Source organism: Brachyspira pulli, from assembly GCF_036997785.1.
Taxonomy (GTDB): domain Bacteria; phylum Spirochaetota; class Brachyspiria; order Brachyspirales; family Brachyspiraceae; genus Brachyspira; species Brachyspira pulli.
In genome coordinates this window covers 1-50,271 of the sequence record NZ_JAWLQI010000020.1, presented here as the reverse complement: position 1 = coordinate 50,271, position 50,271 = coordinate 1, and the positions used below count along the sequence as shown (strand labels likewise).

General features: G+C 25.8%; 40 protein-coding genes, 3 tRNA genes and 1 pseudogene. 17 read left to right on the top strand and 27 right to left on the bottom strand.

Translation table 11 applies throughout. The annotated features are described in order from the left end of the window. Window positions 1–81: 81 nt before the first annotated feature. A complete protein-coding gene (locus tag R4K56_RS06310; RefSeq protein ID WP_335772563.1) occupies window positions 82–2,547 on the bottom strand; it encodes a tetratricopeptide repeat protein in 2,466 nt (821 codons plus the stop codon). A 156-nt stretch (window positions 2,548–2,703) separates the two neighbouring features. Between R4K56_RS06310 and R4K56_RS06305 the strand changes: the two genes are divergently transcribed. Then, window positions 2,704–3,738: an ankyrin repeat domain-containing protein gene (locus R4K56_RS06305; protein ID WP_335772562.1), complete on the top strand. Its 1,035-nt coding sequence runs from the start codon at window positions 2,704–2,706 to the stop codon at window positions 3,736–3,738. 462 nt (window positions 3,739–4,200) lie between these two features. Here the strand turns inward: R4K56_RS06305 and R4K56_RS06300 are convergent, their stop codons facing one another. From R4K56_RS06300 to R4K56_RS06270, 7 genes are all read right to left on the bottom strand, one after another. Continuing rightward, window positions 4,201–4,491 (bottom strand): nucleotidyltransferase domain-containing protein, encoded by a 291-nt coding sequence (locus R4K56_RS06300; RefSeq protein WP_335757466.1) that lies wholly within the window; start codon window positions 4,489–4,491, stop codon window positions 4,201–4,203. A 13-nt stretch (window positions 4,492–4,504) separates the two neighbouring features. After that, the gene (locus tag R4K56_RS06295; RefSeq protein ID WP_335772561.1) at window positions 4,505–4,924 is read right to left on the bottom strand and encodes a nucleotidyltransferase substrate binding protein; all 420 of its coding nucleotides are present in this window, start codon (window positions 4,922–4,924) and stop codon (window positions 4,505–4,507) included. Window positions 4,925–5,070: 146 nt separating this feature from the next. Then, entirely contained in the window at window positions 5,071–5,820 is a 750-nt protein-coding gene (locus R4K56_RS06290) for a phosphate ABC transporter ATP-binding protein (protein WP_335772560.1), read from the bottom strand. Beyond that, window positions 5,813–6,649, bottom strand: a complete 837-nt coding sequence (locus R4K56_RS06285) for a PstA family ABC transporter permease (RefSeq protein WP_335772559.1) — start codon at window positions 6,647–6,649, stop codon at window positions 5,813–5,815. The genes R4K56_RS06290 and R4K56_RS06285 overlap by 8 nt, the downstream gene beginning before the upstream one ends. Then, window positions 6,646–7,575 (bottom strand): phosphate ABC transporter permease subunit PstC, encoded by a 930-nt coding sequence (gene pstC, locus R4K56_RS06280; protein WP_335757017.1) that lies wholly within the window; start codon window positions 7,573–7,575, stop codon window positions 6,646–6,648. The genes R4K56_RS06285 and pstC overlap by 4 nt, the downstream gene beginning before the upstream one ends. Window positions 7,576–7,600: 25 nt before the next feature. Beyond that, window positions 7,601–8,509, bottom strand: coding sequence for a phosphate ABC transporter substrate-binding protein (locus R4K56_RS06275; protein WP_335757018.1), 909 nt, complete (start codon window positions 8,507–8,509; stop codon window positions 7,601–7,603). 691 nt (window positions 8,510–9,200) lie between these two features. Then, a complete protein-coding gene (locus tag R4K56_RS06270; RefSeq protein WP_335772558.1) occupies window positions 9,201–10,556 on the bottom strand; it encodes a PhoH family protein in 1,356 nt (451 codons plus the stop codon). A gap of 390 nt (window positions 10,557–10,946) precedes the next feature. Here R4K56_RS06270 and R4K56_RS06265 point away from each other — a divergent pair, with 390 nt between their 5' ends. Continuing rightward, on the top strand, window positions 10,947–11,513 hold the full coding sequence (locus tag R4K56_RS06265) for a sugar O-acetyltransferase (RefSeq protein WP_335757020.1): 567 nt from the start codon (window positions 10,947–10,949) through the stop codon (window positions 11,511–11,513). Window positions 11,514–11,551: 38 nt separating this feature from the next. After that, window positions 11,552–12,643 (top strand): alpha/beta hydrolase, encoded by a 1,092-nt coding sequence (locus R4K56_RS06260; RefSeq protein WP_335772557.1) that lies wholly within the window; start codon window positions 11,552–11,554, stop codon window positions 12,641–12,643. Window positions 12,644–13,408: 765 nt separating this feature from the next. Here R4K56_RS06260 and R4K56_RS06255 read toward each other — a convergent pair. The 3 genes from R4K56_RS06255 to R4K56_RS06245 all read right to left on the bottom strand — a co-directional run bounded on the left by R4K56_RS06255 (window position 13,409) and on the right by R4K56_RS06245 (window position 16,496). After that, window positions 13,409–14,308: a LysR family transcriptional regulator gene (locus tag R4K56_RS06255; RefSeq protein ID WP_335772556.1), complete on the bottom strand. Its 900-nt coding sequence runs from the start codon at window positions 14,306–14,308 to the stop codon at window positions 13,409–13,411. A gap of 110 nt (window positions 14,309–14,418) precedes the next feature. After that, entirely contained in the window at window positions 14,419–16,215 is a 1,797-nt protein-coding gene (locus R4K56_RS06250) for a methyl-accepting chemotaxis protein (protein ID WP_335772555.1), read from the bottom strand. Window positions 16,216–16,421: 206 nt separating this feature from the next. Next, a tRNA-Gly gene (locus tag R4K56_RS06245) sits at window positions 16,422–16,496 on the bottom strand. Between the two features lie 172 nt (window positions 16,497–16,668). On the opposite strand from R4K56_RS06245, the gene R4K56_RS06240 reads away from it, so the two are divergent. After that, on the top strand, window positions 16,669–16,962 hold the full coding sequence (locus R4K56_RS06240; RefSeq protein ID WP_335772554.1) for a DUF6506 family protein: 294 nt from the start codon (window positions 16,669–16,671) through the stop codon (window positions 16,960–16,962). Window positions 16,963–16,965: 3 nt separating this feature from the next. On the opposite strand, the gene R4K56_RS06235 is transcribed toward R4K56_RS06240, so the two are convergent. The 3 genes from R4K56_RS06235 to R4K56_RS06225 form a co-directional block, all read right to left on the bottom strand. Further along, window positions 16,966–17,166, bottom strand: coding sequence for a hypothetical protein (locus R4K56_RS06235; protein WP_335772553.1), 201 nt, complete (start codon window positions 17,164–17,166; stop codon window positions 16,966–16,968). A gap of 77 nt (window positions 17,167–17,243) precedes the next feature. Beyond that, window positions 17,244–17,328, bottom strand: a tRNA-Leu gene (locus tag R4K56_RS06230). Between the two features lie 69 nt (window positions 17,329–17,397). Continuing rightward, a complete protein-coding gene (locus R4K56_RS06225) occupies window positions 17,398–17,898 on the bottom strand; it encodes an NYN domain-containing protein (RefSeq protein ID WP_335772564.1) in 501 nt (166 codons plus the stop codon). 810 nt (window positions 17,899–18,708) lie between these two features. Between R4K56_RS06225 and yajC the strand changes: the two genes are divergently transcribed. From yajC to pepT, 7 genes are all read left to right on the top strand, one after another. Then, a complete protein-coding gene (gene yajC, locus R4K56_RS06220; RefSeq protein WP_297296193.1) occupies window positions 18,709–19,134 on the top strand; it encodes a preprotein translocase subunit YajC in 426 nt (141 codons plus the stop codon). A 33-nt stretch (window positions 19,135–19,167) separates the two neighbouring features. Further along, window positions 19,168–20,679: a protein translocase subunit SecD gene (gene secD / locus R4K56_RS06215; protein ID WP_335760067.1), complete on the top strand. Its 1,512-nt coding sequence runs from the start codon at window positions 19,168–19,170 to the stop codon at window positions 20,677–20,679. Window positions 20,680–20,749: 70 nt separating this feature from the next. Next, entirely contained in the window at window positions 20,750–21,688 is a 939-nt protein-coding gene (secF, locus tag R4K56_RS06210) for a protein translocase subunit SecF (protein WP_335772552.1), read from the top strand. 123 nt (window positions 21,689–21,811) lie between these two features. Continuing rightward, a complete protein-coding gene (locus R4K56_RS06205; protein WP_335772551.1) occupies window positions 21,812–22,882 on the top strand; it encodes an AAA family ATPase in 1,071 nt (356 codons plus the stop codon). Between the two features lie 4 nt (window positions 22,883–22,886). Next, the gene (locus R4K56_RS06200; protein ID WP_335772550.1) at window positions 22,887–23,036 is read left to right on the top strand and encodes a hypothetical protein; all 150 of its coding nucleotides are present in this window, start codon (window positions 22,887–22,889) and stop codon (window positions 23,034–23,036) included. Between the two features lie 15 nt (window positions 23,037–23,051). Beyond that, window positions 23,052–24,839 (top strand): SWIM zinc finger family protein, encoded by a 1,788-nt coding sequence (locus tag R4K56_RS06195; RefSeq protein WP_335772549.1) that lies wholly within the window; start codon window positions 23,052–23,054, stop codon window positions 24,837–24,839. Between the two features lie 322 nt (window positions 24,840–25,161). Beyond that, on the top strand, window positions 25,162–26,388 hold the full coding sequence (gene pepT / locus R4K56_RS06190; protein WP_335772974.1) for a peptidase T: 1,227 nt from the start codon (window positions 25,162–25,164) through the stop codon (window positions 26,386–26,388). 110 nt (window positions 26,389–26,498) lie between these two features. Here the strand turns inward: pepT and R4K56_RS06185 are convergent, their stop codons facing one another. Both R4K56_RS06185 and R4K56_RS06180 read right to left on the bottom strand, forming a co-directional pair. Beyond that, entirely contained in the window at window positions 26,499–27,839 is a 1,341-nt protein-coding gene (locus R4K56_RS06185) for a CoA-disulfide reductase (protein WP_335760072.1), read from the bottom strand. A 97-nt stretch (window positions 27,840–27,936) separates the two neighbouring features. Beyond that, a complete protein-coding gene (locus tag R4K56_RS06180; protein WP_335772975.1) occupies window positions 27,937–30,768 on the bottom strand; it encodes a YidC/Oxa1 family membrane protein insertase in 2,832 nt (943 codons plus the stop codon). A gap of 159 nt (window positions 30,769–30,927) precedes the next feature. Here R4K56_RS06180 and R4K56_RS06175 point away from each other — a divergent pair, with 159 nt between their 5' ends. Further along, window positions 30,928–31,923 (top strand): tetratricopeptide repeat protein, encoded by a 996-nt coding sequence (locus tag R4K56_RS06175; protein ID WP_335772976.1) that lies wholly within the window; start codon window positions 30,928–30,930, stop codon window positions 31,921–31,923. Here the strand turns inward: R4K56_RS06175 and R4K56_RS06170 are convergent. The 7 genes from R4K56_RS06170 to R4K56_RS06140 form a co-directional block, all read right to left on the bottom strand. Then, window positions 31,920–32,390: a PepSY-like domain-containing protein gene (locus R4K56_RS06170; RefSeq protein WP_335757037.1), complete on the bottom strand. Its 471-nt coding sequence runs from the start codon at window positions 32,388–32,390 to the stop codon at window positions 31,920–31,922. The genes R4K56_RS06175 and R4K56_RS06170 overlap by 4 nt on opposite strands. 111 nt (window positions 32,391–32,501) lie before the next feature. Continuing rightward, complete coding sequence (locus tag R4K56_RS06165) at window positions 32,502–32,624, bottom strand: hypothetical protein (RefSeq protein WP_335757038.1); 123 nt, start codon at window positions 32,622–32,624, stop codon at window positions 32,502–32,504. 223 nt (window positions 32,625–32,847) lie between these two features. Further along, the gene (locus R4K56_RS06160) at window positions 32,848–32,976 is read right to left on the bottom strand and encodes a hypothetical protein (RefSeq protein WP_335769111.1); all 129 of its coding nucleotides are present in this window, start codon (window positions 32,974–32,976) and stop codon (window positions 32,848–32,850) included. A gap of 767 nt (window positions 32,977–33,743) precedes the next feature. Further along, a complete protein-coding gene (gene rpsT / locus R4K56_RS06155; RefSeq protein WP_297299723.1) occupies window positions 33,744–34,007 on the bottom strand; it encodes a 30S ribosomal protein S20 in 264 nt (87 codons plus the stop codon). 27 nt (window positions 34,008–34,034) lie between these two features. Further along, window positions 34,035–34,109 (bottom strand) — tRNA-Asp (locus R4K56_RS06150). A gap of 150 nt (window positions 34,110–34,259) precedes the next feature. Then, a complete protein-coding gene (fabV, locus tag R4K56_RS06145) occupies window positions 34,260–35,438 on the bottom strand; it encodes an enoyl-ACP reductase FabV (RefSeq protein WP_335772978.1) in 1,179 nt (392 codons plus the stop codon). Window positions 35,439–35,785: 347 nt separating this feature from the next. Further along, on the bottom strand, window positions 35,786–35,989 hold the full coding sequence (locus R4K56_RS06140; RefSeq protein WP_335786896.1) for a transporter substrate-binding domain-containing protein: 204 nt from the start codon (window positions 35,987–35,989) through the stop codon (window positions 35,786–35,788). A 617-nt stretch (window positions 35,990–36,606) separates the two neighbouring features. On the opposite strand from R4K56_RS06140, the pseudogene R4K56_RS06135 reads away from it, so the two are divergent. Together R4K56_RS06135 and R4K56_RS06130 are read left to right on the top strand one after the other, a co-directional pair. After that, window positions 36,607–37,380 (top strand): annotated as a pseudogene (locus tag R4K56_RS06135) (transporter substrate-binding domain-containing protein). Window positions 37,381–37,449: 69 nt separating this feature from the next. Continuing rightward, entirely contained in the window at window positions 37,450–38,190 is a 741-nt protein-coding gene (locus tag R4K56_RS06130) for a transporter substrate-binding domain-containing protein (protein ID WP_335786895.1), read from the top strand. A 171-nt stretch (window positions 38,191–38,361) separates the two neighbouring features. Here R4K56_RS06130 and R4K56_RS06125 read toward each other — a convergent pair whose 3' ends face one another. Both R4K56_RS06125 and R4K56_RS06120 read right to left on the bottom strand, forming a co-directional pair. Then, on the bottom strand, window positions 38,362–39,153 hold the full coding sequence (locus R4K56_RS06125) for a transporter substrate-binding domain-containing protein (RefSeq protein ID WP_335772942.1): 792 nt from the start codon (window positions 39,151–39,153) through the stop codon (window positions 38,362–38,364). 89 nt (window positions 39,154–39,242) lie between these two features. Continuing rightward, window positions 39,243–40,037, bottom strand: a complete 795-nt coding sequence (locus tag R4K56_RS06120) for a transporter substrate-binding domain-containing protein (protein ID WP_335772941.1) — start codon at window positions 40,035–40,037, stop codon at window positions 39,243–39,245. Window positions 40,038–40,263: 226 nt separating this feature from the next. On the opposite strand from R4K56_RS06120, the gene lepA reads away from it, so the two are divergent. After that, entirely contained in the window at window positions 40,264–42,075 is a 1,812-nt protein-coding gene (gene lepA, locus R4K56_RS06115) for a translation elongation factor 4 (protein WP_297297574.1), read from the top strand. A gap of 437 nt (window positions 42,076–42,512) precedes the next feature. Here the strand turns inward: lepA and R4K56_RS06110 are convergent, their stop codons facing one another. Both R4K56_RS06110 and R4K56_RS06105 read right to left on the bottom strand, forming a co-directional pair. Next, window positions 42,513–42,875 (bottom strand): hypothetical protein, encoded by a 363-nt coding sequence (locus tag R4K56_RS06110; protein ID WP_335759845.1) that lies wholly within the window; start codon window positions 42,873–42,875, stop codon window positions 42,513–42,515. A 1,087-nt stretch (window positions 42,876–43,962) separates the two neighbouring features. Continuing rightward, window positions 43,963–47,001 (bottom strand): tetratricopeptide repeat protein, encoded by a 3,039-nt coding sequence (locus R4K56_RS06105; RefSeq protein WP_335786894.1) that lies wholly within the window; start codon window positions 46,999–47,001, stop codon window positions 43,963–43,965. A 210-nt stretch (window positions 47,002–47,211) separates the two neighbouring features. Here R4K56_RS06105 and R4K56_RS06100 point away from each other — a divergent pair, with 210 nt between their 5' ends. Together R4K56_RS06100 and R4K56_RS06095 are read left to right on the top strand one after the other, a co-directional pair. Then, complete coding sequence (locus R4K56_RS06100) at window positions 47,212–48,795, top strand: flagellar hook-length control protein FliK (protein ID WP_335772939.1); 1,584 nt, start codon at window positions 47,212–47,214, stop codon at window positions 48,793–48,795. A 46-nt stretch (window positions 48,796–48,841) separates the two neighbouring features. Then, window positions 48,842–49,639 (top strand): flagellar hook assembly protein FlgD, encoded by a 798-nt coding sequence (locus R4K56_RS06095; protein WP_335759848.1) that lies wholly within the window; start codon window positions 48,842–48,844, stop codon window positions 49,637–49,639. Window positions 49,640–50,271 lie beyond the last annotated feature (632 nt).

Below are 50,271 nucleotides of genomic sequence, written 5' to 3'. Positions count from 1 at the left end.
ACTAAAAAACAAATAAAGTTTGATATTCCAGTATAAAATAATAAAGATAAAGGGCGGGGTTTTAAAATAAATTTTAAAAACTCAATCAATTATCTGTTTTTCTGCTGAATCTGATTTATCATCTTGAATAAGTATTTTATCTATCACTTCTTTAAATTTATTATATTTTTTACTATAGTCTTCTTCATTTATATTTTTGTATTCTGTGATTAATAATGAAGCCTCAGAATTATTTCCAAGATAATGCAAAGATAACGCTTTATAAAATTTTGAATCTTCATAATCTATAGCAATATCAAAATCTTTTATACATTCCTGATATTTATTAGTATTAAATAGACAAATGCCTCTGTAATAATAAAGTTCATTGTTTTTATTATTCACCATTAATTTAGAAATATATTTTTGAGCCTTCTGAAAATTATTTAATTTCATAAAACAAATAATTATTTTCTCTTTTATTTTAAAATCATCAGTTTTTAATTCTTCATACGATTTTAACGCTCTTTTATAATCTTCTAAAGAAAAAAGATAATCAGACTTTTTTAATTTCAATTCTTCTATATAATCACTATCAAATAAATCATGTATTTTTAATATATCATCAATACAGCTTATAATATTTTTATAATCATTTAATTTTTCTAAAGCCTCCAATTTATTTTTTAATAAATCAATATTTTTATTATCCAATTTTAATGCTTTATCAAAACATTCTATAGCTTCTTCGTTTCTGTCTAATTTTGATAAAGAAGCTCCTTTATTATTATAAGCATTAATGTATTTATCATCTAATTCTAATGCTTTATTATAACATACTATAGCTTCCTCATATCTGCCTAACTCTGATAAAGCAGTTCCTTTATTATTATAAGCATTAATGTATTTATCATCTAATTCTAATGCTTTATTATAGCATTCTATAGCTTCTTCGTTTCTGCCTAACTCTGATAAAACAACTCCTTTATCATTATAAGCATTAATGTATTTATCATCTAATTCTAATGCCTTATTATAGCATTCTATAGCTTCTTCGTTTCTGTCTAATTTTGATAAAGAAGTTCCTTTATTATTATAAACATAAGATTTTTTATCATCTAATTCTAATACTTTATCATAGCATTCTATAGATTCTTCATATCTGCCTAATTTTGATAAAGCATTTCCTTTACTATTATAAGCATCAATATTTTTAACATCTAATTCTAATACCTTATTATAACATTCTATAGATTCTTCATATTTGCCTAAATCTGATAAAGCAGTTCCTTTATTATTATAAGCATCAATATTTTTAACATCTAATTCTAATATTTTATCACAGCAATATATAGCGTCTTTATAATTATTAGAATGATTTAAGCATATAAATTTTTTATAATAAAAATCTAATGATTTTTCTTTATCAAATGAAGATAAATAATCATCATTAACATTATTTAAATTAATCAATGCTTCCCTATACTTATTTAATGAGAATAATGACATTGCTTTTCTATAATGAGCAATACTATTTTTACTATCAATATTAATAACTTTGTCAAAACATTCTATAGCTTCTTCATATCTGGCTAAATCTGATAAAATAGCTCCTTTAACATTATAAGCATAAATATTTTTATTATCTAATTCTAATACTTTATCAAAACATTCTATGCCCTCTTCATATCTGCCTAAATCTGATAAAACACTTCCTTTGCTAATATAAGTAGTAATATTTTCATTATCTAATTTTAATGCTTTATCAAAACATTCTATAGCCTCTTCATATCTGGCTAAACATAATAAAGTAGTTCCTTTAACATTATAAGCATAAATATTTTTATTATCTAATTCTAATACTTTATTATAACATTCTAAAGTTTCTTCATGTTTTTCTAAAACTGCTAATATTATTCCTCTACCAATATAAGCACTAATATTTTTATCATCTAATTCTAGTACTTTATTATAACATTCTATAGCTTCTTCATATCTTTTTAAACCTAATAAGGCTTCTCCTTTAAGATTATAGACATTAATATTTTTATCATCTAATTCTAATGCTCTATTATAACATTCTATAGCTTCTTCATACATATATAATTTTAATAAAACATTTCCTTTACCAATATAAGTATCAATATTTTTATTATCTAATTCTAATGCTTTATCATAATATTTTATAGCTTCTTTATATTTGCCTAACAAAGATAAAGCATTTCCTTTAATATTATAAGTATAAATGTTTTTATCATCTAATTTTAATACTTTATCAAAACATTTTATAGCTTCTTCATATTTGCCTAAATAATATAAGGTATTTCCTTTATTGGTGTAAGCATTAATATTTTTATTATCCAATTCTAATACTTTATTATAACATTTTATGGCTTCTTCATATCTTCCTAAATATGATAAAACTGTTCCTTTATTGGTATAACTAGTTATATTCTTATCATCTAATTCTAATGCTTTATTATAGCATTCTAAAGCTTCTTCATACATATGTAATTTTAAAAGTGTGTTTCCTTTATTGGTATAAACATCAATATTTTTATCATCCATAATCTTATTTCCTAAAATATTTAATAGTTACATAATACATTATTACAAAATATTTTTAAATAACAAATATACCCTATAGGGATTTAATATAAAAACTTGAAAAAAATAATTTTTATAATATAATAAATAAAAACTTGACTATAGGATATATTGTTTATGAAATATTTGTTAATTCTTTTTCTATCTACCATAATATTTTCTTGCTCTAACGATAATAACGATACTAACAATAATAAAGAATTAAATAATAATGCAGATAAAGTAACTATAAATTTAGATGACAGTACAGATAATAATATAAATAAAACAGAACAATCAAATACAGATGATAAAGATAATAAATCAAATAATTCATCAATAAATACAAATCAAACAGAAGAAACAACATATTATTCATACACAGATAAAGAAATTATATCTTTTATAGAATCAGGAGATTTTCAAACAATCAAAAAATTAATTGAATCAAAAAGTTTAGATGTTAATTATAATTTAGAGATAGATGAATATTCTAAGTCAACCCCTTTAATACAAGCTATAAAATATAAGCAAACTAATATCATAAATTATTTATTAGAAAACAATGCAGATGTTAATTTAACTTTAGGATATTCTACTCCATTAACAGAAGCTATGTATGATGAAGAACTTGTTAGTAAACTTATAGATTTAGGAGCTGATGTAAATTTACCTGCTGAACTTACAGGCTTTACTCCTCTTATGGCTAGTCTTCATAATATTGCTATAACAGAGCTTTTAATTGAAAAAGGTGCGGACATTGAAGCTAAAGATGATGACGGCATTAATGCTTTAGTTTATGCCTCAACTTATAATAATGAAGAGATGGTAAAATTTTTACTTGAGAAAGGTGCCGATGCCAATACAGTATGCGAAATAGAAAATGAACATATTGATATATCGCCTACTCCTTTAATGAATGCTGCTTATAGAGGGAATACTAATATAATAAATATGTTATTAGAAAATGGTGCTGATATTAATTATACCACTGATTTTGGAATGACTGCTTTAATGTATGCAGCAAGTTTTAATCAATTTGAAGCTGCAAAAGTACTTTTAGAAAATAATGCTGATACTTCTGTAACTGATGAATATGGTAGGACTGCACTTGATCTGGCAAAATCAGAAGATTATAAGGATATAGTTGAGCTTCTTGAAAAATATAATTAATACTTTTTAATTATATATACTGAAACAAATATACTTTGTCAAAAATAAATTTATATTTTTGTTTTTATATCTGGGGCTTTGCCCTTACGAAGTACACAGCGTGCAATACCCCAGTTCTTTTACGACCGAAGGAAGTACTGTAAGTATTGGTATAAAAGAACCAAAAAAACTGCATTTTTAACCTAAAATTATGGTATTACACCATATTTAATAGATATTCTTAAATATAAAGTTATAGCAATTGCGTTTTCGCGAAGCGTATCCGAGCCTGTCGAGGATATATCAACTTTGACGAAGTCCGCAGAGCGTGTGCGGCAAAAAAGTTGATAATTCTATATAAAGTGCATCAGTTAACAAACTTAAAAATTTTCAGTATATATAAATAAACTTGATTATAGAATATATTAATGAGGAAATATTTTTCTGCTATAATGATACATTATTCATCAAATATCATTAATACTATTTTTTATAAATAATTTTTCCATGATTTTTTATATCATTTATTAATTCTTGATTTTCTATATCATTATAAGAAATAACATCGAATTTTAAAAGAGTAGGAAGCTCTGATAATTCTTCTTTTAGTCTTTCGCAAAATAGTAAATCAAACTTTCCAATTACAGCCAAATCTATATCCGAATTATATTTTTCTTTATCCATTGCCCTAGAACCAAACAGTATAACTTTTTCTATACTCTCATAAGAACTGCATATATTTTTTATACCTTCTTTTATCTTTTCATCAAGCATTAATATTTATCCTTTAATCATTTATTTTTTCAAAAAAGAAACTATATAATTCATTAAGTATTTTCAAATAATTATTTTTTATATTATTAATAATTTCTTTAAATTTAATGAAATCATAAGTATGTGAAAGTAAATTACGGCTTAACATCATATCTATAAAATCATCTTGATTTTTGATAATCTTTGCTGAATATGCTTCTTTAAAAATATTTCTTGGAGATATATCTATATTGTTTAAACTTCCATTATATTCTAAATAATCTTTCAAAGTTTTCCAAGCCAATTCATAAGTATATTCAAATCTTTGAACAACACCTTCCTGCTCCAATAATGATAATTCTTCTATTTCCTTTTCTTCAAATACACTTTTTAATAAATTAAATGCTTTTTCAAAATTGTTAAATCTCTGTTTCCAACGAATATTTTCTGACATAATATTTCCAATAATTTTTAATTATAATTATATAATACAGAACATATTTATCAAGTTTTTTAATTTTCATCATCAAGCATATTATTATAATATTCTCTTTTTAATTTAATATCTTTTAAATATTCTTCTTTAAACAATTACTTATTTTAACTATCCATAAGTTTTATATAATTTTTTATTATTGGGTTTTCATTATTATTAAAAATTTCATTAATCTTACCGCTTGATAAAATTTTACCGTCATACATAAATATTGCATTATCCGATATTCTTTTTGCCTGTGCTATATTATGAGTTACTATTATAATTGTATATTTTTCTTTTAAACTCAATAATGTATCTTCTATCTTATTTGAATTGATAATATCCAAAGAGGAACAAGGCTCATCAAGAAGAAGTATATCAGGCTCTACGCTTAAACTTCTTGCAATGCAAAGTCTTTGTTTTTGTCCGCCGCTTAATTTCAAAGCTGAAGTATTTAATTTATCTTTTACTTCATCATAAAGACTTGTAAGTTTTAGTATATCTTTTACTCTTTCTTCTATTTGTTTTTTATTGAACCCATAATATTTTAAAGCATAACTTATATTTTTATAAATTGTCATAGGAAAAGGAGTTGGAGTTTGAAATACTATTCCTATATTTTTTCTCAATGTTTCTATTGGAATATTATTAGTATTTATATCATTGAAATAAATATCTCCATTTACAATGGCATCATTTTCTTCAAGTATTATTTTATTTATAGTTTTTAATAATGTGCTTTTACCGCAGCCGCTTGGCCCTATTATGGAAGTTATTTTATTTTTTTCAAAGTCTATATTTATATTATCAAGTATTTTTTTACTTGAATAATATACTGATACATCTTTTAATTGTAAAATATAATTATTCATGTTTTATACCCGATTTACTAATTTTTAAAAATCTCAAAAATACCGCAAAAAAGTTTAATATTAAAACTATAGAAAGAAGCACAAAAGCAGTAGCATAAGCATTTGCCTCAGATATTCCCTGAGTTAGAAGTATATATAAATGATAAGGAAGAACCATAGAAGGTTTAAATATTGATGTAGTAAGAGGTGCATTTATAACAGCACCAGTAAACATCAAAGGAGCAGCTGCCCCTATAGCTAAAGCACCTGCAAGCATTACTATAGATAAAGCCTTTATTCCTATTTCTTTTAATACTATATGAATTATTGTGTATGATTTGCTTATTCCCAAAGCATAAGAACTATTTATAATATCAGTGTTCAATTCTTTTAATACCTTCTTTATTCTTATTGATATAAAAGGAAGAATCATAATAGACTGAGTTATAGCCATTGATAATATTGATTTTCCAAGTCCTAAATGTAATACAAGCATAGCATATCCGAATAATCCCAACACTACAGAAGGTATTCCTGCTATACATTGAAAAACTATATCAAAGCAAGAATTAATATATTTATTTTTATTATAAAATACCAAATAGATTCCTGCAGATATTCCAAACAAAGAGGATATAACAGCCGATATTATAGATGTGTATAAACTTCCAATTATTGCCGGAAATATTCCGCCTTCCTTTCCAAGTATAATTCCTTCAGGCTTACCTAATAAAAAATCTAAACTTAAAGCATTTCTTCCTTTATAAAGTATAAAAACAAATATAAATACTGTTATAAAGATAATTACAGCAAAACTTATAAAAGACCATATCTTAATTAAATTTCTCATAATTCTAGTTTAAGTAAATATTTTCTCAAAAAATGCACAGATATATTTATAATAGATAAAGTTACCATTAGTATAGCACCGCTTGCAAATAAAGCACTATAATGCAAACTTTTTACCTCAGCCATTCCTATTTCCAAAGCAATTAAAGAAGCTATGGTTTCAGCCTTTCCTAATAATCTAGGAAAAACTAAAGAATTACCTATCACCATCATAACAGCCATAGTTTCTCCCAATGCCCTAGATACAGCAAGTATAAATCCTACTAAAATAGCATTCTTTGAATTTGGTAAAATAAGTTCTGATATCATGTACCATTTATCTATACCAAGAGAAAGAGAAACATTATTATAATCTTTTTTTAACATCATCATACTTTCTGTAACAGTGGATATTATAAAAGGAAGTATCATAAAAGAAAGAAGTAAACTAGCTGCCAAAACAGATTCTCCAGCAGACATATTAAGTATTGGTATATGTTCAAAAAATTTTACTATTATTACCAAACCTATAAAACCATATATTACAGAAGGAACAGCAACTATTAAATCCATTAATGAAAGAGAAAAAGAACGCACAAAATCATTTGCCGCAAATACTAAAAATATACTGAATCCTATACCTATAAATAAACTTATCAATGTAGAAAGCATAGCAGTATATATTGTAGAAAGTATAATATAAAAAATTCCGTAACTTTCTGAAACACCAAAAGCTAATGGACGCCATACTTTACCGAATACAAAATTATATATACCTATATGTTTTAATATTGGAATACTCTCTTTTATTATAAAAAATATAATGAATGCTAATACAATAATACATAAGAAAGATATTATTGTTATAATCAAAGAAAAAACTTTTTCCTTTAAATCATTAAGATTAGATTTATTATTTTTTTTGATAATATCAGAATATTCCAACATCAAAATTATTTACTAATTTAATATTTTATTCAACAGGAATATAACCGTTTTCTTCTACTATTTGTTTTCCTATATCGCTGAATACATAATCTACAAATGCACTTTCACTTTTAGAAAGTTCTGAATTTTTGATAAACATCAATGGTCTTTGTATTTTGTATTGTCCATTCAAAATATTTTCTTTAGTAGGCTCTACTCCGTCAACTTTGAAAGCAAATAAATTATCTTTATTTTGATTATAAACTCCATAAGAAGCATAACCTATAGCATTTTCATTTTCTACTATTTTTGTACCCAAAGCACCCATTGAAGGTGATTGTATAGCATTAGGAGATATTTGTGTTTCACCCATTATAGATTCTTGGAAAACTTCATAAGCTCCGCCGCTTAAATCTCTTATTATTACAACTATTTCTTTTTGAGGTAAAGAAGCATCTACATCGCTCCAATATTTATATTCGCCAGAAAATATTTTTCTAATAGTATCAGAATCCAAATTATCTTTAATTTTTACTATTGGATTTTTAGCATTAACTGATACTGTTAAAGCATCAGAAGCAACTAAAAATTCTTTATAATTTGCCATTTGTGATTTTTCATTATCTCTTATTTTTCTTGCAAGCATACCGAAACTAGCTGTATTATCTAATATGCTTTTTACTCCTGCACCGGAACCTGCTGATGATACATATATAGATATTTTTTCATTAGGCAAATCAGAAGATACTTTATCCCAAGTAACATATTCTTCCATAAACTTATTTCCAATAGATGCCATTACAGGTGCTAATGAAGAAGATCCGTCAAATGATATTTCTGCTTTAAAATCTGTACTAGATGAAGCAGCTTGAGTATTTGAAGCATTATCTGTTTTATTAGAATTGCAGCTGAAAAGTACAGCCATAATTGATAGAAAAAGTATAAATTTTTTCATAGTACTATCCTTTAATATTTGTAATTGCTATGTAATTTAACATGTAAAAATATAAAGTCAATAAATTAATATAAAATTATTTCAATTTGAATACTCCAACCGCACGCTAAACAAAATTATAAATATAGAATAATTATAATTTAAAATTTAAACTACAAATAAAATTCCGCTCACCGTGCGTTAAATAGATTCTAAAGTTAATAAAAACTTGGGCGGGCATGCTTTTTCTAATTAAGCAATAAAGTTAATAGAATCTTTATTTTTAGTAAAAATAAAAAAGCATAAAGGGCGGGGTTTTAAAATAAATTTATAAAGTAAAAAATTTATTTACATCTGCCCACCCTATTGCCTTATTATTTTTATTTGATGTTTTTGTTTAAAATTTCTTTATAGTGAAAAACAGAAATTACAGCACCCACCCTAAACGTTATTTGAATTTATAGTTTTTATACCGCACGCTAAACAAAATTATAAATATAGAATAATTATAATTTAAAATTTAAACTACAAATAAAATTCCGTTCACCGTGCGTTAAATAGATTATAAAGTTAATAAAAACTTGGGCGGGCATGCTTTTTATAATTAAGCAATAAAGTTAATTAAACTTTATCTTTAGTGCAAAATAAAAAAGCATAGAGGGCGGGATTTCTCCAAACCACTCTATGCTTTAATTGTTAAAATTAAATAATTTTATAATACATTGGCAGCAAGTTCTGCAAGCTGTGAACGCTCTCCTTTTTCAAGTGTTACAGTACCGCTTAAAACTTCCGCTTTTGTGCGGTCTATTAAATAAGTAAGACCATTGTTTCTTTCGTCCAAATAAGGAGTATCTATTTGATGAATATCTCCTGTGAAAACTATTTTTGTTCCTTCGCCTGCTCTTGTTATAATAGTCTTTATTTCATGAGGAGTAAGGTTCTGTGCTTCATCTACTATAAAATAAATTTTGTTCAAACTTCTTCCTCTAATGTATGCAAGAGGTGAAATTACTATTTTTTCATTTTCAAGCATTTTTTTGATATTCTTACTTTCATCGCTGTCATCAGAATGAATATGCTGTATAACTGAAAGGTTATCAAATAAAGGCTGCATATAAGGATCTAATTTACTATTAACATCACCAGGAAGGAAACCTAAATCTTTATTAGAAAGAGCCACTACAGGACGGGCAAGAAGTATTTGTCTGTATTCGCGTCTTTTTGCTAAAGCAGCAGCTAATGCTAAAAGAGTTTTACCAGTTCCAGCTTTACCCATTATAGTAACTAAAGGCACATTATTATCAAGAAGAATATCCAAAGCCATAGCCTGTTCTTCATTTCTTGGTTTTATTCCATAAGCATTTATATTAGAATCAACATGAACTATAGTATTAGTATCTTCCTTATATTTTCCTATTACTGCCTCATCATCTTCTTTTACTCTGTAGCAGAAATAAGTATTAGGATAAATAGAATGTTCACCTTTAACTGCTATTTCTTTATTCTCGCTAAGTTCTTTTATATAGATTTTAGCATTATCGCCTGAAATATTTTCTATACCAGTAAATAATGAAGATAACTTTTCTATCTTGTCAGTATTATAATCTTGAGTGTCTATTCCTAAACTTCTAGCCTTCATTCTCATATTAATGTCTTTAGTTATAAGAATGACTCTATAATTCTCACATTTTATATTATAGGCACATGATAGTATTTTATGATCCGGTATATTTCCTGCAAATATCTTTTTGAATTCTTCTCTCTCTTCATTATTAACATCTATAAATACCTTACTTTTATTATCAAGCAAAGCACCTTTTTTAAATATATCTTTTACTCCTTGAAGCTCCTCATTTTTCTCTACAATGACATCAAGTTCGCGTATAAACTCTCTGGCATTGAAATTGATTGTATCACTTCCTTTTTTGAACTTATCAACTTCTTCCAAAACTGTAATAGGTATAACTATATTAGTTTCTTCAAAAGAAAATATTGACTTAAAATCATGAAGTATAACATTTGTATCAAATACGAACACTTTCTTATTAGGTATAAAATTCTCTGTCATCGCAAATCCTTAAAATTATTTTTAGCATATTTTTATACTATAATATAAGTATAAAAATAAATGCTATATAATAAGTATTGTACAAAAGAAATGAAAAATCAAATTCATTAAACTCGTTTCATATTATAAATGTACAATTTTGTTATTTTTATAAATAATACTGTTACTTTTAACAACATAATAAAGCTATATAAATATAATTATATATAAATACCAATAAAAATTATAATACTAATTAAATAATACTAAAAAACATAAAAAACTAATAATAAACTAAATCAAACATCATTACTATACTTTTTAGGCATAAAACTATATAACACATAAATATTTGATATAATTTATTTTTTCTGTAAAATACAAATAAATAAAAACAAAGGAACAAATCAAATGAATATAGAAGAATTTATAAAACACTGTAAAGAAGGCAATCCCATATCAAGCGAAGATAAAGAACTTTCACCGCTTTTATATGAATGCTCACAAAATGCAATAAAAATAACAATGCAAATAAATAACAGCTATCATACCACAGAGGAGGTAAGAAAATTATTTGAACAATTAACAGGTGAAAAAATAGATGAAAGTTTTACATGCTTTCCGCCATTTTATACAGACTTTGGAAGAAATATAAAAATAGGAAAGAATGTATTTTTTAACTGCGGCTGTTCATTTCAAGACAGAGGCGGAATTACTATAGGAGATAATGTATTTATTGGTATGAATGTAACTATATCAACTTTAAATCATGGAATAGAAATACAAAACAGAAGTACAACATATCCATCAAAAGTAACAATAGGCAATAATGTTTGGATAGGTTCTGGTGCCAATATACTTCCAGGTGTAACTATAGGAGATAATTCCATAATAGCTGCTGGTGCTTTAGTTAATAAAGATATTCCTTCTAATGTAATAGTTGGAGGAGTGCCTGCAAAAATCATAAGAAATTTATAATAAAAATTTAAACTAAAATTAATGATAAGGAGATTTATATGAAAAAAATAATATTATCAGCAACTTTAATACTAACTTTTTTAATATCTTGTAACAACAACCAATCACAAAATAATCAAAATAAAGGAGGAGATGATATGGATACAAGAGTTTTTAAAATTTATACAAATATAGAAATGAAAAAAGTAAGATTTAAAAACCGTTATGGTATAGAAATAGCAGGAGATTTATACTTACCAGAAAATTATACTAATCAAAAAAATCCTGCAATAGTTGTATCTGGCCCATTTGGAGCAGTTAAAGAACAAGCTTCAGGATTATATGCACAGGAAATGGCTACTTATGGTTTTGTTGCTTTAGCATTCGATCCTTCTTTTACTGGTGAAAGCGGCGGAGATGTAAGAAACACTTCTTCACCTGATATATTTACAGAAGATTACAGTGCTGCTGTAGATTATTTAGGTTTGCTTGATTATGTAGACAGAAACCGCATTGGTGCAATAGGTATTTGCGGACTTTCTGGTATGGCTATTACTGCTGCTGGAACTGACACTAGAATAAAAGCTGTAGCAACTGCTTCAATGTATGATATGTCAAGAGATATGAGCAAAGGACATCAAGATTATTATACTCCTGAACAAAGAAGAAAAATAAGAGAATATTTAAGCGAGCAGCGTTGGAAAGATGCTGAAAGTAAAACTTATGCTTTAGGTAATCATGAACCTACTTTTGATGCAAATAATAATATACAAGCTTCTGCAATGGTTGTACCGGAAGAACTTCCAGAAAATACTGATCCTGTATTTGCTGCTTTCTACAACTATTATGCTAAAAGAGCTTATCACCCTAGAGCTATAAACTTTGTTACTTCTTGGACTGCAACAATGCCTGTATCATTTTGGAATTTCCCTTTAATGGCTAATATTAAAGATGTTTCTCCTACTCCTATACTTTTAATAGCAGGCGACAGAGCTCATTCAAGATACTATTCTGAAGATGTTTATAAAGAAGCATTAGAACCAAAAGAATTAGTAATAGTAGAAGATGCTGATCATGTTGATTTATATGATAACATGGAAAAAATTCCTTTTGAAAAATTATCACAATTCTTCAAAGACAATTTGAAATAATTCGAGTCTGTTAAAATAAAAAACACCCAAGTATTATTTATTAATGCTTGGGTAATTTTTTTAACGCACGGTAAACAAAACTATTTTTATAATAAAAATTATAATTATCAATTCATATATCTTATATAATTTTACTCACCGTGCGGTATGTTAATCATAAATTTAAATAAAGCTTGGGCGGGCTTTATATTTCCAGTATATACCTAAACAACTATACTTTGTCAAAAGTAAAGTTATATTTTTGTTTTTATATCTGGGGCTTTGCCCCATACCCCACTCTTTTGCGACTGAAAGGAGTGCCTATGGCGTGCCCCAAAGAAGCAAAAAGGCTACATTTGGGCTTTAATTTAATAAATTATCTTACATGTAAGACAATTTTAGTATGATTTAGTACTAATTCTATCCTTGCACTTTTTGCGGCGGGAAAAAGAACAACAAAAAATTGACAAACTCTAAAATTTTTAGTATAAACTATAAGGAAATAAATATAAAAATAACTAATAAAATTAAAAAGCATAAAGGGCGGGCAAATGTAAATAAATCTTAAAACTTTATTCTCAACCCCACCCTCAAGATTTTGTAATTTATTTTGTATTAAAAATTTAATTAATATTTTTTATTTAAATTAGAATTTATTAGCACCCACCCAAGTGTTTTTTAAATTTGCTATGCAATTACCGCACGTTAAATATTTTTTAATTTATAGAAGTATTATAAAAAGAAAATATATTTATATTTTGTGATTTGTTTACCGTGCGTTATGAATCAAATTTTATTATTAAATTCATTTGTAATCCTATCTAAAAATATTTTGGAAGCCCTTGAAAACTCCTGATTCTTCTTCCAAACTATATTAAGCCCAGATTCTAATTTTGGCTTTAAAGGTATAAAACAAATATTTTCATTATGCATATTATCAATTAATTTATCCAAACTCAAAGCATACCCCATTCCTTCCCTAACCATAATCAATGCATTATAAAGTAAGTTATATGTAGCTGCTATATTAAGCTTATTAAAACTATCACCAAACCATCTTATAAAATCATTGTCGCTTAATTTATTTTCTATAGCCTGCCTAGACATAATTAAAGGCAAATCTAATAAATCAGTTTTGGTTATATATTTCTTTTTGGCAAGTTTAGAATCTTTTCTCATAATTACGCCCCAAGTATCTTTAGCAGGTATTTTTAAATAATCATACTTTGACAAATCAGCAGGATCTATTAATACACCAAAATCTAATAATCCTTTATCAAGTTTTTCTGTAATATCACTAAAATTTCCGCTGTAAATATTGTATCTTATATGAGGATAAGTTTCTTGAATATCTTTCATAATAGAAGCAAGCAAACTCATAGCCCAAGTCTCACCTGCACCAATAAATATATCACCAGCTATTAATTCATCAGTAAAATTGAATTCCGCTCTGGTTTTTTCTATCATATCTATTATTTCTTCAGCCCTCTTTTTTAAAAGTATTCCTTCTGGAGTAAGCTCTATATTATTATGCTTTCTTTCAAAAAGTTTATGCCCTATATCTCTTTCAAGCATGTTAATCTGTCTTGATAAATTAGGCTGAGTAAGATTAAGATATTTAGCCGCTTTTGTAATATTGCCTTCCCTTACAGCTATTAAAAAATATTTTAAAGCTCTAATTTCCATTATACTCTCCTAAAAGATATATAATACTTTTTAAGTATTGAATATATTAAATCATAACTTATTATATTATATAAATTCTATAAATACAAAAGCGGAATACTATTTTTATATTATACATGAAGTTTGAAATACTCTAATTCTGAATATACATTCTCAGTATTATTTGCAACTTCTCTTCCTAAAATAGCACTATTATGAACTAGATTAGAATTCTCCTGAGTAATATTGTTTAATTCATTCATAGCAAGTGCAATTTCTCTTACACTTCCTTCTTCTTCAGAAACTGCATTATGCAAGTCTATTAAAACTTCCGAAACTTCTTTGGCGGAATTTTCAATATTTAAAAGTATTTCAATAGAATGCCTTACTGATTCATCACCTGTTTCTATTTTAGTAACAGTGTTTTCTATTATATTAGTGATTTTTCCAGCAGCATCATTAACATTTTGTGCTAAGGAACGTATTTCAGAAGCAACAACTGCAAATCCTTTACCTTGATCACCTGCTCTTGCTGCTTCAACTGCCGCATTTAAAGCAAGTATATTGGTTTGCAATGCTATTGATTGTATGAGTTTTATTATATCAGATATTTCTTTACTTGATTCAGATATCTCAAGCATATTAGTAGAAATTTGATTTACTGCCTCTACTCCAACTTTTGTTGCATCAGCTACTTTATTACTCATATCCTTTACATCATTTGTATGTCTTGATGTTTCAGATATAGAAGAAAATAAATTTTCTATAGCACTGCTAACTTCTTCTATGGCAGCAGCCTGAGAAGATGTCCTGTCTGATAAATTGTCTATTCCTTGAGATATTTGACTGCTTGAACTATTTATTGAAGATATATGTTTTTTTATTTCTGAAACTATAGATGATATTCTATTTTGCATATCATTAACAGAATTAACTAAATGCCCAGACTCATCTTTCAAAGATAAATCTTCTTTATTAAATATACTATTAAAATTACCTTCTTTCATTAAGTCTATAATGTTTATTGTATTTTTTAGAGGCTTTACTATCTTTTTTACAAGCAGCCATTCTATTAATAATATAATAACCATAACAACAAATACAGCAAGCATTAATAATCTAAATTGTGTATGTATTATACTAGCATCACCTTTAAATATTAAAAGCCAAGGAGCATTATTTATTTTTTGTATAGCATACCATTGATTTCCTGATATTTTTACTTCGCCTACATGAGAAGATAAATTACCTTGAAAAGGAGCAAATAAAGGATCTTTAAATAAATTATTATTTTCATCTAATATATATTCGCTATTTTCATGAGTCATATATATTCCATTTGGTGATACAATATAAAAACTTTCATCAAAATTTTCTTTTACACCTTTCATAATACTGTTCATATTAGCAAAATCAATGGCAAATACACCTTTCAATTTACCATTTGTATATATTGCTTTACTGAATGTAACTGTAAGTTCATTAACTGCAAAATCTATGTATGGGTCACTTACAACTATATCATTTGCTGCAATTGCATCTTTATACCAAGGTCTTGAAGTTTGATCATAAGTTCTTGGATATTCTTCCAAAGTATTTATATATATTCCGCCTTGAGAATATGGTACAGTATCTCCAAAATACATATTCAAATATCCGGAACCTGTTTTTTGAACATTAGTAATAAAATTTCCAAATGTCTCTAAATTTGGATTTGCTTCCAAATTATTTACTATTAAATTAACAGTATTTTTTATTTCTTTTACATAGTTTTCTGTTTTATTTTTTGAGTTTAGAGTTTCTAAAGATTTTTCCTTCAAAAATTTAGATACATATATCGGTTTGTAAAAAATATAGAAAGCTAAAAATGCAATTAATAACAGCACCGAAAAAATACTTAAAAATTTAAACACTAATCCTTTTTTCATAAAAATTTAGACTCCATAATTTACTTAATATAAAAGATATTTTTACAAGATTAAATATAAAAAAAATTTAGAAAATGTAAAAAAAATAATAATATTTTTTATAAAAAAAATAAAAAAAAAATTTATTGATTATAAAAAAGTATACTATTATAGTATTAATAATATAAATCAATTATATAGTTGTGATAAAAAAGGATAAGAAAAAATGGAGCGGGCGAACGGAATCGAACCGTCATCTTTAGATTGGAAGTCTAAGGTAATAACCATTATACGACGCCCGCAATTTGAAATAAATTATTTAATTTTCATTAATTATAACATCATCATAAAAAAAATCAATAGCTATAATGTTTTTTTTACAAATTAAAATTTAAATCATTATTTTTTATAATAACAAATTAATTTATTCTATTATATGCTATAATAAACAATAAAATAAATAGGAGTATAAATATGAAATTTGCTTTTCTAATAATGGATAAAATTTTTGACAGTAAAAAATACAGATCATCAATACATAATGGAGTTTCACAAATTATAGGAGTTTCAAATATAGAAGAAGCTTGTAAAATAGCCAAAGAATTAAAAGATGAAGGTATTGATTGTATAGAATTATGCGGAGGATTCAGAGAAGAAGGAGCAAGAAAAATAATAGAAGCAACTGAAAATAAAATAGCTGTTGGTTTTGTTGTACATTTAGAAGAACAAAATGATATTTACAAAAAATTATTCGGAAATGAAAATTAAATATTAGGAATTAGATTTATATAGAAAACCAGTTACTATAACTATGATACCCACAAGCATAGTAAAAGGAGCTAAAAATCCCATAAAGCCTTCAGGATTTTGTCCAACCATTGCTATGAATATAAAACTAATAGCAAATATAACAAGTCCTACTGTTAATATAATTAGATTTTGTTTAGAAAATTTATCGTGATTATTTATCATATTCAATATACAAAAAAAGTTTATAGATTTGACTCTACAAACTTTATCCTCTACTCCATATTATTATAGCACTTATGTGCTCGGGGCCGGAATCGAACCGGCACGGTCACAAGGACCAGCAGATTTTAAATCTGCTATGTCTACCAATTCCATCACCCGAGCTGGTAGTTGCTTTGTATTATAGCATATTAGAAAAAAAAAGCAAGTTATATTTTAATTTTTTATAAAATATTATTGCCAATCTTTAGGACAAGTTATTGTATTTCCATTTTTTAATACAATAGATTTAGGAAGAAGCATAGAAGATATATTTATTTTAGATAATTTTACACTAAAATCAGAAGCATCTTTCAAACTACTAGCCTGAACATAAGCAGGTACTACAATACCAATTTTTAAATTTTGATTTTCTTGCTTTGCCATTCTTATAGCAGGCACTAAATCACTATCTCCAGACAATAATATAGCTTTATCACAACTTTTATTACATGCATCTCTTACTAAGTGTATGGCTATATTTACATCACTTTCTTTTTCTTCATGATATTCATAATTATATTTTATTATATTTCCATTATTGTCTGAGATATTTAAAGATTGTGTTTTCTTTTTAAAATTACCTAAAACTACTTCTACACCAAAATGTTTTAATGCCTGTACAAGTATATAATGTTTATTTTGACTATAAGGCTTCCAAAAAGCATAAGCAGAGAAATAATATACTTTATTTATTGATTCATTGTTTTTAAGTAAACTTTTACATAAATCATAATAATTTTATCCATTTTAATTTATTATTATTTAATCTATCAATGGCATGATATATATTAAATCCATCTATATAAAAGTTAACTCTATCCATAAAAATAAAAAACCCCATCCTATGATGGGGAGTAAGGCTCCAAAGGAACCGTTACGCTTATTTATCATAAATGATACATTAAGAAACGATAAAAATCAACCACTACATTGTAAAATAAATAAGAGTTAATAATTAATGAAGATAATTTATGTACAAAATAAAATTACTAAACAATTTCTAATATAATTCTAATAAAATTAGAAGCTCATAGCAAATTTATTTGATATAGCCCATAACGAACAATTTTTATATATAACCAATAAAAATTACGCCTATGGCAAATTTATTTGACATAGCCTATAGCAAACAATTTTTATATATAACCTAATAAAAATTGGGAGCATCTGACAAGTTCACTTGGCAGATAATTATAGCGTACAATTTTATATTTTTATATATGTACAATAAAAATTATTTGACATAGACCATAACGAACAATTTTTATATATAACCTAATAAAAATTGGGAGCATCTGACAAGTTTACTTGGAAGATAATTATAGCGTACAATTTTTATTTATAACCAATAAAAATTGTTTGCCTATGGCAAATTTATTTGACATAGCCTATAGCAAACAATTTTTATATATTATAGGTTGACATAAGTATAAATTATTGATAATATGATGTACTATCAAAAAAAATTTTCAAAAAATTAATACTTAAAGAGGTAACAAAAGAATGTTCACAGCTACATTATATGCACAAGGAGCGCAAGGAGCTCAGGCAGGCAACCCATTAGTATCTATAGGTATGATGGTTGCAATATTCGCCATATTTTATTTCTTATTAATAAGACCGCAAAAACAACAGCAAAAAAAATTGGCACAAAGCATAGCAGAATTGAAAAAAGGTGATAAAATCATAGTATCAGGCGGTATAATAGCAGAATACGTTTCAGACAAAGAAGGCGGAAGAATTGCTATAGTAAAAGTAGGCGAAAATACTAAAATGGAAATAATCAAATCTTCTATATCAGCAGTTGTTACAGAAGAAATGTTAAACCCTCCTAAAAAAGAAGAAAAGAAAGATAAAAAAGCTATAGAAGATAAAAATCAAATTAAAGAAGATTTAGAAAAAGCTCAAGCAGAAGATAAAAAAGAATAATAATAAAAATATAATAATAACAGGACATATAATATGAGTCATAATTTAAGACTAGCATTCATCATCATTGGACTTGGTATAATGGCTTGGTTTATTACTCCTACAGTGAGATGGTACTTTTTTACATCTGAAGATAAAAAAGAAGAAAGTAATATGTCTTTAGATGAGATGATAGCTAAAGGATACACAAAAGAACAAATTGATAGTGTTCAAGCTCTTAAACGCTTAAGAAGCGAATCTGTAAATATGGGTTTAGATTTACAGGGCGGTATAAGAATAGTATTACAGGCTGATTTTGAAGAATATGCTTCAAGACTTGAAAGAAATGTTGCTTCTCTAACAGCTGAAGAAAAAAATGATGCTATGGACAGACTTATATCAAGACTTAGAGGCAGAATCGACCAATTCGGAGTAAGCGAAGTAGGAATAAGAAAGCAAGGTGAAGACAGAGTAGTTGTTGAACTTCCTGGAGCAAGAGACCCAGACAGAATTAAAAGCGTAGTACTCAGTCAGGGTGCTTTAACATTCAATTTAGTTGATGAAGAAGCTACTTCTAAATTAACTACTAATGATATGCTTATGGGTGTATTCACTAATACAGCTAAAGTTCCTGAATACGGAAAACAGCTTTATTTCTACAGTGAAAAAGATGATTTCGGAAGAAGAGTAAGAGGTGCTCCTGTTATTGTTAATAAAGAACCTTCATTAGAAGGAAGTGCTTTAATCAATGCACAAGTAGGCGGCGGACAATTCGGCGAAGTTACTGTTGAATTTGAACTTAACAGTGAAGGTGCTACTACATTTGCTGAAGTTACTGCTCAAAATAAAAATAGAATGCTTGCTATAGTATTAGATGATAAAGTTATCAGTGCTCCTAATATTAACGATGAAATCAGAGGCGGAAGAGGAGTTATTACTGGAAGATTTACTTTAGAAGAAGCTCAAGACTTAGCTAGAATATTAAAAGAAGGTGCTTTACCTCTTAATGTTAGTATAGTAGAAGAAGAAGTTGTAGGTCAGTCAATCGGTGTTGACTCTGTAAAATCAGGTGCTACAGCATTATTTATGGCAGCTATTTTAGTTGCTGTATTTATGATAGCTGTTTACAGACTTTCTGGAGTTTTGGCTACTATAGCGATGATTGTAAACGTTATACTTATCATAGCTGTGTTATCACCATTAAGATTTACTTTAACATTACCTGGTATTGCTGGACTTATTCTTACTATAGGTATGGCGGTTGATGCTAATGTTATTATCTTTGAACGTATAAAAGATGAATTAAAAATTAAATCAAATGTCGCTGATGCTATTATATCTGGTTATGACCGAGCATTCGCTACAATATTTGACTCTAACATTACAACTATTATTGTAGCTTTAATACTTTGGATATTCGGAAGCGGTCCAGTACAAGGGTTTGCAATTACCTTATTCTTTGGTATATTGATAAACTTATTTACCGCTGTATTTATTACCAGATATATATATGAAGAGCTTATACGCATAAAAATGGTTAAGAAAGCAGGATTCTTCTTTATATAATTATTTATATAAAGATAAAAAGAATGAAAATTGTTTATATATAATTGCTTAAAATAAATAGGATTTTATAATGAGTGAAGATATTAAAAAAGAAAATGATAAAAAAGAAAATAATGATTTAACAAAAAATAAAATACCTTTTGTTAAAATTATGCCTATTGCTGCTGTTATATCTGCTGTATTGTTTATAGCCTCTATTGGTTTATTCATAAGTAAACTTAGTACAAACAGTTTTAATATGGGTATTGACTTTGCAGGCGGTGTGGAATTAAAAGTACAGATTAATAATCCAGAAGTTATAAATATTGCTGAAATAAGAGCTTTATACAATAACTTTGGAACTGAAACTGTTAATATTCAGGAGCTTGAAGGTGAAGATAATATTAATGCTTTTCTTTTAAGATTCAGAGGTTCTAATGAAGAATCCGACAGGGCTATGCAAGTACTTTATGATAAATACGGTACTGATAAAGTTAATTTAGTAGGAAGCAACATCATAAGCGGTGTAGTATCTTCTGATAACTTGAAACTGGCATTCATACTTATAATTGTTTCTTGGATTATCATAATGATATACATTACTATAAGATTCAATTATAGATATGCTTTTCCTGCGATCATTACACTTATACATAATGTTGTTATAGTATTTGGAATACTGCTTTTCCTAAACAAAGAGTTTTCTGTACTTGTACTCTCATCAATACTTACTTTGATAGGATACACTATCAATGACATCATAGTAGTATTTGATAGAATAAGAGAAAATGCTGACTCTAAAATGCCATTTAAAGATATTGTTAATATAAGTCTAAATAATGTTGTAGGAAGAACTATAATAACTGGTATTTCTACACTTCTTGCTGCATTAGCAATAATGATATGGGGCGGATTCATACTTTATGATTTCGCATTCACATTCTTCTGCGGTGTTGTTATAGGTACTTATGCTAGTAACTTTATAGCAAGCGGACTTTTAATATTATTTATGAAAACTAAAAAAGCATAAAAATTATTAATATAGAAATTCAAAAAGAGTATGCATTTATAATGTATACTCTTTTTTTATTTGCAATATATTGATTTTAGTATATTATTTTTTTACTATTAAATTAATAACGGAATAAAAATTATGAATGATATCCAAATACCAAATATTAGTATAAGTAATTTTAAATGCTTCAAAGAATTTTCTATTGATAGTTTTAAAAGATTCAATTTAATATTTGGTAAAAACAGCGTTGGAAAAAGCAATCTTTTAGAGGCATTGTATGTATATTGCAATATGTATAGAAGCGACTCTATTATAACAGCTTCTTTTTTGTATAGAGATATAACTTTAGATGGTAATTTAGAATTGATTTTTCACAATTTTAATCATACTAATCCCATTAATATGAAAACCTCAAAAAAAGAATTAAATATATATCCTATAAAATCATTGATATATGATTCTCTATTAGATGGTATTTATTATCAAGTGCAGGATAATAATGGAGAAATTATAAAACTTCCATTACTTATTAATAATACTAGAGTTCTTGACAGCAGCTTTATACCTACAAATAATATTATTACATTTGATAGCCAAACTGTAACTTTTTCAGTTATGTACTCTCCTCTATTTAATTTTTTATTTTTAAATAATTATAGTTATTCTGAAAAAATAATAAAAAACAATGCCATAGAAACATTTAGTGAACTTCAAAATTTAAATATGGATAAAATATTGATAGACTGTATGAAAACAATAATACCTAATTTAGAATCGATTAAAATACAATATGATAAAATTTGCGAAGTTGATATTGGGCTTGACAGATATTTATCTCTAAATGCATTAGGTTCAGGAGTATATAAAATATTTAATTACATAGTTAATGCTTCATTGCTGCCTAATGGGGTTTTATTTATAGATGAAATTGATAATGGATTTCATTACAGTTCTTTAAGAAATTTATGGATTTCTTTATTTAAAGTATGCTATACAAATAATATTCAGCTTTTTGCTACTACTCACTCTTATGAAGGCATAAAGTCTTTTAATGATGTTTATAATGAAGTAAAAAATGAATACAATTCAAATGATGATATTCAAGGCATAAGAATAGAGGCTGACAAAAAAGAAATGTATAAATATAAAGCAGTAATATATAACAATGAAGAATTAAATAATGCTATGGATAATTGGGAGGTAAGATAAAATAATGGCTTTTCCTGTAAACCCTATGGCTAAAAAAGTTCTTCTTGTTAAAGGAAATGATGAGATAGATTTATGCTCTCTTTTAATTAATAAAAAATTAGGATTAAAATATATAATAGGCAAATATGATAAACCTTTAAATAAAAAAATTTAATATAGGCTTTTTATAATGACTGAAAAAATTAATAACTTAAAACAATATATAAATGAAAGTTTCTTACTTACTCTCACAAATAAAGGTATATACAACCGCTCTGTAAAAGATCTTGATAACATTATAAATAATAACCCAGAAAAAATAAAAATCGAAGAAGCTGATAATAAAATAAAAGTTATAATAGATTCTTCAGATGAAAAAATAGAAGTTATGCTTGATGATGAAGATATAAAATCAAGTAAATGTTCTTGTCCTTCAAAAACTATTTGCAAACATATTATAATGTCGCTTTTGTATATAGAGCATTTAGATACAGAAAATAAAAATAATGATGATGCAGTAATAAACAATGCGATAGAAAGTAATAATGATACAACAGAAAATAATACAGAAACACAAGAAACAAATGATGATATAAAAAATAATACATTCGATGAAGTAAAAAATATCACTTATGATGAGATAAAGAAATTAAGCACTAAAAAAAATTTTGAATATGCATTGGATAGATTTCATGAAGATATTGAAGCAGAAATCAAAGAAGATGCTATGCTTGAAATTATTATACCTGAAGAAAATATAAAAATATACTTTCCCAAAAAAGACAGTATAAAAAAGGCTGTATGTTCATGTAAAGATTCTTCTCTATGTTCTCATAAAATCATGGCAATATTAAAATACAAAGAAATGTATGATGCATTAGAAGAAATAAAAGAAGAAGACAAAGAAATAGATGAAAACATTTTAAAATTTTCTAAATTGTTCGTTGAAAATATATTTGAAAAAGGTTTTTATTCATGCAGTGAAAAAGATTTTGATATAGCAGAACAAATCAGTATAAAACTTCAAGTAAAAAATATGCCTGAAATAGGAAAAATGTTTAGAAGCATTGCTGAAAGTATTGATTCTATGCTAAATAAACATGCTTCTTTTAATAAATTATTTGCATTTGCCACATTATCAAGACTGTATAATACAATAAAAGTAATAGAAAAAGCAAAACTAGAAAATGATAATAGAACAGTTAAATTATTAACAGGAGAAATTAGAAGCAAATATATAAACAGAAGCAATGGGGAGTTTTTAGGTCTTGGTGCCTATCCTTGGATATCTTCTACTGGTTATTTAGGTGTAAGTGCTTATTTATATAATATAAATGCCAAAAAAGTATCTTTCTTTTCTTATGTAATACCAACATTCTATGATAATGCCAAAATTTCTTATGAAGATGTAAGAAGCAATTACAGGAAAAAAACTCATTTTGAAAATAATATATCTATAGAAGAAGTTTCAAAATATAAAATGAAATTCTTAAATTATAAAGTTAATAATGAGGAGAGAATATCATCAAGTAAAAAAACTTCTGTTATATTAAATGATAGAATAGATTATACACTTTTAGAAGAATTAAGAATATCAAAAAACAATGAAGAATTATTTGCTGAAAGTTATGATGATATAAGAAATATAGAATTTAAATATGACTACTTCAATAAAAATGACAGAATAAAAATAATAATTGCTAAGTTTCAAAGAATAGAAAATGTTGAGTTTAATAAAATAGAACAGATACTTTATTTTGATATAGTAAATGAAATAGGAGAAGATGAAGAAGAAAGATTAACATTGAATGTCAAATACAATGCTATTCATTCAAATGGTATTAAATATATAATGAACTATAAAAACTCAACTGTTGATAAAGATAGATTTATGCTTTTAGAAAAAAGTAAATATTATATACGTCCAATAAGCATAATAAATGTTAATGCTGTTATAAATATATTTTTTGAAGATTAATTTTATTTATATATACTAAGAATTTTAGAGTTTGTCAAAAAATACAATTTTAAATTTAAGTTATTTGTGGGGACTAGCCCCCACACCCCCAGTTCTTTTGTTGACACAAAGAACCTATATCCTCGATAAACTCGGATACACTTCGCGAAAGACTGCATTTTTGACACAAATCTTGTTTTTACTTCACATTTCAAACAAAACTTAATAATATTTTATACTATTAATAAACAAAAATTACATTTACAAAAAAGTAAAAATTGACAAAATATAGTTGTTTAGGTATATTTAAAATATTAAAATTATTACTTATGGAGATTAAAAAATGAAAACTTATGAGAGATTCATAAAATACACAACTTTTGATACTACTTCATCAAGCGAGAATGAAAATCAAACTCCAAGTACTGAAAAGCAAAGAGTATTCGGTCAATATTTGGTAGAAGAATTGAAAGGAATTGGTATTGATAATGCTTATATTGATGATAAGTCTTTTGTATACGCTTCAATTCCAGCAACTAAAGGAAAAGAGAATAAACCTAAGATAGGTTTTATAGCTCATTTGGATACTGTTGAAGATGCAAGCGGAGAAAATATCAAAGCAAGTATTGTTAAAAATTATGACGGAAAAGATATAGTATTAAACAAAGAAAAAAATATTATATTTTCAACAGAAAAATTTCCCAGCTTAAATAAATATATAGGAAATGATTTAATAGTTACAGATGGAACAACTCTTTTAGGTGCCGATGATAAAGCAGGCATTGCTGAAATAATGACTATGGCTGAAACTATAATGAATAATCCTAATATAGAACATGGAGAAATAAAAATAGCATTCACTCCAGATGAAGAAATAGGTTCCGGAATAGAATATTTTGATGTAGAAAAATTTAATGCTGATTTTGCATATACTGTTGACGGCGGAGAATTGGGAGAAATAGAATACGAAAACTTTAATGCTGCTTCATGTAAAATAACAGTTAATGGTGTAAATGTTCACCCAGGATATTCTAAAAATAAAATGAAAAATGCCATTTTACTTGCTATGGAATTTAATTCTATGCTTCCGCCCGAACAAAAACCTCAATACACAGAGAAGTATGAAGGATTTTATCATTTGGGATATATTGAAGGTACAGAAGAAAAAACAAAACTTGAATATATTATAAGAGATCATGATTTTGAAAAATTTAATCAGAAAAAAGAATTCGTAAAAGATATAATAAATTTCTTAAATAAAAAATATGGTGATAATACATTTGTATTAGAATTAAAAGACACTTATTTTAATATGAAAGAAAAAATACTTCCAAATATGCATTTGATTGACAATGCTAAAAAAGCATTTAATGAATGCGGTGTGCAAGAAAAAATAGTACCTATAAGAGGCGGTACAGATGGAGCTAGACTTTCTTTCAGAGGTTTGCCTTGCCCTAACCTTTCAACTGGAGGAGAAAACGCTCATAGCAGATTTGAATATGTACCTGTTCAATCTTTAGAAAAAATGACTGAGGTGCTATTGAAAATAATAAATATATACGCTGAATAATTTTATGAAATAAATATAATAAAAAATTCTATGATAATATTTTGTATTAATAGATATTATCATAGAATTATTTTTTATTTAATTTTTTAAGCACTGATTATAAGCAAGTATTATTTAGCTGCATTTCCTGCCACATTCAATGAATCCCAAGTTCTAGCAAATGGCGGAGCATAACATAAATCAAGCATACCTAATTCATCAACTGTAAGTCCTGCATGTATACAAGCAGCTATAACATCGCATCTTAATACTGCACCTCTCTTGCCTAATATCTGACCGCCTATTATCTTTCTGCTGTCTGCCATATATACTAATTTTATATGTAAGTCCTGATAATCTGGATAATAATGTGTATGGTCTATATCTTTTATTGTAACAGTTTTATAATTTATATTATTCTTTTTAGCTTCTTCTTCTGTTATTCCAGTACGTGCTGCCTCAAGTTCAAAAGCAAGTATGCAGGCACTTGTAAGACTTCCTATAAACTTTTCATGACCGCCTACTAAATTTGATGCTACCATTCTTCCTAATTTATTTGCTCCAGTTGCCAAAGCAGCATAAGTTTGATTATCTAAAACTTTGCTGTATATACTAGCACAATCTCCGGCTGCATATATAGAATCAATATTAGTCTTTCCTTCTCTATCAACAAGTATAGCACCATTGTCCATTAATTTTATTCCAGCATCTTTTGCCAAATCGCTATTAGGAACAACTCCTATAGCAACAACAACATAATCAGCATCGTATTTTCCTTTATCTGTAACAACTGCTTTTACATTATTGTTATCATCAGCTTCTAATGACATAACTTTTTCATTTAAATGTAAATCAACATTCTCTTTTATATGCTCTATAAGCATGTCAGAAAATTCTTTATCAAATTTATTTCCAAATACTCTGTCGGAACGCTGTATTATAGTAACATTCTTTCCAATATGTTTTAAAGCATGTGCTGCCTCTATAGCTATAAAACCAGCTCCCAATACAATAACATTTTTTATATTATTGTCTTTCATTTTTTCTCTCATATCTATAGAATCATTGAACTCTTTTAAAGTTGATACATTTCCAATATTTATATTTGCTATATTTGGAATTATAGATTTAGCACCTGCAGCTATCAATAAAGAATCATAATTATCTTCAAATTCTTTATTATTAACAAGATCTTTTACAAGTACTTTTTTATTATTAGGATCTATTTTTAATACTTCATGTTTAACTTTTAAATCTATTCCTGATTTTATAGTGGCTTCTGCAGTTCTAGCTATCATAGTATTAGGGCTTTCATAGAATCCGCCTACATAATAAGGCATACCGCAAGCTCCCCAAGATACAACATCTGTTTTTTCATAAACTGTAATAACAGCTTCTTTATCTAATCTTCTTGCCTTTGCAGCAGCACTCATTCCAGCAGCAACTCCGCCTATTATTATAATTTTCTTCATATACGCTCCTTTGGTATTCATATATTACTATTAGTAATATAATAAAAATTTCATTTTTGTCAAAATTAATTTTTAATAATTAGAAAAATTATATTCTCTATCTATCAAAATTATTTAATTTCCAATTATTTTTATCAAATATATTTCCTTTAACTGTATAATATTCTGAAAAATTAAATCTTTTTTCTAATTGTCTATTAGGCTGCCATTCATTTAATATAATAGGATTTAATTCACCATTTTTATAATCATTTGTAATTATATTATGTGTAAATGGATTAACTTGTTTAGATAGATGTTTTGTAGATAAATAAGGCACATCAGCAACCGTCATAAAATTAGAAGACATACTAAAATTATTTGTACTATTAAAATCTTTACACATTAAAAAAGCATTATATATTGACATAAATTCAATACCATTATCTTTATAAAAATCTGTTTTAATATCAAGAGCATGATCTGAAACAATAATAATTTTTGTATTATCATAAACATTATTCAATTTAAGAAAATCTATAAATTTAATGATATTTTCTATTGCAGCCCCATTAGCATAATAGCTTCTTACAGAAAATTCATCTTTAAATTTTTTAATATCTTCATTAGGAAGACTATCTTTCCATATAGAAGGAAGTAAATTAGTATTAATATAATTAGGCTCATGTGTGGTGTTATTATGAATAAAATTAAAGTAATTTCCATCATTAGTTATTGATGTTATATGCTTTAATGAATTTAATACACTAAACTCACTTAAAGAAGTATTAATTAATACAGCATCACTATCTCCATATATATACCACTTAGAATCAGCATAAAATCCTTTTCTTAAAAAATTAGGCATCATTCTAAAAAGTGAAAATCTAAAAGATCTTTTTAAATCAGAAGATACAGACTCTGCACTATATAATCTTTTATAAAAAATCTCCTTCATTTCTTTTGTTTCATTTGAATAATCATTGAAAAAGTTAGTCAATGCAAAATTGATAAAATTAGCATTCTCAGCATAAGCATTTATATTAGAGTATTTTGAAAATATAGATGTGTCATATCCAAAATTCAAATTAGCAAATGTTACATTAAATAGATTTACTTTATACCCATCATCTGAAAATATTTTAGGCATAACTAATAAAGCTTCATTATATTTATCTTTCAAATTATATTTATTTTCAACACTAATCTCATAAGGTAAATACTCATATCCGCCCATTAAACTAGGTATAGATCCGACAGTATTTTTTGAATATGCTAAAACATTAGTATACATTACAAAACCATTTAATTCATTTTGTACTTCAGGAGTTTTATTAATATATTCATACATATAATGAGAAGCTGCTCTATCTAATAGTATTATAAACACATTAGTACCTGTTTTTGACAAAGTGAAAATATTATTATAATTATTCTCTTGTAAATTTGATTCAGATTGATTTTGTATATTCGCTAATATTTTCTGATCTTTACTTATACTAAATATATCGTATATTGATATAGATAATAATACTAAAGATACTATCATATATATATTAATAATAATACCTAATTTTTGTTTTTTTAATAAAAAATAAATAACAGATATAAAAATAGATACAAATAAAATGTTTAAGCCTATTTGAATATAACTAGATTGCAAAAGATTTGGATTATTAAAAATAAAACTGCTTGATATATTTCCATAATTTCCAACCATTATAAATGTATCTACAAAACATATTATTGAAATATAAATTATTAATAATGTTAAAGTATTCTTTACTTTGCTTGAAAATAAAACATAAATAAAGAAAGAATAAACAAAGAAAAATCCTATATATTTTGATATATTATTTAATATTAATACAAATGGTTCATTAAATTCCTGACCTGAAGAAGCTATCAAAGTTGATGGAATAAAAAGTCCGGCAAGCAATGTTATAGATATAGAAGAAACGATTAGGAGTTTTAATCTGCTGTTATCTAATTGTATATTAAATAATTTATATAAATATTTTTTATAAATTATAAAAACGAATAATAAAACCCATATACTTAAAACATCTTTATAAGTTTTTGGATATATTCTAAATATTTTTAAATATTGATTTTCTAATGAGATTTCAAATATACGTTCTCTATTAAAATATAATAAAGTATATATTATCATAAAAACTGTAAAAATACTAAATATTATAAAAAATACTCTTTTTATAATTGTCATTATTACTTTATTACTAAAAATAATATTTACTTTATTTTTTAAAAAACTATAATTTTCTAAAACTATATTTTTTACTAATGAAAAAGTACAATTTACTGTCCAATAAAAAAGAAGACCTGAAGGTGAAGTATATAAAAGCACTAAAAAAATTAAATTAGTTATATATAGAGGAAACTGTTCTTTAAAACTAAGTTTTCTAGCATACACTAAAGAAGCCAATAAACTTATTATAGTCATAACAAAAGGAAGTACATTAATTGTTATATTTCCGATTTTTAGTAAAGCATCTGGTTTTGCCAAATTCTTTATAATACCAAATTGAGCAAACTCTAAACCTTCAAGATTATGTATAAAATGATAAGCAGCTATAAAAAAAGGAATTTGTATAAGAAGACCTAAAGTACCTCTAAAAGCATAAATTGTTTTGTATCCATTAATCCTTTGACAAGTTCTTATAAGTAAATACCTTTGATCTCCTTTAAAAACAGATTTGATATTATCTATCATAGGCTTCATTTTATTTTGTATATCTCTTTCTTTTTGCTGCCATTTCTCAGCTATATTGTACAATGGCAAAGAAATAAAATTGACAACTAAACTTATAAAAAATATACTTACAATATAAGAGCTTTTAGTATATACCTTAAAAAAATAGAAAGATGTTTCCAATATAAACTCTATTGGATAGATGAATATATTATATAAGAAAGAAGATAAAGTCATTATACAAATTCCATAATAAATAATTTATTTTTTGTATTATAACATTTTATATTTTTTTATTCAAATCAGCATTTATAACAATAAAAAGTTGAAAAAATTTAAGTTGTATATATACTTATTAGTGGTTTTTTCATTCAATTTTAAGGAAGTAAAATTATTATGCATACCACAGATAATAATTTAGAAGATAAAATAAGAAATATGATTGTATATCATAGTAATATGTGCAAAAATAATCCAAACAATCCAAAACCTATTGTAGATTTTGGAATTTTTTATACTCAATTAGGAAAACATACTCATGCCATAGAATTGTTCAAAAAGGCATTAAATATTAATAACAGCGATTATAGCATATACAGACTTATATGGCTATCATATATAAAAATAAAAAACTATTATAATGCCGTTACATATTTTGAAAAGGCTTATGAATTAGAAAATAATGATTATATTAGTTTGAATAATCTTGGACACTGCTATATAGAAATTGGAAGATATGAAGATGCTGTTAATGTATTAAATAAATCTTTTATGTTAGCTCCAAGAGAATATATTAATTGGCGTCATTTGGGTATGGCTTTATATCATTTAAATAGATTCGATGAAGCTATAGAATCTTTTGAAAGAGCAATAGAACTAAATAAATATGATTATACAAGTCTTTATTGGCTTGCTGTGACTTATAAAGATACATATAAATATCATAAGGCAATAAAAATATTAAAAAAAATCATAGAAATAGAAAATGAGAATTATTTGGCTTATTTTAATATAGGTCTTTGTTATTTTATGATTAATGATTTTAATAATGCATTATCATATTTTAATAACGCTTTAAATATAGATGATAATGACTATTTACTATATTATTACATAGGTGTTTCTTATTATCAGATTCAAGACTATATAAAAGCCATTGATTATTTAAACATATCTATAGAAAAGAATCAAACTTATTCTTTCGCTTATTATTATTTGGGACTAGCTTATTATTCTGCTGGGCTTTATGACAATGCCATTGATATGCTGGAAAAAGCTACATCATTAGATGAAAGCAATAAAGAGGCATATATATCTTTATCAAATGCTTACAGTGCTGTTGGAGATTTAGAAAACTCAGCTATAGCATTAAAAAAATATGATATATATTAATTATTGGTTTCCTGACTTTCTAAAATAGTTTCATTGATTATTATACCATAACCGCTTATCTCTATTTGGTATTTATCATCTAATACTATTATAAAATTTTTGTCTTTTCTTTCTATATCAGTGATTTTTGAAGACGGATAGGAATTATCTATAACATTAACCATAGATCTATGTATGCAGCTTCTAGGAATGCCATTTTGTTTGGCTTCATCATTTATAGCACTAACTTTTTTCCAAAGACCTGTACTATAAAATATAAATTTATAACCAAAATCTATATCAACCTCATAGCCGCCGCCATTTTGATATAAAGATACCGTTTCTATATTATTACCGGGAAAATTCATATTTAAAAAGTTTTTCGCTCTCAAAGGCAAAGAATTTTCTGTTAAAGACTGAGAATATAAAAATACATTGGATATCAAGATAGATAAACAAATAATGAATATTAATTTTATATATTTCATAATTATTATAATTTTCGTATTTTATTTTGTTTATGTTAGAATTTTTTAAAAAAGTAACGGCCGCAAAGGATATTTACGACCGTTCATAAAGTTAAGCAAATGTTTATTTTGTTATTTTTTTTCTTCTTCTACTTGTTTAATCACATCATTATACTCGTTAATTAATGATTTATACTCCTCCTCGTCTAATAAAGAATCATCATAGTCGTTTAAATAATCTAAATTTTCTTTCACTTATTTAACGTCCTCCTTTTCTAAATTAATATATTCTAGTTTTTTGTGATAATATTATCGAGTAATGTATTTAATCATTATATATAATGTTGCTTTTAATTTTTAATAAATAATATATTGTTACTTTACTACAATTAACTCTCATATTATAATAATAATAAAAATTTCATATGAGTCAAAAAATTTTTTCTATAACTCAAATAAAAATTACATTAACAAACAATTAATATTCGATGTCTTCTACACAAGAGTTAATTAAATCATTGTATTCATTAATTAATAAGATATACTCTTCTTCATCTAACAAATAAAAAGTGTAATCATTATCTAAAAAATTTAGAAATTTTGTCATACTAAAACCTCCAATTTTTTATTTAATATATACATCTAGCATTTATGTGATAAAGAACTATTATCTTGTAACTAATAATCACACTCTTAATATAAGAAAATTCAATAATAAAGGCAAATATTTTTTTCAACTTTTTTTACAAAAAAACCAAAAATCTATATATTTGTAAAAATACATAATTGAATTCTAAATTATTTTACAATAACAATAAAAAAGCCTATGCATTAATTCATACATAGGCTAAAACAAAAAGAGAAATTGAAAAAACTATTTATTCTTCTACACAATTAATAATATTATTATATTCATTTATCAATAAACTATATTCTTCTTCATCATCTAAAAAAACATTATTCAAAACATCTAATAATTTTGTCATATAGAATCCTCCTTTTCATAGTACTCATATTTTATTGTGATTTAAAAGTTATATTTTGTAATTATTTATCACGTATTTATATAATACTAATATAATAATTCTTTGTAAAAAGGCAATGATTTTTTTATAATAATTTTACAATAATAATAAAAAAGCCTATGCACTAATATGTACATAGGATTAAAAATTTGTAATTTGTTTATTCTTTTGAATTATTATAAAGGAGTTATATATTGCACTACACCATATTAATAAAGCACATATCATATAAAAAAGAATCATTGAATTAATTCTGTGTAAAAATGGTATAATAGATTTTGAAACAAAAAGAATATAAAAAAGCCTACACACATAAAAGTGTATAGGCTTGTAAAATTTCATTTTTTAATTATTTAAGTTCATTAATTTTTTTCATCATATCAGATTTTTTAGCAGCTGCTCTATTAGCATGAATAACTGATTTTCTTGCTGCTTTATCTAAAGCACTAGCATATTTTTTGAATTCTTCCATAGCAAGAGCTTTATCATTACTTTCTACAGATTTTAGAACTTTTTTCTTTTGAGTATTCAAGAAACTTTTAATTTTTCTATTATAAAGATTTCTAACTTCATTTTGTCTTAATCTTTTAGATGCTGAAGCTATATTAGGCATTATCGCTCTCCATGTTAAAATAAAAAGCGGAGTTGACGGGGCTCGAACCCGCGGCCTCCTGCGTGACAGGCAGGCGCTCTAACCAAACTGAGCTACAACTCCAAATTAGTTAAGGAATGACTGTATTATACTACTATTCTATTTTTTGTCAATTACTTTTTTTAAAAATACCAATTTTTTTTAAAAAAATGAGGCTTAAATATGAAAATATATTCAAACCTCATCAATAATCAATCAATTTACAGAATTAAATCATATTTGTACATCTTGACTATAATCTATGCCTTCAACTTCAAAGCCATGCATATTCATATAATCTTTTCTGAATAATGCTAAATCTGCTATTTCTTTTAAATTATCTTTTGTTAATTTATTCCAAGAATCTAAAACTTCTTTTTGAACATCTTCTCTTAATTCCCAGTCATCTAATCTTATTCTGTTTTCGCTGTCAACTGGTACTTCACCGCCATTATAAAGTTTTTCGTTCAAAAGTCTGTACATTTGCTCTATACAGCCCTCATGAATGCCTTTATTTTTCATCACTTTGAATAATATGCCTATATAAAGAGGAACTGTAGGGATAACTGCTGAAGATCTAGTTACTACTGCTTTATTTACTGATACATAAGCATGACCTTTAACTTTCTCCTGCATCTCTTTATCCAATTCATGTGCTGTTGCCTCAAGATGGTCTTTAGCCTTTCCTATAGTACCTTCTCTGTATACTGCTTTTGTCATTTCTGGCCCTATATAAGAATAAGCCACATTTATAGCATTCTCAGAAAGTAAATCAGCGTTAAGTAAAGCGTCTGTCCATAATTTCCAATCTTCTCCGCCCATTACTTTTACAGTAGATTTTATATCATCTTCATTTGCTGGGTCAATAGATACTTCTAATAACTCCTCTGTCATAAAATCAACGCCTATACCGTTATATTTCTTTCCTATAGGCTTTAAAGATGAACGGTAAAGTGTTCCTGTTGATTCATCTGTTCTAACAGGTGCTGCCAAACTGTATATAACTAAATCTATTTTTTCTCCGTTAAAGAATGTTTTAGCTTCTTTTATTACTTCTTCTTTTGAAGCATTTAAAAATGCATCTAATATCAAATTTTTATCTTCTATTCCGTCTCTTTTAGCACAAGCTGTGAAAGCTTCATTGTTATACCAACCTGGTGTAGCTGTTCTTCTTGCAGTAGCTTCTTTTTCAAATGATACGCTCATAGTTTTTGCACCAAGTCCATAAGCTATAGCTATTCTGCTAGCAAGTCCGTATCCGCCTGAAGCTCCTAATATCAAAGCGTTTTTAACATTAGATTTTACTTTTGGCTGTGATTTAACATAGTTAATTTGATTTTCTACTTCTTTAGCACAGCCTAATGGATGAGCTGTTATACATATATTATTTAATATTTTTGGCTCTACTACCATAGTTTTTTCTCCTATCATTGTTATTTTCTTTAATAAATTACAAACTAATTTTAATATACTTTATAATAAAATTGCTTTTTTTTCAATGAAAATAAAATGAAATCAAAATAATTATTAATTTAATAAAGATTCATCTAAACGTATGGTAAATAATTTCATAAATATAACATAAATAACATTAATAATAACTCTACATATATACAAAAAATAACTCATACGGTGTATATATTCTAAATTCTAATCACATTAGGGTGGGTGTGCTTTTTCTGAGTTTGTCATAAAGAAATTTAAATCATAATTTTTAATTAGGTATAAAATATAGAAGGGCGGCAAGTGTAAATAAAATTTCATAAATACTTATCTACTATTTTTTGATAAGTACCATTAGCCTTTATTTTTTTAAGTCCGCTGTTAATTTTATCAAGTAATATATTATCCTCTTTTCTTACAGCTATGCCATAACCTATTTCAGGATATTCTATAGTATCTACTATTTGTAAATCATTATCATCTCGAATATAGTTTATACTAAAAATTTTAGAGTTTGTCAATTTTTTTGTTGTTCTTTTTCCCGCCGCAAAAAGAACCAAAAAGTGCAATTATAAAATTAGTACTAAATCATACTAAAATTGTTTTACATGTAATATAAATTATCAATTTAAGCTAAAATATAGCCTTTTTGCTTCTTTGTGGCAACAAAAGAAGTGGGGTATGGGGCAAAGCCCCAGATATAAAAACAAAAATATAACTTTACTTTTGACAAAGTATAGTTGTTTAGGTATATACTGAAACTTTTTAAGTTTGTTTATGAAGGTCTTCTTATAACAAATATTTTTATACAAATCTATAATAAAAAAATAATTATATTGCTTTGAATAGTAATTTTGTTTCTATTTTTGATACATTTTAGTATTTTTTATATTAAAATATGTCATGATACAAAAAATCTAATTTTTATAGTACGGTGTTTATAAAAATATATCATTTTAAACAAAATTGACATTAAAATATTGTTTTTATGTTATTTATGTACTATAATATAAGAAGTGCGTTTTTGAAAATATTTTTAATGTATGAAAAAATAAATAATAAATTAATAAATTGTCCTTATTTTAATTTTATATAACTATTTAGGAATAGAACTATAATAAAAATTGTAAAAACAATTATGGTAATTATATTATCATTAATTATATCTTGTAATAATTCTTCTTCAAATAATAAATCAGATTCTGTATCGACCAATAAAACATTTGCAAATAAATTTATAAATGTAGGAATATATGTTTATGATTATCCTTTTGGATATTTATCTAATGGTACTATAGGCGGATTTGATTATGATTTGATGAATGAGATATCTAAAATTTCAAGTATTAAAATGAATTTTATTCCTATGCAATTTGAACAGTTAATGCCTGCTTTAGAAGCTAAAAAAATAGATGCTATTATTGCTGGTATGACTGTTACAGAAGACAGAAAAAAGCAGGTGAATTTTTCTGATAAGTATTATACATCAAGACAGGCTATATTACTAAATTAGAATGAAGACAAAATAAATACAGAAGAAGATTTAATAGGTAAAAAAGTTGGAGTTATAAGGGGTACTATTGCTGATACAATAATATCACAAAATCCTGGAATACAAATAGAGAGGTTTGAGACAGGAAGCAGTATTTTACTTTCATTAAAGGTAGGAAAAGTTGATGCAGCTATGTTTGATAAGGTTACTTGTGATCATTATCTTTCTTATGATAAAGACATTAAACTTGCTGAAGGTATTACTTTCCCAGAAGAAAATTATGCTATAGCTTTTAGAAAAGATGAAACAGCATTATTAAATGAAATCAATAAGGCTTTATCTGAAGTAATGAATAATGGTTCTTATAATACTTTGATACAAAAGCATTTAGGAACTAATCAGTCAACTCAATCTAATTAATAATTGCTTGACTTTTTATTAGATGTATATTAACTTTTAACAAATATTAAAAAAACATTTTTTATACAAATGAAAAAGATTATTATTTTTATACTATTTAGTTTAATAAGTTTTACCGCCTGTAGTAATAATTCTAATACAAATAATGAAGAAGATACTATAACAAATGAAATACAGATTGATAATAACAACTATTCTAATGAAACATTAAAAGTCGGTATATATATTTATGATTATCCCGTACTTCATTTAACTAATGATAATGCAGGCGGATTTGATTATGATTTAATGCATGAAATAGCTGATGCATCAGATTTTGAAATACAATTTGTTCCTATGCAGTTTTCTGACCTTATTCCATCACTTCTTAGAGATGATATAGATATTATTATAGCGGCTATGGCTATAACAGAAGATAGAAAAAAGATTGTGAATTTTTCTGATAGATATTTAACTGCTGGTCAAAGTATTGCAGTAACTAAAGAAAATACAAATATAACAACAACTAATGATTTGGTAGGAAAAACAGTAGGTGTTATAAAAGATACTGTTTCAGATATGATACTATCAAAAATGGAAGTTATTCGTCAGATAAAAAGATTTGAAATAGCAGGAAGTGCTTTTATTTCTTTAAAAGTAGAAAGTATTGATGCTGTTCTGATTGATAAACTTACTGGTATATACCTAAACAACTATACTTTGTCAAAAGTAAAGTTATATTTTTGTTTTTATATCTGGGGCTTTGCCCCATACCCCACTTCTTTTGTTGCCACAAAGAAGCAAAAAGGCTACATTTGGGCTTTAATTTAATAAATTATCTTACATGTAAGACAATTTTAGTATGATTTAGTACTAATTCTATCCTTGCACTTTTTGCAACTTTTTGCGGCGGGAAAAAGTTGACTAAAAAAATGACAAAGTTAAAAATTTTTGGTATATATAAGTTAAATGTTAAATAAATTTATAGAAATGTATTTATATTTAAAAATATTTTTTTATTAATTGGTCATAGAAACCATTTGTCATAATCACATCTAATCCATAATTGATTTTTTCCAGCAGCTTAGTATCTTCTTTTCTTATACCATAGCCGTAATCAGTTTTAGGAAAAGTTACTCCCGGTATTGATTTAAATGTATCATCAAGTTTAAGATAATTAATGATTGTACTTTCATCTAGTACAGCACCATCTATTTTTTCTACTTTTAATGATAATAAAACACTTCCTGTAGAATCAAATCCAACAACATTTACTCCTTCAATTGCTGATACAAGATCATCTGAAATTGTTCCTGATATTACCCCTATATTTTTTCCTTTTAAATCTTCTATTGTTTTGATATCTGTATTATCTTTATTTACCATAAGAGTTTGACCTGAACTATAATACTTCTTTGAGAAATTAAAAAGTTTCTTTCTTTCCTCTGTAATGCTTATTCCAGCTGATATTATATCCACTTGTTTATCTAATAAGCCAGGTATAAGGTCTATAAAGTCTTTTTGTACAAATTCCAATTTTAAATCTGATATTCTAGCTATTTCATTTAACATATCATAGTCAAATCCGCCTATATCGCCATTAGGCAAATGATATAGAAACGGATAATCATAAACATATCCGCCTACAGTGATAGTTTCTTTTTCATTAGAATCATTATTATTTGGTATATTTGTTTCCGGAGATTCTTGTTCTTTATTATCATTATTAGAAGTATTACCGCAGGAAGTAAAATATATAAAAGCAAATAGTATAAAAACAATAATTTTTTTCATCTGTGTAAAAATGCATCTCTTACTTTTAATATATATAAAAAATAATAATAAATATCTAAAAAAAATCAAGCAATTATTTTAGAATAAAATTAAAATAAATTTGTATCAAAATATTTACTAAGAAGACCATCATAAAAACCATTAGTCATAATCTGATTTAATGACTCATTAATTGTATTAAGTAAAGCATAATTCCCCTTTGAAACAGCTATACCATAATCTTCTTGAGGATAATCAAGTCCATCTAATAGTCTAATATTGTCATCATATCTAAGATAATAATCGCAGGTAACTTTATCAAACATAGTAGCATCTAACTTATCAACCTTTAATGAAAGCAAAGCACTGCCGCAATTATCAAATCTTTTTACTATAATATCCTTATTAGTTGAAATAATTGTATCTGAAATAGTGCCTCTTATAACTCCAAGGTTTTTTCCTTTAAGGTCATTAAATGTTTTTAAGTTGCTGCTTTTTTTTATTAATATTGCCTGTGTAGAAGTATAATATTTATCTGAAAAATCAATTAATTTTTTTCTATCTTCTGTGATTGTCATTCCAGCTATTGCCGAATCTATTTTATTTTCCTGCAATAAAGGAATAAGATTCTCAAACTGCATAGGCATAAATTTTATTGTTAATTCAGACAGTCTTGCTACTTCACTTATTAAATCATAATCGAATCCATTAATAGTATTATTACTTAAATAACTAAAAGGATAATCATAAACATAAATACCTACTTTTATTTGATTATTTGTTACTGCTGTATTTGTTTCAGGATATTTTATTTCATTTGATTTTTCAGAATCATCATTATATGAACTTTCACAGGCCGCAAATAGTAATATTATTAATATAGTTATTAGGTGTAATAATTTCATTTTCTTCTAAAATAAGTACTAAAAATCATGAATTAAGTGAATATTAGTTATATCATATATATATTATTAAAAAAGTCAATATTTCATACTTTACCATAAAATATTTTTATTGATAAGCTATTTGCAAAAACACCCTCACTATATTATAATATATCATCAATATTTAAGTATAATTTAATTATCAATTAATTTTTAAATTTTTTATAATAAGGATATATTTTTATCAATGTCATACTCTGAAAAAATTAGAAATTTTTGTATCATAGCACATGTTGACCATGGAAAAAGTACTTTAGCTGACAGAATTATAGAACATACCAAAGCTGTATCAAGCAGAGAAATGAAGGATCAAATATTAGATTCTATGGATATAGAAAGGGAAAGAGGAATTACTATTAAAAGTCAGGCTGTAAAATTAACATATAAAGCAAAAGACGGAGAAGTTTATACTCTTAACTTAATAGACACTCCGGGACACGTTGACTTTAACTATGAAGTTTCACGTTCTCTTGCAGCATGTGAAGGAGCTATACTTGTAGTTGATGCAGCTCAAGGAGTAGAAGCTCAAACTATTTCTAACTTTTATTTAGCTTTTGAAAATAATTTGGAAATTGTACCTGTTATAAATAAAATAGACTTGCCTGCTGCAAATATAGAACTTTGTAAAGAACAAATGGAAAAAGAATTCGGGGTAAATAAAGATGATGTAGTACTTGCCAGTGCTAAAAATGATATAGGTATAGATGAAATATTAGAAGCCGTTGTAAAAATGATACCTGCCCCAAAAGATAATACAAACAAAAAAACAAGAGCTTTAATATTTGACTCTTATTATGATCCTTTCCGCGGTGCTGTTATGATAGTGAGAATATTCGACGGCTCCATAAAGAAAAATGATAAATTACTTTTAATGGAAACAAAGGCAGAGTATGAAGTTGAAGAATGCGGAACTCTTTTACTTGGGCTTAAATCTGCAAATGAATTAAAAAGCGGCGAAGTTGGATATATTATAGCTGGTATTAAAAATATATCTGATATAAAAATAGGCGATACTATTACACTTGAAGATGATCCTTCCGATGAGCCTTTAATAGGATATAAAGAAGTTCTTCCAATGGTATTCGCTGGTATTTTCCCTGCTGAAGATGAAGATTATACTAATTTACAAAAGGCATTAGAAAAATTAAAACTTAATGATGCTTCTTTAGTCTATGAACCGGAACGCTCTATAGCATTAGGTTTTGGTTATAGATGCGGATTCTTAGGACTTTTACATTTGGAAATTGTACAGGAAAGACTTGAAAGAGAATTCAATCTTAACCTTGTAATAACAAGCCCTTCAGTAGAAGTAAAATTAAAACTCACAAACGGTGAAGAAAAAATAATTGATAACCCTGCAGACTTCCCTACTGCTCAGTATATAGAAAAATGTTATGAACCTTTTATTAATGCTTTGATAATTGTACCTACTGACTATTTAGGAAACATCATTTCACTTTGTATTGACAGAAGGGGAACACAAACTTCTTTAAATTATTTAGATGATAAAAGAGCCGAAATAAAATTTGATTTGCCGTTGATAGAAGTAGTATATGATTTCTATGATAAATTAAAATCTATTTCAAGAGGATATGCTTCATTCGATTATGATTTTTCAGATTTCAGAGAAAGCCAAATAGAAAAAATAGATATACTCGTACATGGTGAAGTTGTAGACGCTTTATCATTTATGGCACATAGAAGTAATGCAGAAACTAGAGGAAGACAAATAATAGAAAAATTAAAATATCTTATTCCAAAACACATGTTCCAAATACCTTTACAGGCTGCAATAGGCGGACGTATCATAGCACGTGAAAATATTAGTGCATTAAGAAAGAATGTTACAGCTAAATGTTACGGCGGTGATATAACAAGAAAAAGAAAATTATTAGAGAAGCAGAAAGAAGGTAAAAAAAGAATGAAAGCTATTGGAAGCGTAGAGATACCACAAGATGCATTCATAAGCGTATTGAAAACTGATGACAATAATAAATAATTTTAAATAAATAATTTCATAAGTACAAAAAGGAATATGTATTGTAAAATATATACCTAAACAAATATATTTTGTCAAAAATAAATTTACATTTTTGCTTTTATATCTGGGGCTTTGCCCACCGCTCTGCGTGCTTACGCAAGACCCCACTTCTTTTGTTGCCACAAAGAAGCAAAAAGTCTACATTTTTGGGCTTTAATTTAATAAATTATTTTACATGTAAGACAATTTTAGTATGATTTAGTACTAATTCCATCCTTGCACTTTTTGCAACTTTGACGAAGTCCGCAGAGCGTATGCGGCGGGAAAAAGTTGACTAAAAAAATGACAAACTTAAAAATTTTCAGTATATATTCCTTTTATTTTATAAAAAACAGTATGACATAAAAATAATGACATACTGTGCCAGTTCACTATAAAATTATATTAAATGTATATTAGTGTTTTTTATTAATGATTGTTTTTAATTCATTGAATTTTCTTTTAACTATAGACATCTCATCTCCTATTCTATCTGCTTTTTTGATCATAGCATGATATAAAAACCAATTATTATTTTCTCTATAACAAAATATTCTTATGTCATGGTATCTTATTTCCCATATATCATCATCAACCTTTTTATATAATTTAGACTGCATAATGATTTTATTAGAAAAAGATTCAGCTAAATATCTGATTTTAGATTCTATAGTTTCCCTTCTTGGATTATCTTCAATAAGAGAAACAACATCATCGGTTATATTGCAGGATATATACGGTAATGAAAAATATTCTTTTATGTTTAATCTTTCGTTCATAAAATACTCCTTTTAAAGTTTCTTGAATGCTTCATCAACATTCTTCCCTAATCATCATAAAGTTTTTAATTCTATGATAACACCAACCCCATATTACATTTAAGCAATATGCAAGGAAATAAAATAGTTGCAGATTTATAAATAATAAAAAATAAACTCAACTATCATGAACATAAATTACTGTCTTACCTACAGTAATAATTTTGACGTTTGCTTTTTAGTACTTACAAAAAATAGTAAGGTAAGTACTAACAACGTATTGATATATATGGCTGACTTACTAACAACCATAATATATTGGCAGATTCTTTTATAGTACATGTAAATAGTAAGTACAAAAAGTACTATAGTAATCTGTTAATCGTACCGGCTTATTTCAAAATCATCAATATACATGATTAAGTACTCAAAACAAAATATGAGTGCTTAGTACATGTATTTAATGTTTTGCTTAAGTCATTATCAATTTACTTAGCTTTTAACTAAAATATTAAACAAGTACTTAGCTAAATAGTATTAACTGATTTACTAAGCCATTAGCAATAACTTGACTTTTAGTACTCAAATAAACAGTAAAATGAGTACTAATCAAGTATGTATACGAACTATAATAGTATCGTAGTTAAACATTATTCATTAATATATCCTATAATGAACCAGCATTTTATATTATACTTAAACAACTATATTTTGTCAAAAATAAATTTATATTTTTAATTTTATATCTGGGGCTTTGCCCACCGCTCTGCGTGCTTACGCAAGACCCCACTTCTTTTGCGACTGGAAGGAGTACCTTTGGCGTGCCCCAAAGAAGCAGGCACAGCCCGCCTTCGGCGAAAGACTACATTTGGACTTTAATTTAATAAATTATATTACATGTAAGACATTTTTAGTATGATTTAGTACTAATTTTTACACTTGCACTTTCGCGAAGCGTATCCGAGTTTATCGAGGATATAATGTTCTTTGACGCTGTCCGCCTGCGACCGTAGGGAGTGCCTTTTAGGTATGGCGTGCGGCGGGCTTCGCCAAAAGAACAATAAAAAATTGACAAAGTTAAAAATTTTTATACATTTTTTTATCATAGCTACCATTTTTTAGGTCTGACACGAGGGCTTAATTTTTTAATTGTTGTTGCTTTTTTGGCTGATTTTTTAGCTGTTAATACTTTTTCAGACACTTTTTTATGCCTTCCTTCCTTATTTTTTCCAAGAAGTGTTAAGATTTTAGTCTTTCCTTCACAAGCATATTTATCATTAGGATTTAATTTTATTATTGTATTATAGCATTTTAAAGCTAAATTATAATTTTTATTTTTACCCTTATTTACTATTTCAGCTAATTGCTTATATATATTAGCCTTTTCTCTGTATGTTTCTATATCTTTATCATTTATTTTTATTATGCTGTCATAATTCTCTATAGCCAAATTATAATATTTTTTTATATTAGTATTGTTTGAACCGCTTATATCTGCTAATTGTTTGTATATATCTGCTCTTTCTCTATATATATCTATATTATTTTTATCTATACTTATTATTTTATTATAACATTCTATAGCTAGATTATAATATTTTTTACAGCTTTGTATTTTTGAACTATTTATATATGCCAAATGTTTATATATATCAGCTTTACCAATATAAGCATCTATATTTTTATTGTCTTTTTTTATCACTATATCATAACATTCTATAGCTAAATTATAATATTTTTTAGAACCGTTTACATCTGCTAATTGTTTGTATACATAAGCTTTTCCAATATAAGACTCCAAATTAGAAGAATCTTTTTTTATTACTAAATCATAACATTCTATAGCTAAATCATAATATTTTTTAGAACTGTTTACATCTGCTAATTGTTTGTATATATTAGCCTTACCAATATATCCGTTTATATTATCAGGATCTTTTTTTATTAAATCATCATAATATTTTATATCTGAATTATTTTGTTCTATATATTCTGTTAAACTATTTTCATTTTTCAATTCTATATTATTATGATTTAATATTTCAATCACTTTAGAATATAATTTATTGCTGTCTAAAACTTCATTAGTTTTATTTAGCTCATTATACAAATATAATGCATCATCATATTTATTTAGCATTATCAAAAATAATATTTTATAGGCATAAAAAACTTTATTATCATTTTCTAATTCAATCATATTATCACAGTAAATTAAAAGAGTTTCAATATATGATTTATCTTCAAATATAAATGATAAAGCCTTATAAAAATTATTTACAGCCTTTTCAAATTTTGATAATTTATATAATGTCATACCAATAATATAATAATATTTATAATCTTTTTGACCATTATATTCTTCAGCACTTTTTAATGCATCATCATAATATTTAATAGCTTCTTTATAATTAGTTTTTATTTCTAATATCTCTCCAATAAAGTAATATAAATCATATTTTGTATATCCAAGCTTGTTTGATTTATCAAATTCATTTAAAGATTCATCATATTCTTTTAACTCATAATAAATCAATCCCTTATAATAATAACAATTATAATTTTTATTATCTATTTTTATAGCATTATCAAATTCTTTTAAAGCCTCTTTATATTTCTTCAATTCATAATAAACTAAACCTTTATAATAATAACTATTACAATTTTTATTATCTATTTTTATAACATTATCAAATTCTTTTAGAGCCTCTTTATATTTCTTCAATTCAAAATAAACTAAACCTATATAATAATAACTATTACAATTTTTATTATCTATTTTTATAACATTATCAAATTCTTTTAGAGCCTCTTTATATTTCTTCAATTCATAATAAACTAAACCTTTATAATAATAACTATTACAATTTTTATTATCTATTTTTATAACATTATCAAATTCTTTTAAAGCTTCTTTATATTTCTTCAATTCATAATAAATTATTCCTTTATAATAATAAGAGTCTAAATTTTTATCATCTATTTCTATAACCTTATTAAAACAATCAATAGCTTCTTCATAATATTTAATGCCTATATCTTTTAATAATTTGCCTTTGAAAAAATATGATAAATAATATTCCTTGTCTAAGGATAAAGCCTTATCAGCACAATTTTTAGCTTCTTCATATCTTTCTAAATCAAAAAATGCTTCAGCTTTACTTTGATAATATTTTATTGATTTTTTAAGTTCCTTATTAAAATTAAGTTTCTTTAAACAATAAGATTCATTTTTGACCGTATCATAATAATTATTATCTATTTTCTTTACTATATTATAATACTCTATTGCCTTTTTATAATTTTCTTCAGAAGCAGTTTTATCAGCAATATTCTTATATTCATTTGCAATTTCATACAATGCTTTTATATTATTTTCATCTAAAGATATTATATTATTTAAACATTTTATAATATCTTTTTCTTTAGATTTTATCTTCTTTAGATATTCTATTTTTTTATAATAGCTGTTTATATTTGTCTTATCTAAATTAATAATATCATCATAACATTTAATAATTTTTTCATGAGATAATGAATCATCTTTCTGCATAATATCCAATTTTAATAATTTAAGCTCTATATCATTTTTATCCAATTTAATTGCTCTATCACAATCTTCAATAGCATAATTAATCATTGATAATTTATTGTATATGCTTGCTCTCTCTTTATATAAATCCTTATTTGAATCTTTATCAGAAGCCTTATCAATTTCATTATCTAATAATATTAATCTGTCCAATAATTCATCATCTATATAAGCATTATCATCGAATTTATCAAAATACTTATCAGGTTTTATATTAATATTTTCTATAAAAGTTTTTATTTCATAAAAATCATCTTCTGTTAAGTCAGGCATAACATTAACCATAGGAGGTATTACAATGCTTTTTTTCATTATGGAATTCATTTCATTATTAAAGGCACTTATTTTTGAATTAATATCTTTTACAATATCATCTATATCGTTATTTGAACTTGATAATAAAAGTTTAGATAAAAAATTAATTAATTTATTTACAGACTTTTTTGCATCAGGAATTAAATCCTCTTTTACTTCTTTTAAATTTATTTTTGCTGCATTTTCTTTTATTTTGTATATTTCTTTTTTTAATAAATACCCTTTTATTCCGCTTAACATACTATAACCTAGAAATTAATTTATTATATAATTATAAACCATTCTGTAAAAATTAATATCATTATTAATAACATCATAGAAAATACATCTATATAAAAATACAATATTTTTTAATAGAATTTATAAAAATAGGATATATTTTTTATAAAGGAATTTTTTATCCTTCCGAAAATTAACATAATAGTAATAAATAAAATTAGGAAGTAAATTATGGTAAATGGATTAGGTAATTTATTATCTTTTGTTGATACTAATGTTTCATCTAACAATAATGCTTATAACTTAAACAATTATAGTTATGATGATTCTTTCGCTAATATGTTAAATAAAACACAAACTGAAGAAAGTTATTCAGCTCCTTCTAGTGTTTCAAACAAAATAGAAAGACATACTTCTTCAGATAATAATAATCAAACAGAAACTAATTATAATGAGTACAACAATTATGATGATTATAATGAATATGATGCTACTAATTCTACAATAGAAGAAAAATTATCATCTAAAGAAAATGAAGTAAAAAAGACTGATAGTAATTCAAATAATGCTGAAGAAAAAAATGCTGTTAATGATTCAGAAGAAAAAGCTGTAAAAGATGAAACTAAAGTTGCTTCCGATAATGATGAAAAAAAGGCAGAAGAAAAATCTGATAAATCAAAATTAAATGGCAATAATGAAGAAAAATTAGCTTTAACAAAAGAAAAAGCTAAACTTGTTTTACAAAATGCTTCTGCTAATAATGAAAAAACATCTGAAGTAAAAGAATTAAATAACAAAGAAGCTTCAGTAGCTAGAACAGATAAAAAAGAAAATACTAAGAATTCTGAAGAAATAGAAAAAATCAAAAAACAAATAGAATCTTTGAATTTAGATGAATTAGATGAAGAAGATAAAAAAGAATTAGAAGATTTAATAGAATCATTAGAAACTTTAAAAGCTATGATAGATGCTGACAATAACATCGAAGAAGAAAAAGAAGTTTCTATTGAAGATATTAAAGATGATATAGAAGTTAAAGAAACTGATTCTACAGATAATAAAGAAATAAAAATAGCTTCTAATAAAGAAAATGAGAAAAATATAGAAACAAAAGATATCAATGTTGAAGAAACTGCTGTACAAACTGATAATACAATTATGGCAGATGCTAATATTGATATGAATAATGTTGAAAACAAATATGCTGATAAAGATACAGATGTAAAAAATAACAATAATAACAACGCTGTAAACAATACAATATCAGATGACAAAGGTGCAGAATTAACAATTATCAATATGAAAGATTCTGCAGAAGGTGCTAATTTGAAAGGATACAATCATTATAATAACAATGTATCAAAAACTCATAACAGCACTAATCTTACAGATAATATGATAAAATTCCAAGACTTAATGGGCAAACTTGTAGAAAAAGCACAAGTAGCAGTAAGCAATGGTAAAAGCGAAGTATTAATGAGTCTTAATCCTGAATACTTAGGAAAAGTAAGATTAAAAATAAGTATGGACGGAGATAATTTAATTGGAAAGATATTTGTAGATAATGCCGATGTTAAAGATATATTTACTAAGAATTTAGATACTGTAATATCTTCATTAAATGAAATAGGTATTAACATAGAAGGTTTTGATGTAATGCTTAGACAAGATATGCCTAACGACGGCGGATTTGGTGAAGAATTAGAAAATGCAGGAAACAGACTTGCTTTTGAAAATGACAACAATGTTGAAGAAGTAAAAGCAGATATAAAAACATATATAGTACCAGAAAGAAAATTAAATTTACTTATATAAGTAATTCTCGAAGCAGCAGAGAAAACAACTTTAAGGAGATAAATAAATGATTTCAGCAGATGCATTAAAAATGTCAGATAAAGAGATAAAAATCTTAAAACAGGAAGTTGGTGCTTTCAATTTACAGCATAATTTCCAGAGAGATCCTACTCAAAATTCTTTGGGTAAAGATGCTTTCTTAAAATTACTTACTGTACAAATGAGCCATCAGGATCCTTTGTCACCAATGGACAACAGAGATATGATTGCACAATTAGCTCAATTCTCATCAGTTGAACAGATGACAGAAGTTAATAAAAATCTTGATTCTATGAAAACTTTCTACTCAAGCCAAACAGGATATTCTATGCTTGGAAAGAGTGTTGAGGTTATGGACGAAGCTGGAAACAGATTCTTAGGCCCTGTTGAAATGGTTATGGAAAATGATACTGGAGTAGCACTTGCTGTTAGAACAGAAAACGGACTTATTACTGTACGTCCTGAAGATGTTATGATAGTACATTCAAGCGGTGATTTAATGGCTTCAGAAGCTGCTGCTGTTTCTCAAGTTAGACAAGCTCAAAGCGAAGATGAAGCAACAAAAATGTTCCAATCTTCTTTAGTTGATAAAGCTCAAGTTATTAGAAGACCTTCTGCTAATGATGAAAGCGGTGAACAAGTTAATAATGAGTTCGGAGATATGAGAGCTGCTATAGAGGCTGAAATCAATGCTGCTACTAAAAGCGAAGTTTCTGAAGTAGATAATGCCAGCTTAAATAAAACAGATAAAACTGCTGGTATGATGAAAGCAGAAGAAGCATTAATGAACAGCAAAGAAGGCGGAAACAAAACTATTAAAAAATAAGACATTTAAAGAAATAAGATTGTTGATAAATTAAAGCCTATGGAATTGTAATTTAATTACATTCTATAGGCTTTATTTTTTTATTTGTTTTTTAGCTTTATTCTAAATCCCACCCTATTTCTTTTAAATTTCTTTCTGTTATTTTTACTATATTTCCTTTTTAATTTTATACTGCTATTTTAACCCCCCCAAGTTATTTTTAAATTTATGATGCTTATACCGCACGCTGAATAAAATTAAATATATAATACAATTTTTAATTATAATATAATCATATAATTAAATTTCATTAACCGTGCATTAAATAGATTTTAAATTTAAAAATCATTTGGGCGGGCGTGAACATTTCTTTTTAAACAACAAAAAAGATAAAATCTAAAATTGAAAATAAAAGCAATAAAGATAGAGGGCGGGCAAATGTAATTAAATTAAAAAATATAAAATCATTAATTTTTATTAGAATTTAGATATTAAAAAAGGTATTGATAAAATGAATTACCTGTTTAAGAGCCATAGATATTGCACACTTTTAGTTTAAAAAAAGAAGGTATTCCTTATAATTTAAATTGCTATAAATAAACCCAAAGGAATACCTATGAAACAGTATAATGCACAACAGAAAAAAAAGATAG

Excerpts from the sequence above, each read along its gene's own strand:
- R4K56_RS06310 (WP_335772563.1), bottom strand. The coding sequence starts at position 2,547 with ATGGATGATAAAAATATTGATGTTTATACCAATAAAGGAAACACACTT.
- R4K56_RS06305 (WP_335772562.1), top strand. The coding sequence starts at position 2,704 with ATGAAATATTTGTTAATTCTTTTTCTATCTACCATAATATTTTCTTGC.
- R4K56_RS06300 (WP_335757466.1), bottom strand. The coding sequence starts at position 4,491 with ATGCTTGATGAAAAGATAAAAGAAGGTATAAAAAATATATGCAGTTCT.
- R4K56_RS06295 (WP_335772561.1), bottom strand. The coding sequence starts at position 4,924 with ATGTCAGAAAATATTCGTTGGAAACAGAGATTTAACAATTTTGAAAAA.
- R4K56_RS06290 (WP_335772560.1), bottom strand. The coding sequence starts at position 5,820 with ATGAATAATTATATTTTACAATTAAAAGATGTATCAGTATATTATTCA.
- R4K56_RS06285 (WP_335772559.1), bottom strand. The coding sequence starts at position 6,649 with ATGAGAAATTTAATTAAGATATGGTCTTTTATAAGTTTTGCTGTAATT.
- pstC (WP_335757017.1), bottom strand. The coding sequence starts at position 7,575 with ATGTTGGAATATTCTGATATTATCAAAAAAAATAATAAATCTAATCTT.
- R4K56_RS06275 (WP_335757018.1), bottom strand. The coding sequence starts at position 8,509 with ATGAAAAAATTTATACTTTTTCTATCAATTATGGCTGTACTTTTCAGC.
- R4K56_RS06270 (WP_335772558.1), bottom strand. The coding sequence starts at position 10,556 with ATGACAGAGAATTTTATACCTAATAAGAAAGTGTTCGTATTTGATACA.
- R4K56_RS06265 (WP_335757020.1), top strand. The coding sequence starts at position 10,947 with ATGAATATAGAAGAATTTATAAAACACTGTAAAGAAGGCAATCCCATA.
- R4K56_RS06260 (WP_335772557.1), top strand. The coding sequence starts at position 11,552 with ATGAAAAAAATAATATTATCAGCAACTTTAATACTAACTTTTTTAATA.
- R4K56_RS06255 (WP_335772556.1), bottom strand. The coding sequence starts at position 14,308 with ATGGAAATTAGAGCTTTAAAATATTTTTTAATAGCTGTAAGGGAAGGC.
- R4K56_RS06250 (WP_335772555.1), bottom strand. The coding sequence starts at position 16,215 with ATGAAAAAAGGATTAGTGTTTAAATTTTTAAGTATTTTTTCGGTGCTG.
- R4K56_RS06240 (WP_335772554.1), top strand. The coding sequence starts at position 16,669 with ATGAAATTTGCTTTTCTAATAATGGATAAAATTTTTGACAGTAAAAAA.
- R4K56_RS06235 (WP_335772553.1), bottom strand. The coding sequence starts at position 17,166 with ATGATAAATAATCACGATAAATTTTCTAAACAAAATCTAATTATATTA.
- yajC (WP_297296193.1), top strand. The coding sequence starts at position 18,709 with ATGTTCACAGCTACATTATATGCACAAGGAGCGCAAGGAGCTCAGGCA.
- secD (WP_335760067.1), top strand. The coding sequence starts at position 19,168 with ATGAGTCATAATTTAAGACTAGCATTCATCATCATTGGACTTGGTATA.
- secF (WP_335772552.1), top strand. The coding sequence starts at position 20,750 with ATGAGTGAAGATATTAAAAAAGAAAATGATAAAAAAGAAAATAATGAT.
- R4K56_RS06205 (WP_335772551.1), top strand. The coding sequence starts at position 21,812 with ATGAATGATATCCAAATACCAAATATTAGTATAAGTAATTTTAAATGC.
- R4K56_RS06200 (WP_335772550.1), top strand. The coding sequence starts at position 22,887 with ATGGCTTTTCCTGTAAACCCTATGGCTAAAAAAGTTCTTCTTGTTAAA.
- R4K56_RS06195 (WP_335772549.1), top strand. The coding sequence starts at position 23,052 with ATGACTGAAAAAATTAATAACTTAAAACAATATATAAATGAAAGTTTC.
- pepT (WP_335772974.1), top strand. The coding sequence starts at position 25,162 with ATGAAAACTTATGAGAGATTCATAAAATACACAACTTTTGATACTACT.
- R4K56_RS06185 (WP_335760072.1), bottom strand. The coding sequence starts at position 27,839 with ATGAAGAAAATTATAATAATAGGCGGAGTTGCTGCTGGAATGAGTGCT.
- R4K56_RS06180 (WP_335772975.1), bottom strand. The coding sequence starts at position 30,768 with ATGACTTTATCTTCTTTCTTATATAATATATTCATCTATCCAATAGAG.
- R4K56_RS06175 (WP_335772976.1), top strand. The coding sequence starts at position 30,928 with ATGCATACCACAGATAATAATTTAGAAGATAAAATAAGAAATATGATT.
- R4K56_RS06170 (WP_335757037.1), bottom strand. The coding sequence starts at position 32,390 with ATGAAATATATAAAATTAATATTCATTATTTGTTTATCTATCTTGATA.
- R4K56_RS06160 (WP_335769111.1), bottom strand. The coding sequence starts at position 32,976 with ATGACAAAATTTCTAAATTTTTTAGATAATGATTACACTTTTTATTTG.
- rpsT (WP_297299723.1), bottom strand. The coding sequence starts at position 34,007 with ATGCCTAATATAGCTTCAGCATCTAAAAGATTAAGACAAAATGAAGTT.
- fabV (WP_335772978.1), bottom strand. The coding sequence starts at position 35,438 with ATGGTAGTAGAGCCAAAAATATTAAATAATATATGTATAACAGCTCAT.
- R4K56_RS06130 (WP_335786895.1), top strand. The coding sequence starts at position 37,450 with ATGAAAAAGATTATTATTTTTATACTATTTAGTTTAATAAGTTTTACC.
- R4K56_RS06125 (WP_335772942.1), bottom strand. The coding sequence starts at position 39,153 with ATGAAAAAAATTATTGTTTTTATACTATTTGCTTTTATATATTTTACT.
- R4K56_RS06120 (WP_335772941.1), bottom strand. The coding sequence starts at position 40,037 with ATGAAATTATTACACCTAATAACTATATTAATAATATTACTATTTGCG.
- lepA (WP_297297574.1), top strand. The coding sequence starts at position 40,264 with ATGTCATACTCTGAAAAAATTAGAAATTTTTGTATCATAGCACATGTT.
- R4K56_RS06110 (WP_335759845.1), bottom strand. The coding sequence starts at position 42,875 with ATGAACGAAAGATTAAACATAAAAGAATATTTTTCATTACCGTATATA.
- R4K56_RS06105 (WP_335786894.1), bottom strand. The coding sequence starts at position 47,001 with ATGTTAAGCGGAATAAAAGGGTATTTATTAAAAAAAGAAATATACAAA.
- R4K56_RS06100 (WP_335772939.1), top strand. The coding sequence starts at position 47,212 with ATGGTAAATGGATTAGGTAATTTATTATCTTTTGTTGATACTAATGTT.
- R4K56_RS06095 (WP_335759848.1), top strand. The coding sequence starts at position 48,842 with ATGATTTCAGCAGATGCATTAAAAATGTCAGATAAAGAGATAAAAATC.